The organism is Stenotrophomonas sp. NPDC077421, assembly GCF_049545505.1.
Classification (GTDB): domain Bacteria; phylum Pseudomonadota; class Gammaproteobacteria; order Xanthomonadales; family Xanthomonadaceae; genus Stenotrophomonas; species Stenotrophomonas nematodicola.
In genome coordinates this window covers 53869-106651 of sequence record NZ_JBMWDP010000009.1, presented here as the reverse complement: position 1 = coordinate 106651, position 52783 = coordinate 53869, and the positions used below count along the sequence as shown (strand labels likewise).

Here is a 52783-nt window from a genome sequence, read left to right as displayed (position 1 = left end):
TGGTGGCCGGTGGCAAACCGCTGGTGGTGTGGCACCTCGAACGCCTGGCCGCGGCCGGCATCGACGAGGTGGTGATCAATACCTCGTGGCTGGGCGACCGGTTCGCGCCGGCGCTGGGCGATGGCGCGCGCTGGGGCCTGCGCCTGCATCTGGTCGACGAAGGTCCGATACCGCTGGAGACCGGCGGCGGCATTCTCAACGCGCTGCCGGTGCTGGGTGACGGCCCGTTCCTGGTGGTCAACGGCGATGTCTGGACCGACGTGGATTTCGCCACGTTGCCGGTACAGCCGCACGGCGACGCGCACCTGGTGCTGGTCGACAATCCGGTGCAGCACCCGCGCGGGGATTTCATCCTGCACGACGATGGCACGGTGGGCGATGTGGGCGATGCGCCGCGCCTGACCTATGCCGGTGTGGGCGTGTTCCGCCCGGGGATTGTGCAGGGATGGCGCGAGGTCATCGGCGGTACCGACGGTGCCGCTGCCACGCCGCCGCAGTTCGGACTGGCGCCGTTGATGCGTCACGCGATGGGCGACGGCCGGGTCACCGGGCAGCATCATCGTGGGCAATGGACCGATGTGGGCACGCCGGAGCGGTTGGCGGCACTGGATGCGGCGCTGCGCCGGCAGCCACAGCGGTAGAGCGCGCTACAGGCGGTGCGAGCCTTCTTCCACCACCTGGCGCAGGAACGGCACGGTGATGCGCCGCTGCGCGGCCAATGATTCGCGGTCCAGCCAGTCCAGCAGGCTGACCAGGCTGCCCAGCTCGCGTCCGGTGCGGGTCAGCAGCCATTCGATCGCGGCCTCGTCGATGGCCAGGCCACGGCGCGCCGCACGCTCGCGCAGCACCGCCGCACGGCCTTCATCGTCCAGCGGCTGCAACACCACGCGCACGCACTGCTGCAGGCGCGAACGCAGGTCCGGCAGCACCAGGCCCAGCTGGTCGGGCGCATGCTGGGCGGTGTACAGCAGCGTGATGCCGGCACTGCGTGCGCGGTTGTGGAAGTCGAACAATGCCACTTCATCGTCGCGGTGCCCGGCCACGGCATCCAGGCCGTCTAGCGCGACCAGATCACGGCCTTCCAGTGATTCCAGCGCGGCGCGCGTGCGCCCGACCACCGCCTTCAGCGGCAGATACGTCGGCTGCCGACCGGCCTGCTCGGCCAGCGAGCACATCGCCAGCGCCTGGTGGGTCTTGCCGGTGCCTGCCGCGCCTTCCAGGTAGACCCAGTCCGATGCCGCGCCGATGGCGATCGCACGCAGCTGCGCCAGCGCCCCGTCCGGGGCGCCGATGAAGGTTTCCAGGCGCTCGTCCTGCGGGTAGCGCAGGGCAAGCGGCAGCTGCGGGACCACGCTCACTGGCCGTCCGGATCCTTCGGCATCGCGATCACCACGTCGGTCTTGTCGATGTAGGAATCGAGCACGATCGCCGAGCGCTCACCGGCATACAGCTCGCTTTCGCGGTAGCGCTGGTGCGCGTAGCGCAGCAGCACGTTGCTCACCGCCGCCACCGGCAGCGCCAGCAGCATGCCCAGGAAGCCGAACAGCTGGCCACCGGCCATCACCGCGAAGATGACGGCCACCGGATGCAGGCCGATCTTGTCGCCGACGATGCGCGGGGTCAGCACGTAGCTCTCCAGCAGCTGGCCCACGGTGAACACCACGCCCACCAGGATCAGCAGCTTGAGATCGAAGCCCTGCGCCTGCACCAGCGCGGCCACCACGGCCATGACGATGCCGGTGGTCGCACCCAGGTAGGGGATGAAGCTGATCAGACCGGCGACCAGGCCGATCAACAGGCCCAGCTTGAGCCCCACCAGCGACAGCCCGGCCGCGTACACCACGCCCAGCGCGATCATCACCAGGAACTGGCCGCGGATGAACGCACCGAGCACTTCATCCGACTCGCGCGCCAGGTTGGTGATGGTGGCAATGTGGTTGCGTGGGATCATCGAGGCCACCCGCTCCACCAGCTTGTCCCAGTCGCGCAGGAAGTAGAACGCCAGGATCGGCAGCAGCAGGATGTTGACCACCCAGGTGACCATCGTGAAGCCAGAGCGCGACACGTAGCCGAAGAAGGTCTTGGCAAAGCCGCCGGCCTGCTGCCAATGGCTGCGCACCCACTCGATCAGGCGGTCCGGGTCCAGCCACTGCATGACTTCCAGGCCGGTCTTCTGCTCGAACCACGGAATCCCGGTCTGCATCAGCCACTGCTGCGCCTGCGGGATCGCCGCGATCAGCGTGGCGATCTGGCGCTCGATCATCGGCACCAGGATCAGCAGTGCCGCCGTGATCACCAGGATCATCGCCACGAACACCAGCACCACGCCGGTATTGCGGGAACGGCCGGTGGCCTCGATCCGATCGACCAGCGGGTCGCCCAGCCAGGCCAACGCCAGTGCCAGCACGAACGGGGTCAGAATCGGGCCGAGCAGCCAGATCACCCAGCCCGCCGCCAGCGCGACCAGCACGTATTTGAGGCGGCGCAGGAACTGCGCGATTTCCGCTTCGGGGCTGAGGATCATCGCAGGCGGTACTCGTTGCTGGCCGGCACGGGCGCGGCAGTGGGTTCGTCGCCATCGACCGGGACGGGCAGCGGTGCGACCGGCACCAGCACGCCATTGTCGCCGAGCATGCGGTTCAGGCCGGCCAGGCCGGTGGTCATGTCCAGCGCCAGCTCCAGGCGGTCGCCGGCAGCGCGCACCGGCACCACGTTGCGCACCACCGGGGTCTCGCGCAGGCCGGCGGCCAGGCGCATGTAGTCCTCGGCGCTGTGGATGCCGGTGACCACGATCCGGTAGGTACCCGCCGTACCGGTGGCTGCACCGGCCTTGGCGTAACGCCGCACCAGCGCGTCGGCGGCCCCGTCGGCACCACCGGCCATCGCGCGGCGGGCATCGGTGTCCCTGGTGGACCACTTGTTCAGTTCCTTGCCGCCATCGACGAACACCCAGTCGGCCACCCAGCCGCCGCTCTTGTCGCGGTACAGCTTGCCCACCAGCTGCATCGGCGGGGCATAGCGCGCCGACGCACGGGCCACCGCGGCGGTGTCCTGGCGCCAGATCGCACCGACCAGGGCCTGCTCGGCCGCACTGCCCGACGGCAGGCCCAGCTTGTAGCCGCGCTCGATCGCGCGGTTCAGCAACGGGCGGGCGGCATTGGCCTGCTGCACGGTGACCAGGCGCGGGCCCGAGCCGTCATCGATGGCCAGCCAGACCACCGGCTTGGGCCGCGGCTGCGGCCACAGCGGCAGCCCCAATGCGCCGATCAGCCCATCCACGTCATCCTGGCGGAAGCGCGCCACCAGCACCGTCCGGTAGCTGGGGGCGCCGCTGGCCGAGGTGCTCTGGTCCTGGCGGTAGTCGTAGCTGGCCACGTAATCCTTGGCCCCGCGCAAGGACTGCGCCACGCCCGGCCGGGCCATCACGCCGCGGTCGCCGGAGAGCTTGGCCAGCACGTTGCCCAGCGCGCGCGCCAAGGCGCCATTGCGGTCGGCATCGCTCTGGCTGTTGACCGGCACCTCCGCCTCATAGGCGCCGGAGGCGCTGGCGACATCGCCCTCGGTCCGCAGGCCACTCTGGGCCATCGTGGCCACCGGCAGGCACAGGGCGAGGAACATCACAAACAGGAGGCTGCGGCGCATCAGGACTTTCCATAGAGCGTATCCAGGGGGAATTGTTGCCCGAATAGGGCCTGTGCGCCAACGTGGCCTGTTAAAATCCCGCTTTCACCCCAGCGCAGCGCCCACGCCCGTGACCAACTCCCCGTCTTCGACCCCTCCTTCCCTGACCTACCGCGACGCCGGTGTCGACATCGACGCAGGCAACGAGCTGGTCGAACGCATCAAGCCGCTGGTCAAGCGCAGCTTCCGGCCGGAAGTGATGGGCGGCCTGGGCGGTTTCGGCGCTCTGTTCGACCTGTCCAACAAGTACCGCGAACCGGTGCTGGTCTCGGGCACCGACGGCGTGGGAACCAAGCTGAAGCTGGCCCAGCAGCTGGGCCGCCACGACACCATCGGCATCGACCTGGTGGCCATGTGCGTGAACGACGTGCTGGTGCAGGGCGCCGAGCCGCTGTTCTTCCTGGATTATTTCGCCACCGGCAAGCTGGACATCGACACGGCCGCCGCCGTGGTCGGCGGCATCGCCAATGGCTGCACCGAGGCCGGTTGCGCGCTGATCGGCGGTGAAACCGCCGAAATGCCGGACATGTACCCGCCGGGCGAGTACGACCTGGCCGGCTTCACCGTGGGCGCGGTGGAGAAGTCCGAGCTGCTCGACGGCGCGCGCGTGGCCCAGGGCGACCTGCTGATCGGCATCGCCTCCTCCGGCCCGCACTCCAACGGCTACTCGCTGATCCGCCGCATCTACGACCGCGCCGGGCAGCCGGCCGACCTGGTGCTGGAGGACGGCAAGCGCCTGGTCGATGCGCTGATGGCGCCGACCGCGCTGTACGTCAAGCCGGTGCTGGCGCTGCTCAAGGCCCACGGCGAGGCCATCCACGGCATGGCCCACATCACCGGTGGCGGCCTGACCGAGAACATCATCCGGGTGGTGCCCGATGGCCTGGGCCTGGACATCCGCGCCAGCGCCTGGTCGCTGCCGCCGGTGTTCCAGTGGCTGCAGCGCGAAGGCGCCGTGGCCGATGCCGAAATGTGGCGCACCTTCAACTGCGGCATCGGCTTCGTGCTGGTGGTCCCGCCGGCGCAGGCCGGGCGCATCGGCACCGCGCTGGACGGCCTGGGCCTGGCGCACTGGACCATCGGCGAGGTCACCGCCGCCACCGACGGCGCCGAACGCGTCCACATCGGCTGATCCGGGAGATACGCATGGACGCTGCCCCCACCCCGCTGGCTCCGCCGCCGCTGCTGTCGCTGGAAGACCAGGGCCATCTGCGCCTGCTGTCGATCTTCCACTACGTGGTCGCCGGCCTGATGGCCCTGTTCGCGCTCTTCCCGCTGCTCTACATCGGGATCGGCCTTGGCATCGTCAACGGCTGGTTCCCGGCCAACCAGCAGGCCGCCGGCGCCAACAGCGACCTGATGGTGGGCTGGATGTTCGTCGGCATGGGCGCGCTGTTCCTGGTGGTCTGCCTGACCATGACATCGCTGATGGTGCTGGCCGGGCGAAGCCTGGCGCAGCGCCGCCGGTACACGCTGTGCCTGGTGGTGGCGGCCCTGTCGTGTCTGTTCACGCCGTTCGGCACCGTGCTGGGCGTGTTCACCCTGGTGGTGCTGTTGAAGCCGGCGGTGAAGCCCGCCTTCCAGCCCGTGCCGGCCCAACCCTGAGCGCCCGATGACCCCGACCCCGCCCCCCTTGCCCGCCCCGTCCTCGCAGTGGACCCCGCTGCAGGTCCGTTCGCACCTGCAGAATCTCAACATCCTGTTCTACGTGCTGGCCATCGTGCACGTCCTGGCCGGCGGCCTGTTCGTGCTGATCAGCGTGGCCGGCTATGTCAGCGAGCGCGGGTCGACCAGCCCGGACGCCGCGCCGGTCGGCCTGTTCATCGTCCTGCTGGCGTTGTCGGTACTGGGCGCGATCCTGGGCGTGGTGCAGTTCTTCACCGCCCGCTACATCGGCCGTCGGATCCGCCTGCGGTACTGCACCATCGCCAGCTTCCTGGCCTGCTTCGCCGGGCCGCTGGGCATGGCCCTGTGTGCGTACGCCTACGTGGCCTTCAAGCGTCCGGAAGTGCGCGCGGCCTTCGACGACGGCAACGCCCTCCCGGCATGAGTACGCGCATCGCGGTGCTGGCCTCCGGCCGTGGCAGCAACCTGCAGGCCATTCTGGATGCCCAGGCGGCCGGGCAGCTCGACGCCGACGTGGTGGGCGTGCTGTCCGACCGCCCCGGCGCGGCCGCGCTGCTGAAGGTGGCACCGGAACGGCGCTGGGCATGTGCGCCGGCCGACTTCGCCGACCGCGCCGCGTTCGATGCAGCCCTGGCCGATGCGCTGGCCGCGTTCGCGCCGGACTGGGTGGTCTGCGCCGGTTACATGCGCATCCTCGGGCCGGCCTTCGTGCAGCGCTTCAGTGGCCGCCTGGTCAACATCCATCCCTCGCTGCTGCCGCGCTACAAGGGCCTGCACACCCACGCCCGTGCGCTGGAAGCCGGCGATGCCGAGCACGGCGCCAGCGTGCACTTCGTGGTGCCCGAGCTGGATGCCGGCACGGTACTGGCCCAGGCGCGGGTCCCGGTCCTGCCCGGCGACAGCGCCGAATCGCTGGCCCAGCGGGTGCTGGCGGTCGAACACCCGCTGCTGATCGCCAGCCTGCGCCTGCTCGTGGCCGGGCGCGTGTCTGAACGCGACGGTCAGGTTGCTGTCGACGGTCACCCCCTGTTTAATCCGCTGCGCCTAGATTGCGCCGGACAGCTGAACCGCTGACTGCGGCGCACACATGCCGCTGACCCCGGCGCTGGCATCCTCCCTCCTCCGCTCTTCTTGACCGCATGAGAACGCCCTTGTTCAAGCCAGTGCTGCTGATCGCATCCCTGCTGTGCACCGCTGCCCTCGTGCAGGCGCAGGAAGCTCCGGCCGCGCCCGAACCGCCGCCGGCCCTGCCTGCAACGCCGTGGGAGGCACCGCCGCTGCAGCCGTTCACGGCCACCTACCAGGCGATGTACAAGGGCAAGGAGGCCGGCGATGCCACGATGCGGGTCACCCATACCGGCGGTGCGCAGTGGCGCGTGGACATGCAGGTGGTGGGACGCCGTGGCTTCGCCAGCGTGCTCGGTCTGAACCTGGAACAGAGCACCGTGTTCGAGAAACAGGGCGACACCTATGTGCCGCTCAGCCAGGCCACCGTCCGCAAGGGCCTGTTCCTGGGCAAGAAGGTCACCGGCACCTACAACTGGCAGGCCGGCACCGCGCAGTGGCTGGGCGACCTGAAGAAGGAACGCACCGTGCCGATCCCGCTGCAGCGCGGCGACCAGAGCGCCCTGCTGCTGAACCTGGCGATCATGCGCGACGCGCGCCCGGGCGGTCAGATGCACTACCGCTACGTGGACGTGGGCCGCGTGCGCCAGCACGACTACCAGGCCGCCCCGGACACCGAGAACGTCCAGGTCGGCGACCTGTCCTACAACGCGCTGCGGGTGTATCGCACCAACGGCGGCAACGATGAAACCATCCTCTGGATCGCCAACGGCGTGCCCACGCCCGTACGTATCCTGCAACGCGAAGACGGCGAAGATCGGATCGACCTGCGCCTGATCGAATACCAAGGAGTTTGAGCATGACCATGATGAACCGTCCGCTGACCTGGATCGCCGCCGGCGCACTGGCCGTGGTGAGCCTGCCGGCAATGGCGTTGCAGCCCTTCAAGGCCGATTACCAGGCCAGTTACATGGGCATGCAGGCCAATGGCACCATGACCCTGGCCAGCGAAGGCGCCAACAAGTGGCGCTACAGCCTGAACGTGAAGAACCAGCTGGCCGACCTCAGCCAGAGCACGGTGTTCGAGGAAGCCGCCGGCCGCCTGCGCCCGCTGAGCAGCCACGACCGCTCGATCCTGCTGGTCAAGAAGCGCAATGTGGACGCCGCCTACAACTGGACCAGCAATCAGGCGACCTGGACCGGCGACATCAAGCCCGAGCGTCGCGGGCCGGTGGCGCTCAAGGCCGGCGACATGGACGCCCTGCTGATCAACCTGGCGATCGCGCGCGATCTGGCGGCCGGCAAGCCGCTGAACTACCGCATGGTCGACGAAGGCCGGATCAAGCCGATGACCTACAAGGTGGTCGGCCAGGAAAAGATCACCGTCGAAGGCAAGACCTACGATGCCACCAAGGTCTCGCGCGGCGATGGAAACAAGGAACTGATCGCCTGGATCGTGAAGGAGTTCCCGGTACCGGCGCGCCTGCTGCAGCGTGAGGGCGGCAAGGACGCGCTGGACCTGACCATCAAGTCCTTCAAGTAAGCCGCCAAAAAAAACGCCCGCTTGCGCGGGCGTTTTTTCATTCCGGGCTGGCCTCGCCAAACACGGTCTTGCAGTCCACGCGGATCTGCTCGTGATTGGCGCGCCAGTAGAAGGTGCGGCAGTGCCGGTTGCCTTCCTGGGTATCGTCCACGCCCACCGCGTAGAACGCCTGCAGCACTTCGGTGCGGCTGACGCTGCCGTCGGCGTTCCAGTCCATGTCCTGCTGCTCGATGCCACGGGTGATGGCGATCCTGGCGTACCAGGCATAGCCCAGCCAACCCAGCACCACCAGCACCAGGATCAGCAGCGCCTTGCGGCGGCGGGTGAACCGGCCGCGCAGGATCATGCGGCCACGCGCCGGATGGTGGCGCCCAGCGAAGACAGCTTCTCTTCGATGTTCTCGTAGCCGCGGTCCAGGTGGTAGATGCGGTCGATGGTGGTATCGCCGTCGGCCATCAGCCCGGCCAGGATCAGCGACGCCGACGCGCGCAGATCGGTCGCCATCACCGGCGCGCCGCTGAGTTCGACCGAGCCGCGCACGATCGCCGTGTGGCCTTCAACCTGGATGTCCGCGCCGAGGCGCAGCAGCTCGTTGACGTGCATGAAGCGGTTTTCGAAGATCGTCTCGTTGATCACCCCCACGCCGTCGGCCACACAGTTGAGCGCCATGAACTGCGCCTGCATGTCCGTCGGGAAGGCCGGATACGGCGCGGTGGTCAGGTTGACCGCGCGCGGACGCTTGCCCTGCATGTCCAGGGTGATGCTGTCGTCGGTGGTCTCGATCGTCGCACCGGCTTCAACCAGCTTGGACAGCACCGCGTCCATCGTGTTCGGACGTGCGCGGTTGACCGTGACCTTGCCGCCGGTCATCGCGGCGGCGACCAGGAACGTACCGGTTTCGATGCGGTCCGGGAGCACTTCGTGACGGCCGCCGGAGAGACGCTCGACGCCTTCGATCACCAGGCGGGCGGTGCCCAGGCCCTCGATCTTCGCGCCCAGCGCGATCAGGCAGTGGGCGAGATCGGTCACTTCCGGCTCCATCGCCGCGTTGTCCAGCACGGTGGTGCCTTCGGCCAGCACGGCAGCCATCAGCACGTTCTCGGTGCCGGTGACGCTGACCATGTCAAAGGTGAAGTGGGCCCCCTTCAGACGGGTGGCGTGGGCCTTGATGAAGCCGTTCTCGACAGTGATCTCAGCCCCCAGCGCCTGCAGGCCCTTGATGTGCTGGTCGACCGGACGCGACCCGATCGCGCAGCCGCCGGGCAGCGACACTTCGGCCGCGCCAAAGCGGGCCAGCAGCGGGCCCAGCACCAGGATCGACGCGCGCATGGTCTTGACCAGCTCATACGGCGCCACGTGCTGGTTGACCGGACGCGGATCGACCACGATCGCGCTGCCGCGCGACAGGGTGCCCTGGTCGATGGTGACCTTGGCGCCCAGTTCGCCGAGCAGCTTCACCGTGGTGACCACGTCGTGCAGGTGCGGCACGTTGGTGATCTCCACCGGCGCATCGGCCAGCAGCGTCGCGCACAGGATGGGGAGGACGGCGTTCTTGGCGCCGGAAATGTTCACTTCACCGTGCAGCGGCTTGCCGCCGGTCACTACGATCTTGGCCATAAACTCTGCAGAAAAAGGGGGAAGAGGAAGGAATGCAGGCGACGGGGGTGGAGCCGGCTGTCAGTCGGCTGAACGGCCCGTCAGCCCACTTCAGCCGGCGTAACCGTCTTCAGCGCCAGCGCGTGGATCGCCCCGCCCATCAGATCACCCAGCGTGGCATAGACCATGCGGTGGCGTGCCAGCGGCAGCTTGCCGGCAAAGGCCTCGCACACCACGGTGGCCTCGAAATGTACCCCGTCATCGCCCTGCACGTCCGCGCGGGCGCCCGGCAGGCCGGATTCGATCAGTTTGCGGATGGTCTCAGCGTCCAACGGGCTTTCCTAATAAAATGTGGGCTCATTCTACTCTTCCGCGTGGCGCCCGCATGGCTGTATCGCCCCTTCTGCCCCATCCGGCCGACCCCGCCGCCCTGGTCGCCAGCGGCCGCCGCGTGTTCGACATCGAGCGCGATGCGCTGGCCGCCGTTGCCGAGCGGCTGGGTGATGCGTTCAGCCAGGCCTGCCAGCTGGTACTGGAGAGCAAGGGCCGGGTGGTCGCCACCGGCATGGGCAAATCCGGGCACGTGGCGCGCAAGATCGCCGCGACCCTGGCCTCCACCGGCACCCCGGCCTTCTATGTGCACCCCGGCGAAGCCGGCCACGGCGACCTGGGCATGATCACCGAGGCCGACGTGGTGCTGGCGCTGTCCTACTCGGGCGAGTCCGACGAGCTGCTGATGCTGCTGCCGGTGCTCAAGCGCCAGGGCAACCGGCTGATCGCCATGACCGGCCGCCCGGCCTCCAGCCTGGCCCAGGCCGCCGATATCCACCTGGACGTCAGCGTGCCGGCCGAGGCGTGCCCGCTGGCGCTGGCGCCGACCTCCAGCACCACCGCCTCGCTGGCGATGGGTGATGCCCTGGCCGTGGCCCTGCTCGACGCGCGTGGCTTCACCGCCGACGACTTCGCCCGTTCGCACCCGGCCGGCAGCCTCGGACGACGCCTGCTGCTGCACATCACCGACGTCATGCACAGCGGCGACGAACTGCCCCGCGTGGGCGCCGACGCCAGCCTCAGCGAAGCGCTGGTGGAAATGAGCCGCAAGCGGCTGGGCATGACCGCCGTGGTCGATGCCGATGAGCGCCTGATCGGGCTGTTCACCGACGGCGACCTGCGCCGCGCGCTGGACAGCGCGCTGGACGTGCGCAGCGCGCGCATCGCCGATGTGATGACCCGCCACCCGCGTACCATCGGGGCCGACCAGCTCGCCGCCGAAGCGGCGCGGCTGATGGAAACCCACAAAATCACCGGCCTGATGGTGGTCGACGCCGACGGCCGGCTGGTCGGTGCGCTCAATATTCATGACCTGTTGCGGGCGCGGGTGGTTTAAACCACAGTTCCCCCCTTCCATTCAGCTGACCTGCCGCCCTGATGCCCTACTCCCCGTTGCCCGGTTTTCCGCCCCACCTGCATGCCATCGCCGGCCGTATCCGGCTGGCCTGCTTCGACGTGGACGGCACGCTCACCGACGGTCGGCTCTACTACGACAAGGACGGCAACGAGAGCAAGGCGTACTACGTGCAGGATGGACTTGGCCTGAAACTGCTGCAGCAGCACGGGATCCACCCGGTGCTGATCACCGCGCGCAACAGCCAGTCCGCGCTCCGGCGCGGCGCCGACCTGGGCATCGACACCCAGATCGCGGTCGGCGACAAGCTGGCCAGCGTGCGCGCGCTGTGCGCCCAACACGACATCGGCCTGGACCAGGTCGCCTTCATGGGCGATGACCTGCCGGACCTCGCGCCGCTGTGCGCGGTCGGCCTGGCGGTGGCCCCGGCCAATGCACATCCCTGGATCGCCGAGCGCGTCCACTGGCAGACCCGCGCCGATGGCGGCCGCGGCGCGGCCCGCGAACTGTGCGATGTGCTGCTGGCCGCTCAGGGCAAGGTCGATGCGGTGCTGGCGAGGTTCGGCGCATGAGCTGGCGGACCGGACTGGGCGCCCTGCTGCTGGTTGCCGCGCTGCTCAGCGGCTGGTCGCTGCTGCGCAATGGCAGCAGGAGCGACATCGTGGCCGGCGACGACGGCGGCAAGGACTACGTGCTGCACGACTTCCAGATCGTGGCGCTCGACGAACAGGGCAAGGAGTCCACCACCCTGCGCGCGCCGCTGCTGGAACGCACCCGCAGCGACGCCACCATGAACATCACCACCCCGGTGTTCCTGCTGCCCGACCAGGACGGCAACCACTGGGAGCTGCGCAGCGACAAGGGCTGGGTCAGCGCCAAGGGCGAGCAGCTCAAACTGACCGGCAACGTCAGCGGCGACAGCCCGAAGGTGCCTGCGGTACCCCCCACCACGTTCCGCACCGACCACCTCGACGTGTTCCCCAAGGAGAACCGCGCCAGCACCGATGCCAAGGTCACCATGACCCGCCCGGGTATGATGCAGTCCGGGGTCGGGTTCGAACTGGATTCCAAGACCAAGACCTACCGTTTCCTCAGTCAGTCCAAGGGCAGCTACACGCCCACCCGCTGACCAGGCTGCCGGCCGTGCCGCCGTCCCCGGACAGGCGCAGGCCAGCAGCGGATGCCCCCTCCACGCGTCTGGCATGGTGCCAGCCGTGACCCCGATACCGCCCCGGCCCCACGGCCCGGCCCCAACACCGGCAGAACAGACCACCTCATGAAGATCCTCTTTGCAGCCGCCTGCGCGATCAGTCTTCTCGTCCCCGCCTTCGCCGCCAGCGCCAAGTCCACCGACCGCAACGAGCCGATGTCCATCGACGCGGGCGCGCAGACCGGCACGCTCGACGGCAATGGCAAGACCACCCTGTCTCAGGGCGTCATCGTCATCCAGGGCACGCTGGACCTGCGCTCGTCCGAAGCGGAGATCTACCTCAAGGACGGCGAGCCGGTGCGTGCGGTATTCACCGGCAAGCAGGCCAAGCTCAAGCAGCAACTCGATGACGGCAGCTGGATGGATGCCTCGGCCGACCGCATCGACTACGACATCAAGGGCGAAGTGCTCACGATGACCGGCAACTACAACGTCAAGAGCGCGCGCGGCACCAATGCCGGCCAGAAGATGACCTACAACACCCGTACCGGCGAGATGAACAGCGGTGGCGACGGCACCCGTGTGCGCACCGTGATCCAGCCGAAGGCCAAGGCCGCCGCGCCGGCCGCTGCCGGGAGCAAGAAGTAATGCTCGTCGCCAAAGGCCTGCGCAAGCGCTACAAGCAGCGCGAAGTGGTGAAGGATTTCGGCCTGACCCTGGACGCCGGTGAAGTGGTCGGCCTGCTCGGGCCGAACGGCGCCGGCAAGACCACCTGCTTCTACATGATTGTCGGGCTGGTCGAAGCCGATGCCGGCAGCATCGTGCTGGACGGCAAGGACATCACCGGCGACCCGATGTACACCCGCGCCAAGCAGGGCGTGGGTTACCTGCCGCAGGAACCGTCGGTGTTCCGCAAGCTGACCGTGGCCGACAACCTGCGGCTGGTGCTGGAACTGCGCGAAGACCTGGACAAGGACGGCCGCGAGAAGGAGCTCAACTCGCTGCTCGACGAACTGCAGATCGGTCACGTTGCCGACCAGCTCGGCGCCAGCCTGTCCGGCGGCGAGCGCCGTCGCTGCGAGATCGCGCGCGCGCTGGCGGCCCGCCCGCGCCTGATCCTGCTCGATGAACCGTTCGCCGGCGTGGACCCGATTTCGGTCGGTGAGATCCAGCGCATCGTCACCCACCTCAAGCAGCGCGGGATCGGGGTCCTGATCACCGACCACAATGTGCGCGAAACCTTGGGAATCTGCGACCGCGCGTATATCCTCAACGAGGGCAGCGTGCTGGCACAGGGCGCGCCGGACGAGATCCTGGCCAACGCCGACGTCCGACGCGTCTACCTTGGGGACACCTTCAAGCTCTGATCCAGCGGCCGCCGCAACGCCTTCCCTCCGTTCGGCACAGGCATGAAAGCACGGCTGCAGACATCGATGGGGCAACAACTGGTCATGACGCCGCAGCTGCGTCAGGCCATCAAGCTGCTGCAGATGTCCAGCGCCGAGCTCGACCTGGAAATCGCCGAGGCAGTGGAGACCAACCCGCTGCTGGAATGGGCCGAGAACGCCGAACCGGCGCTGGAGGCCCTGCCGGGCGAGACCGCCACGACCGTGAATGCAGGCGACGGCGAGGAGCACGGCGACCGGGATGCCGATGCCGCCGGTCCCGGTGCGGATGACTGGGCGCCTGGCGAGGGCGACTGGAGCAGCGGCAACAGCGGCGGCTCGTTCGATGACGACGACACCGGTAGCGCCGCCGAGCGCGTGGCCGAAACCGAATCGCTGGCCGACCACCTGCTGTGGCAGCTGCACCTGTCCCACCTCTCCAGCCGCGACCGCAGCATCGGCGCGGCGCTGATCGATGCGTTCGAGGATGATGGCTATCTGCGCGAGCCGCTGAGCGCCATCGCCGACACCCTGCTCCCGGGCATCCACGCCAGTGAAGCGGAAATCCTGACCGTCCTGCACCAGATCCAGCGCTTCGACCCGATCGGGATCGGCGCGCGCAGCCTGGGCGAGTGCCTGCGCCTGCAGTTGGACGTGCTGCCCGCCGACACCCCCGGGCTGGCCCTGGCCCGCCGCATCGCCGACGGCCCGCTGGAGCGCCTGCCGCGCAGCGGCGTGGCCGGCATTGCCCACGAGCTGCGCGAGCCACTGGCCGAAGTGGACACCGCCGTGCAGCTGCTGCGGACCCTGGACCCCCGCCCCGGCACCCAGATCGGCGAGCTTTCCCACGACAGCTACGTGGTGCCCGACTGCGTGGTCTGGCGCCAGAACGGCATCTGGCGGGCGGCCCTGGCCGGCCATGCCGGCCCCCGGGTCGTGATCCACCGGGGCTACGAACAGATGATCCGCCGCTGCGGGGAAAGCGACGCCGGCTACCTGCGCGCCCACCTGCAGGAAGCGCGCTGGCTGCTCAAGGGCCTGGAAGCCCGGGGCGAAACCCTGCTGCGGGTGGTGCGCTGCCTGCTGCAGCAGCAGGCCGCCTTCCTGGAGTTCGGCGAACAGGCCCTGCGCCCGCTGACGCTGCGCGAGGTGGCCGGCGAGCTGGGCCTGCACGAATCGACCATCTCCCGCGCCATCGCACGCAAATACGTCCGCACCCCCCGCGGCACCTTGGCGCTGCGGTCGTTCTTCGCCTCGGGCATCGATACCGACAGCGGCGGGGAAGCCTCCAGCACCGCCATCCAGGCCATGATCCGGCGCCTGATCGACGACGAGAACCCGCGCAAGCCGCTTTCTGACGCCAAGCTGGCTGACCTGCTCAAGACCTCGGGAATACCGGTGGCGCGGCGCACCGTGGCGAAGTATCGTGAGGCCATGAACATTTCCGCCTCGCACGAAAGAGTAAGAATCGCCTGACGCTCCACCGCGCCAGGCGGGAAGGTTCATTGGCAAATCCGAACGAAGGAGAAACCCGATGCGCATCGAAACGTATGGCCAGCAGCTTGAACTCACCCCCGCTCTGAACGAGTACGTGGAAACCAAGCTGAAGCGGCTGGGGAAGCATTTCGACCAGCACTGCGAGATTCGCGTGCAGCTGTCGATCCGCAAGCCGGACCACCATGCAGATGCCAGTGTGAACGTCCCCGGGCAGACCCTGCACGCCGACGCCAGCGGCCCGACCATGTACGCCGCCATCGATATCCTGGCCGACAAGCTCGACCGCCTCGTGATCAAGCACAAGGAGAAAAAGCAGCAGCACGCGCCGCTGCCGCTGCCGGTGGGCGACAATGAGGGCTGACGCCCTCGTTCTTCCCTGACATGCCTTTGACTGACCTCCTGGCGGCCGTGCGCACGCAAGTGTTGCCGGCCGCCGACCGCGACAGTGTCCTCAAAGCGGCCGCCCGCCTGCTGGCCTGCCGCGAAGCCAATGCCGAGCTGATCTACCAGAACCTGTGCCAGCGCGAAGCGCTGGGCAGCACCGGGATCGGGCACGGCATCGCCATCCCGCACGGCCGCGCGCCGCTGCTCGAGCGCCCCCGCGGTGCCCTGCTGCGCCTGGAGTCACCGGTGGAGTTCGGCAGCGACGAACCGGTGGACCTGGTGTTCGCCATCGCCGTCCCCGCGCACTACACCCATCAACATCTGATGCTGCTGTCCGAGCTGGCCGAACTGTTCTCCGAACCGGCCATCCGCCAGGCACTGCGCGAGGCGCGCGACGGCGACGCCCTGCGCCAGGTCATCGAATTCCCTCCGCCGGCGAGTGCCGCATGAATACGAGCATCACCGCACGCGAATTGTTCGAACAGCAGCGCGATCGCCTCAGCCTGCGCTGGGTGGCCGGGCAGAAGGGCGAGCGCCGCGAGCTCGAGGCCGGCAATACCGTGTCGCGCCGGCCCTCGCTGGCCGGCTACCTCAACGCGATCTACCCCAACAAAGTGCAGATCCTCGGCACCGAGGAACTGTCCTGGCTGGATTCGCTGGACTCGCGCCAGCGCTGGGAGACCATCGAGCGGATCATGCAGTCGCATCCGCTGGCGCTGGTGATCACCCGCAACCAGTCCTGCCCGGAAGACCTGCGCGCGGCCGCCGACGAGTCGCAGACCCCGCTGTGGGTCTCGCCCAAGCGCGGCCACGAGCTGCTCAACCATCTGTCCTACCATCTGGCGCGCACGCTGGCGCCGCGGGTGATCCTGCATGGCGTATTCATGGAGATCTACTCCATCGGCGTGCTGATCACCGGCGAGGCCGGGTCGGGCAAGAGCGAGCTGGCCCTGGAGCTGCTCAGCCGCGGCCATCGGCTGGTGGCCGATGACGCCCCCGAGTTCACCCAGATCGCCCCGGACGTGCTCGACGGCACCTGCCCGGAGCTGCTGCAGGATCTGCTGGAAGTGCGCGGACTGGGCGTGCTGAACGTGCGGGAGATGTTCGGTGACACCGCGGTAAAGAAGAACAAGTACCTTCGGCTGATCGTCCACCTGACCAAGCCGATGACCGAGCCGACACCCCACGGGTACGAACGCCTCACCGGCGATTCGGGCACCCGCCACGTGCTGGACCTGGACGTGCCGCTGATCACCCTGCCGGTGATGCCCGGCCGCAACCTGGCCGTGCTGACCGAAGCGGCCACCCGGCTGCACATTCTACGTACCAAGGGTATCGACCCCGCCGCGATGTTCATCGCCCGCCACAGCAACATGTTGGAACGCCGCACCCCATGAGCCTGCCCACTGCCCCCGCCACTGCCCCGCCCCCGGCCACGCTGATAATCGTCAGCGGGCTGTCCGGCTCGGGCAAGACGGTCGCACTGAAGACCTTCGAAGACCTCGACTACTACTGCTCGGACAACCTGCCGATCAACCTGCTGCCGGACTTCGTGCGCAGCCTGCTCGGCGACAGCGGCACCGAGGGCCCGCGCCGGCTGGCGGTGGGCATCGACGTGCGCGCGCAGAGCGACCTGACCCAGCTTTCGCACTGGCGCGAGGATGCCAAGGCCGCCGGGCTCGACGCCCAGCTGCTGTTCTTCGATGCCACCGATGAAACCCTGCTCAAGCGCTACGCCGACACCCGGCGCCGCCACCCGCTGAGCCAGCTTGGCCTGTCGCTGCCCGAGGCGATCGCCCGCGAGCGCGAACTGACCGCCCCGCTGCGCCGCGCCGCCGATGCCGTGATCGACACCACCGACCTCAACGTGCACCAGCTGCGCCGCAAGGTGGTGACAGGGTTCGCGCTCAACCACGGCAGCAAGCTGTCCCTGCTGTTCGAGTCGTTCGCCTACAAGCGCGGCGTGCCGGCCGAGGCCGACTTCGTGTTCGACGTCCGCGTGCTGCCCAATCCGCACTGGAACACGGAACTGCGCCCGCTGTCGGGCCGCGACCGGGGGGTGCGCGAGTACCTGGACGAGCAGCCGGACGTAAAGCGCTATGCCGCCCAGCTGGTGGATTTCCTCGACACCTGGCTGCCGCGCCTGGGCAACGACACCCGCAGCTACGTGACTGTCGCCTTCGGCTGCACCGGCGGCAAGCACCGTTCGGTGTACCTGGCCGAGCGGATGGCCCGGCATGCGCGGGACCAGGGCTGGCCGGACGTGGCCACGTTCCATCGCGAACTGGATTGATCCGTCGAGCCGGCCGCTGGCCGGCTCTCCGGGACACCCGGCGCAGGCGCCACACCGACTCATCATGAATACGGGATACAGCGCCCCTGTTTTGCGGCTATCGCCAATTCACGTTGACCTGTTAACGTTTGGCAATGACCTGTGGCATTCTCCTCGTAACCCACCCCGGTGTTGGCACTTCCCTGTTGGACGTGGCAACCCGGTTGCTGCGGCACCTGCCGCTGAAGACCGACGCTTTCGAAGTACCGTTCGACGCAGACCTGGACGCCCTGCTCCCACTCGCCTCGGCCGCCTTGCGCCGGGTGGACAGTGGACAGGGCGTGCTGATCCTGACCGACCTGTACGGCGCCAGCCCCAGCAATCTGGCCGGGCAGCTGGCTCGTCTGGGCACCCCGGCGCGCCGGGTTTCGGCGCTTAGCCTGCCGATGTTGTTGCGGGTGATGAATTATCCGGAACAGGGACTGGATCAACTACCTGCCACTGCTGCGGCAGGCACTCGCAATGGAGCGATTGTCGACGATGCTTGAACGAGAACTCACTGTATCCAACCGTCTGGGCCTGCATGCCCGCGCCACTGCCAAGCTGGTGCAGGAGCTGGCGCCCTTCCGCTGCAACGTGACCATGGCCGCCAAGGGCCGTGAGATCAACGCCAAGAGCATCATGGGCGTCATGCTGCTGGCCGCCGGCCAAGGCACCCCGGTGACCGTGCGCATCGACGGCGAGGACGAAGCTGCCGCGATGGATGCGGTGGTGTCGCTGTTCGAACGGCGTTTCGACGAGGACAGCTGAGCATGCCGGGGCAACCGTCGCGACCGGCCGCCAGCACCACGTCACGGACCGCGTCCGGGGCGGTGCTGCTGGGCGGCCACGGTGCCTCGCGCGGCAACGCGCTCGGGCGTGCGCGGGTCCGCCTGCCGCACGTGCTGGAGGTGGCCGAGCAGCGCATTCCCGCCGCCAAGGTGGATGCCGAGCTCAAGCGGCTGCATAGCGCGGTGGACGCCGCCCGCGGCGAAATGCACGACCTGCGCCAACGGCTGCACGGCGCGCTGAACCAGGAGGCCGGCGAGTTCCTTGACCTGCACGCGCTGCTGCTGGACGACCCGGAGCTGCTGTTCGGGCTGGATGAACTGATCCGCAGCGGTCCGTACAGCGCCGGCTATGCCCTGCGCGTGCAGCGTGACCGGCTGGCCAAGGTCTTCGACGGCATGGACGATGCCTACCTGAAGAGCCGCATGGACGATCTGGACCATGTGATCGGCCGCATCCACGCCTTCCTGCAGAAGCGCCCGCCCGACGTCAAAGGCATGGCCGGGGAGATTCTGGTCTGCGACAACATCGCCCCGTCCGAGCTCGCACAATTGCAGGCGCACGGCGTGGTCGGCATCGTCACCGCCGGCGGCAGCGCGCTGTCGCACAGCGCGATCCTGGCGCGCAGCCTGCACCTGCCGCTGATCGTCAACGTGCCCAACGTGCTGCAGAAGGTGGCCGACGGCGACGTGCTGATCATGGACGGCAGCGACGGCACCGTCACCATCAACCCGCACGCACCGGACCTGCGCGACTACCGCGGGCGGCTGCGCGAACATGCGCGCGAGCAGCGCGAACTGGGCCGGCTGCGCACCAAGCCCAGCCGCACCCGCGACAACGTCGACATCGTCCTGCTCGCCAATGCCGAATCCAGTGAGGATGTCACCCAGGCGCACGCCCTCGGCGCGCAGGGCCTGGGTCTGTACCGCACCGAATTCCTGTTCCTGCAGCGCAACGAGCTGCCGGACGAGCAGGAGCAGTTCGAAACCTACCGCGACGCCGCGCTTGGCATGAGCGGCCGGCCCGTCACCATCCGCACCCTGGACCTGGGCGCGGACAAGGCCGACCGCACCGGGCTGACCCTGAGCAACGAAGAGAATCCGGCATTGGGCCTGCGCGGAGTGCGCCTGTCGCTGGCCCGGCCCAAAGTGGCCGATACCCAGCTGCGCGCGATCCTGCGCGCCTCGGCCTACGGCAAGCTGCGCATCCTGATCCCGATGGTGAGCACCCGCGAGGAAGTGCTGGCGGTGCGCCGGCGCTTGAACAAGCAGGCCGACCTGCTGCGCGCCGAGGGCCACGAGGTGGCCGAACACATCCCGTTCGGCGCCATGATCGAGGTGCCTGCCGCCGCCATCGCGCTGGAGAGTTTCATCGACCTGGTCGACTTCCTGTCGATCGGCACCAACGACCTGGTGCAGTACCTGCTCGCAGCCGACCGCAACAACGAAGCGGTCGGTGAGCTGTACTCGCCGCTGCATCCTGCGGTGATCCGCCTGCTCTCGCACATCCTGCGCACCGGCCAGGCCTACGACATCCCGGTGGCGGTCTGCGGCGAGATCGCCGGCGATCCGCGCATGACCCCCCTGCTGCTGGCGCTGGGGCTCACCGAGTTCAGCCTGCACCCGGGCACCCTGCTGGAAGTCCGCCGCGCCATCCGTGACAGCGACCTGTCGATGCTGCAGGCAATGGCGCCCAAGCTGCTGCAGGCGCGGGACCGCCGTGGCATCGAACGCTGGATCGAGAAGGCAGGCGGATGAATCTGCGTGGTTGCCGGCCAGCAGCCGGCGCCATCGCGCCGCGTGCGGCCCACCCCGCGCACCTACCCGATTGACACACAAGCGCGCGATAATGACGCGCTGACCACCGCCGATGCCGCATCCTCTCCGGGATAGCGGCCTTTTCTTTTTCCGCAGGAGCTGCGCATGGCCGAAGCCGTACGCCACGACAAGACGGCACGCCAGCTGCGGCTGTTGTCCGATGCACTGGACAGCGGGCGCCTGGGTCCGGTACGCCGGCTGGTCAATACGCTGGCACCGGCCGAGATCGGCAACCTGCTCGAATCGCTGCCGCCGGGCAAGCGCGAGGTGGTGTGGGGACTGGTCGACCCGGAAGACGACGGTGAGGTGCTGGTCCACGTCGGTGAGGAAGTGCGCGAGAGCCTGCTCGCGGACATGGACCCCGACGAAATCATCGCTGCGGTCGAAGATCTCGACATCGACGATCTGGCCGACCTGGTCGAAGACCTGCCGGACACGGTCATCGATGAAGTGCTCAAGTCGATGGACCGCGAGAACCGCGAGCGGCTCGAGCAGGTGCTGTCGTATCCCGAGGACAGTGCCGGCCGCCTGATGAACCCGGACGTGGTGACCGTGCGCGCCGACGTCAACGTCGACGTGGTGCTGCGCTACCTGCGCCTGCGCGGCGAGCTCCCGGACCATACCGATCACCTGTTCGTGGTCAGCCGCCGTCACCAGTACCTGGGCCGGCTGTCGCTGGCATCGCTGGTCACCCATGAGGACAACACCCCGATCAACCGGCTGATCGACGACGAGCAGCCGGCCATCGACGTCGGTGAGAGTGCCGACGAAGTGGCCCGCCAGTTCTCCGACCATGACTGGGTGTCGGCGCCCGTGGTGGATGACAACAACATCCTGCTCGGCCGCATCACCATCGATGACGTGGTCGACATCATCCGGTCGCAGGCCGAGCACCAGGCGCTGGGCGCCGCCGGTCTGGACGAAGAGGAAGACCTGTTCTCGCCGATCAGGCGCGCCGTGCGCGGCCGCGTGGTCTGGCTGGGCATCAACCTGTGCACCGCCTTCCTCGCCGCCAGCGTGATCGGTCAGTTCGAGATGACCCTGCAGAAAGTGGTGGCCCTGGCGGTGCTGATGCCGATCGTGGCCGGCGTCGGCGGCAACGCCGCCGTGCAGGTGCTGACCCTGATGGTGCGCGGCATCGCGCTGGGCCAGGTGGGCCAGAGCAATGCGCGCATCCTGCTGTGGAAGGAATCGCGGGTGGCGCTGATCAACGGCACCCTGATCGGCACCGTGGTCGGCATCATCGCCTTCCTGTGGTTCCACAGTTTCCTGCTCTCGCTGGTCATCACGCTCGCGCTGATCATCAATTTCTGCGCCGCCGCGCTGGCCGGCGTGCTGCTGCCGCTGCTGCTCAAGCGCATGAACGTCGATCCGGCCGTGGCCGGCACCGTGGTGGTCACCGCAGTGACCGACGTCATGGGCTTCTTCAGTTTCCTCGGCCTGGCCACCCTGATCCTGCTGCACTGACCCGGACACCCCTATGGCGCTCACTCTCGACAACTACTTCCAGCCCGGCTGGCGCGAGCAGACCCATGCCTGCCCCGCCTGTGAATGGCACGGCAGCGCGCGCCAGATGACACTGGAACTGCACGAGGACGAGGCCGAGTTCGACTGCCCCCAGTGCGAGAACCCCCTGCTGCTGGTGGTCCACCCCAGTCTGGCGCAGGTGCAGGCCGCCGCCGCCGACGGCCACCCCGAAGCGATCGAGCAGTTGCAGATCCTGGCGGCCGCACCGCAGCGGGACTGACGCACTGCACGATGCCACGGCACGCCGCGCCGCCTAGACTGAAATCGATTTCAATCAGGGCACGACAATGGCGCGACGCTGGGGTGGATGGCTGCTGTGGGCGGTGGCGATGATGATGGTGACCGGATGCGCGTCCACCCCGGACGACGCGACCGGCACCTTCGTCGGCCGCGCGGTCAAGGTCGATGGCCGAACCTCGTACTACCAGGTCTTCGTGCCACGCGGCGCGGCGGCCTCGCGCGGTGCGCTGCCGGTAGTGCTGTTCCTGCATGGCTCGGGCGAACGCGGTCGTGATGGCCGCCGCCAGACGCTGGCCGGGCTTGGGCCGTACCTCCGCCAGAACGCGGACAGCTTTCCGGGTCTGGTCGTGTTGCCGCAGGTGCCGCAGAACCAGCACTGGTCCGACGACAACAACCGCATCGCCCTGGCCGCCCTCGATGCGACCATCGCCGAGTTCGGGGCCGATCCCCGCCGGCAATACCTGACCGGCATGTCGATGGGGGGCTACGGCAGTTGGAACATCGCTCTGGACGTCCCCACCCGCTTCGCCGCGATCGTCCCGGTGTGCGGCGCGGTAGCGGCCCCGCGCGCGGTACGCCCCACCCTGCGCGTAGAGGACGTCGCGCACGAAAGCGACCCGTATGCCACCATCGCCCAGCGCCTGAAGCAGACCCCGATCTGGATCTTCCACGGCGCGCTGGACGACGTGGTGCTGCCCGACGACGACCGCCGGCTCTACGCCGCCTTCCAGCAGGCCGGTGCCCGCGACGTGCGCTATACCGAGTACCCGCAGGGCAACCACAACGCCTGGGATGCGACCTATGCCGATCCGGCGATGTGGTCGTGGCTCTGGGCGCAGACGCAGCACTGACATCCGGCCCGAAGACGCGGTATCGTCGCCGCCACACTGGTTGCATGGAAGCTGACGATGCGTGTGCGCCCGCAGGTACTGTTGATTGCCCTTGCCGTTCCGCCCCTGGGGCTGGCCCAGGAACCGCCGTCCTCCAGCTACAGCGTCACCACCGCGCTGCCCGCCGCGCAGGGCGAACCCGCGCTGGGCACGCAGTACCGCACTGCCGTGCAGGACGCAGTGGACCTCAGTCTGGCCGGCAACCCCGCCGCCGCCGCACCGGTACTCACCGACGCCGTGCGCTACTGCGATGCGCAGCAGGCGGTACCCGGGCGCCGTGCACTGAGTTTCCAGACCCACCGCCAGTACGCGATGTACATGGAAGGCCCGGGGCGTGGCACGCCGACCGAATGGCTGGACCTGGCCTGTGCCAAGGCCTACAACCACCTGGGCTACATCGCTCTGGAGCACGACGACGTGGACGCCGCGCTGCGGTGGCTGGACAAGGCCATCGCGGTGGCGCCCTACGATGCCGAAGCGCTGTGCGAACGCGGCGCGGCCCTGGTCCGGCGCAAGGATTGGCAGGGCGCGATGGACGCCTACACCCGCGCCCTCGAGCTGGCCCGCAGCCAACCCGAGAACCGCCGCATGGAAGCCCTCGCCCTGCGTGGCGTCGGCTTCGCCCACATCGAACTGGGCGATCTCCCAAGCGCGCGCGCCGCCTACCTCGCCTCGCAGAAAATCGACCCCGACAGCAAGACCGCCAGGAACGAACTGATCTACATCGACCAGCTGGAGCAGGCCGCCGGCCGGCGCCCATCCACTCCACCCAACTGAACCCACCTCAGGCCGCCCGCCATCCGGCCACGGGGCCCGCGACGTCCGGGCGTGGCCGGCCGCTGGCCGGCGCTTGATGCGGTCCACAGGCACCGGAGTGCCGGCGAGCGGTCCTTACCCCAGCAGCGTTTCCAGCACCGCCATGCGCACGGCGACGCCGTTGGCGACCTGGCGCAGCACCCACGACTGCGGGCCGTCGGCCACTTCGTCGGTGACTTCCACGCCGCGGTTGATCGGGCCGGGGTGCAGCACGGCGGCCTCCTGGCCGGCACGCTTCAGGCGCGCGGCATCCAGGCCGTACTGCGCGTGATACTGCTCGAGCGACGGCACCAGGCCTTCTTCCATGCGCTCGCGCTGCAGGCGCAGCATCATCAGCGCATCGGCGCCTTCCAGCATGGCGTCGAAATCCTGGCCGACGATGCAGCCTTTCAGGGTGTCGTCGTCCGGCAGCAGCGACTGCGGGCCGCACACGCGGATCTCGCCCACGCCCAGCGTGCGCAGCGCATGCAGATCGGTACGGGCCACGCGCGAGTGCTTCACGTCGCCGACGATGATCACCTTCATTTTCGAGAAATCGCTGCCCTTGGCCTGGCGCAGGGTCAACATGTCGAGCAGGCCCTGGGTCGGGTGCGCGCTGCGGCCGTCACCGGCATTGACCAGGGCCGTGCCCTCGCCTGCGGCCGCGGCCAGCGCAGCCACGGCGCCGTCATCGGGATGGCGTACGACAAAGCCGCGCACGCCCATCGCTTCCAGGTTCTTCAGCGTATCGCATGCGGTTTCGCCCTTGCGCGTGGACGAGGTCGACGCGTCGAAGTTCAGCACATCCGCGCCCAGTCGCTGTGCAGCCAGCTGGAACGAACTGCGCGTGCGCGTGGACGGTTCGAAGAACAGGGTGCACACCGCCGAGCCCCCCAGCACGTGACGCTTGTTGCCGACCCGGCCGACCGCGGCGTCGCGGATCTGGCCGGCCCGGTCGAGCAGCTGCAGCAGGGTCTGGCGGGGAAGCCCTTCCAGGGTCAGCAGGTGGCGCAGGCGTCCATCGGAATCGAGTTGCGAGGCGGTCATGGGCTAGGTCTGGGGGTCAGGAAACGGGGGTGGCGTCGTCGGGCGAAGACAGCCAGCGTTCGATGATCACCGCTGCGGCCACCGCATCCAGGGTGGCGGCATCACGGCGACGCTTGCGGCCTTCGGCGCGCTCGACCGCAAACCGGCGTGCCGCCTCGACCGAGCTGGAGCGCTCGTCGATCAGCACCACCGGCAATTTGAAACGTTCGCGCAGCTGCCGCGCGAAACCCTGCGCGCGCTTGCGGTTGGGCTGGTCCTGGCCGTCCAGGGTCAGCGGATCGCCAACCACCAGCCCGTCCGGGCGCCATTCCTTGAGCAGGCGTTCGACCGCTGCCCAGTCCGGCCCATTGCCATGCACATCCACAACCGCGATGGCCCGGGCATGCGTGCCGAACGAACTGCCGATGGCCACACCGATCCGGCGCGAGCCCACGTCGAAACCGAGCACGGTGCCGTCTCGGCGGATGGTGCCGGGCGCGGTGGCGGTCGGCTCAGACATGGCCGCTGTAGTCGGTGAGGCGGAACAGATCCACGCCGATGCGCGAGGCCGCGCCCTGCCAGCGCTGCTCCAGCGGCGTGGTGAACAGCAGCTCCTCGTCGGCCGGCACGGTGAGCCAGCTGTTGTCGGCCAGTTCGCTTTCAAGCTGGCCTTCGCTCCATCCCGCGCAGCCCAGCGTGACCAGCGCGTTGCGCGGGCCTTCGCCGCGGGCCATCGCTTCGAGGATGTCGCGCGAGGTGGTCAGGTACACACCCTGGCCCACGTTGAGGCTGGAATCCCACGGTCGCGCATCGTCATGGATCACAAAGCCGCGTTCGGGATGCACCGGTCCGCCGTTGAGCACGATCTGCCCACGCAGCGCGCCGTCATCGGTCGGGATCTCCATCTGCGCCAGCACGTCGCCGAGGGTGTACTCGGAAGGCTGGTTGACCAGTACTCCCATCGCACCGTTGTCGTCGTGCTGGCAGATCAGCGCAACGCCGCGCGCGAACGGGGGATCGCTCAGCGACGGCAGCGCGACCAGGAAATGATGGGCGAGAGAGGTGGAAAGCTCGGACATGGGGCCATTCTACCCGCTGGCCTGCGCACCGGCGTGAGCCCTCCGCTACGATGCACGCACTCACGCAAGGAGAGCCTCCATGAACGACAGCCCGCCGCTGCCGCTGAACACCCGCAGCGCGATCGTGCTGATTGCCTTGTTGCAGGGACTGCTGCTGTACATCGCCACCCAGGCAGATACCACCTGGCCGTTCGACAGCATCACCGGCCAATTGTGCTGGAACGCGGCCGTCCTGCTGATACCGGGCGCGATCGTACTGGCGGCAACACGGCTCAACGACCGCCGTCTCTGGGCGCACGCCGCCGTCGGCCTGCTGGGTGTGCTGGCGCTGTCCGGCTGGATCGGCTGGAATCTGCAGGGCGCGCCCGGCCTGGCCGAAGGCCCGCTGGTGACGCCATTTGCCTTGAGCATGGCGGTGGGCTTCTTCGTGCTGCTGCCGTGGTGGCAGTACCGGCTCGCCAGCGGCCATTGGCGCGCCACCTACACCGCGTTGTTTGAACACGCCTGGCAGAACGCCCTGACGCTGGCCCTGGCGGTGGCGTTCACCGGACTGACCTGGCTGCTGCTGTCGTTGTGGGCACTGCTGTTCATGCTGGTGGATATCCGCTTCTTCCGCGACCTGTTCCAGCAGGGCGCCTTCATCGCATTGGCCACCGGCACGCTGATGGGCTTTGGCATCCTGATCGGACGCACCCAGCAGCGCGCGGTGCAGGTCACCCGGCAGGTGCTGTTCGCGGTGTGCAAGGGGCTGCTGCCACTGCTGGCGTTCATCGCGGTGCTGTTCGTGTGCAGCCTGCCGTTCACCGGGTTGGAACCGCTGTGGAAGACCCGCTCGGCTGCCGCCCTGCTGCTCTCCATCGTGGCGCTGCTGGTGGTGTTCACCAATGCGGTTTACCAGCAGGACAGCGACGTGACGCCGTATCCGGCGTGGTTGCGGCGGCTGGTGGATGCCAGCCTGCTGGCGTTGCCGGTCTACGCCGGATTGGCCCTCTACGCAGTGGCCCTGCGCGTGGAGCAGCATGGCTGGACGCTGCCGCGGGTGTGGGTGGCGCTGATCGCGCTGCTGCTGGCCGGGTACGCGCTCGGCTACGCGTGGGCCGCGCTGCGCCGGTTCCCGCGCTGGTTGCAGGGCATCGAGACGATCAACCGATGGGTCTGCTGGGCCGTGCTGGCCGCTGCGGTGCTGCCGCATACGCCCCTGCTGGACCCGGTGCGGCTGAGCGTGCACAGCCAGGTCGCCCGCCTGCAGGCGCAGGCGCCGCAGATCGAGGAAGATGATGCACGCGTACTGCGTTTCGAGCTCGGCCGGCGCGGCTACCAGGCCCTGCAGGCGCTGCGTGACGCCCCGGGCTTCAAGGACGCTCCCGCCGCCGTGGCGGTGATCGATGCCGCGCTGGCGCGCCAGTCGCGCTGGCATGGCGACCGTGCGACGTCGTCGTCGTCGGTGGCGGCGGTCACCGAGCGCGCGGTGCTGCAGCGCCAGCTCGTGCCTGCCGCCAACAGCCCGGCACCGGATACCGCCTGGTGGGACGCGCTGCTCGCCGGCAAGGTGTCCGCCAACGACTGCCTGCGGCCCGGCCATCCGTGCGTCGCCCTGCGCCGCGATCTGGATGGCGACGGCCGCGACGAGATGCTGTTGTGCGATGTGAGCGGCACGGTGGGATCGTCCTGCCAGCTGCATGTCCTGGAAGGCGCACAGTGGCGTGACGGCGGTACCCTCACCTTCTGGGCCGGCAGCACCGGCCGCATCCAGACCGCAGTGCGCCAGGGCAGCATCACGCTGCATCGCCCGCGCTGGCCGCAGGTATCACTGGATGGCGGCGAGCCGCAGGACATCCAGACCCCTCCCCCTTCGTCCGAGGACACCCCGTGAGCGGCTACTGCCTGATCGCCCCTGGCCATCCCGTGCATGGCCACTACCACGACCACGAGTACGGCTTCCCGCAACGCGACGAACGCGAGCTGTTCGAACGGCTGATCCTGGAGATCAACCAGGCTGGGCTGAGCTGGGAGACCATCCTGAAGAAACGCGAGGGCTTCCGTGCCGCCTACGACGGTTTCGATGTGGACACCGTGGCCGCCTATGGCGAGCGCGACATCGAACGCCTGCTGGGCGACGCCGGCATCATCCGCAACCGGCTCAAGGTGCATGCCGCCGTCCACAACGCGCAGGTCATCCAGCAGCTGCGGGCCAGCCACGGCAGTTTCGCCGCCTGGCTGGACGCGCACCATCCGCAGGACAAGGCGGCCTGGGTGAAGCTGTTCAAGAAGACCTTCCGCTTCACCGGGGGTGAGATCACCGGCGAGTTCCTGATGAGCCTGGGCTACCTGCCAGGCGCGCACAGCCCGGACTGCCCGGTGTTCGCGCGGCTGGCAGCCGCCTCGGGTCACACGCCCATGTAACGGCCGGGGCGGTGGTTGAACATCAGCACCAGGCTGAGCACCACCGCGCCGATCGCCGAGTACATCACCTTCGACGGGGACAGCACGAAGAAGGCCACGCACATCAGCAGCGTGTCGAAGGACATCTGCACCTTGCCCGCGCTCCAGCCACGGGTGCGCTGCAGGTACACCGCCAGGATGCCGATGCCGCCGAGGCTGGCACGGTGGCGGATGTAGAACAGGATGCCCAGGCCAGCCAGCGCGCCACCGACGATGGCCGAGTACAGCGAGCTGATGTGGGCGAAATCGGCCCAGCGCGGCAGCAGGTCGGTCAGCACGCCACAGGCGGTCACCGCCGCGAAGGTCTTGAGCGTGAACTCCCAGCCCATGCGTCGCACCGCCACCCAGTAGAACGGCAGGTTGACCAGCACGAACACCAGGCCGAAGTTCCAGCCGAAGGCGTAATGGGCCAGGAACGCCAACCCGGCCATGCCCCCGATCATCAGGCCGCCCTTGGCGAAGATGGCCAGGCCCAGCGAGGCCACCAGCGTGGCCAGCAGCATGCCCTGCACGTCCTCGGCAACGGAATGGCGCAGCGCCTTCTCGTCGGCGACGGTGCCGGCACTGTCCGGCGGCGGGGTCAGCGGGCCGGCGGTGACCAGGTGGCCGTCAGCGTCGCCGCACGGCTCGGGGCTGTGGGAATCAAGGGAAGTCACGTGGGGGTACCGCGGGTGGGGGCGGTATTAGACACGATCTACGTGACAGTTGCAGTTGAAATCGTTCAGCCAGCTGGCCGGGCCGTTCAGCCGCCCCCACCGCGCAGGTGGTGGGCCACCAGCGCATTGGCGTGGCCGTGGCCCAGCCCGTGCTCGGTTTTCAGGAACGCCACCAGTTCCATGTGCTTGAGCCCGCCCTGGGTAACCAGCAGCGCCAGCCAGTGGCCGACCGGCTGGCCATAGGTTTTCTCGATGGATGGGAAGTAGGACGCAGGGCCTTTGATCGGGGTGTCGCTCATCTCGGTACTCCGCAGGGCGGCGGGCCGGAGGGCACGCCTGTCATCGGTTCGACGCTGCAGCGGGTGGAGAATCGACACGCCGCCGGCCGCCGGTTCTTTTCATGCCGGCTGAACACCCGGCTGCGGCAGCATGCTGGCCTCACCCCGCGTATCCCCCACCCCCAAAGGAGTTCGCGTCATGCCGTATGTCACCACCCCGGACAACACCCAGATCTTCTACAAGGACTGGGGCAAGGGCCAGCCGATCGTCTTCCACCACGGCTGGCCGCTCAGCGCCGACGACTGGGACAGCCAGCTGCAGTTCTTCCTGCTGCAGGGCTACCGCGTGATCGCCCACGACCGGCGTGGCCACGGCCGCTCCTCGCAGACCCGTGACGGCCACGAGATGGACACCTATGTGGCCGACGTCAATGCCCTGGCCGAGCACCTGGACCTGCGCGACGCCGTGCACGTGGGGCATTCCACCGGCGGCGGGGAGGTGGCCCATTACGTGGCCCAGGCCAAGCCCGGGCGCGTTGCCAAGGCCGTCCTGATCGGCGCGGTGCCGCCGGTCATGATCAAGAGCGCCACCAACCCGGGCGGCACGCCCAGGGAGGTGTTCGACGGCTTCCGCGCGCAGCTGGCGGCCGGGCGCGCCGCGTTCTACCGCGAGGTACCGATTCCCTTCTATGGTTTCAACCGCGACGGCACCCCGCCGGTGCAGGGCATCATCGACAACTGGTGGCGCCAGGGCATGATGGGCGCGATCAACGCGCACTACGACTGCATCAAGGCCTTCTCGGAAACCGACTTCACCGAGGACCTGAAGAAGATCGACGTGCCGGTGCTGGTGATGCACGGCGACGACGACCAGATCGTGCCGATCGCCGACTCGGCGGAGCTGGCGATCAAGCTGCTCAAGCACGGCACGTTGAAGGTCTACAAAGGCTATCCGCACGGCATGTGCACCACCCACGCCGACGTGATCAATCCGGATCTGCTGGCGTTCATCCGCGGATGAGGTAAACGCACCGGGTCAAGGGCGCGCCGGTCATGCACCGCGCGCGCCCGCGTCCGACCCCGCCGCGTCAGCGGATCTCGGAAATCTCCACCCCATCCAGACCCTGCGACAGCGTGCGCGCGTCGCCGCCCTGCGACAGCTTGATGCGCAGGCGTACTTCGTTCTGCGAGTCGGCGTAGCGCAGGGCATCCTCGTAGCTGATCTCGCCGGCCTGGTACAGCTCGAACAGGCTCTGGTCGAACGTGCGCATGCCCAGCTGCACGGACTCCTTCATCACTTCCTTGAGCTTGTGGATCTCGCCGTCGCGGATGTAATCCTGCACCAGCGGCGTGCCAAGCATGATCTCCATCGCCACCTTGCGCGACTTGCCGTCCGGCGAGGGAATCAACTGCTGGGCCACCACGCCCTTGAGATTCAGCGACAGATCCATCAGCAGCTGGTTGCGGCGGTCCTCGGGGAAGAAGTTGATGATGCGGTCCATCGCCTGGTTGGCGTTGTTGGCATGCAGCGTACACAGCACCAGGTGGCCGGTCTCGGCAAATGCGATGGCGTGGTCCATGCCTTCGCGGGTCCGCACCTCGCCGATCATGATGACGTCCGGTGCCTGGCGCAGCGTGTTTTTCAGCGCCGCTTCCCAGCTGTCGGTATCGATGCCCACTTCACGCTGGGTGATGATGCAGCCTTCGTGCTTGTGCACAAACTCGATCGGGTCTTCGATGGTGATGATGTGCCCGGTGGAGTTGTGGTTGCGGTAGCCGATCATCGCCGCCAGCGAGGTCGACTTGCCGGTGCCGGTCGCGCCGACGAACAGGATGATGCCGCGCTTGGTCATCGCCAGCGTCTTGATGATCGGCGGCAGGCTCAGCTCTTCCACGGTGGGAATGCGCGTCTCGATCCGACGCAGCACCATCCCCACCTGGTTGCGCTGGTAGAAGCAGCTCACGCGGAAACGGCCGACACCGGACAGGCCGATGGCGAAGTTGCATTCGTGGGTCTTCTCGAACTCCTCGCGCTGCGCCGGCGTCATCACATTGAGCACCAGGTCGCGGCTCTGCTGCGGCGTCAGCGGGGTCTGGGTGATCGGCGAGATCTTGCCGTTGACCTTGATCGCCGGCGGCATGCCGGCGGTGATGAACAGGTCCGACGCCTTCTGGTGCGCCATCAGCTTGAGGAACGAGGTGAAGTCGATGGTGGTGGTGCTCATCGCGGTGTGCTCCGAAGATTGCCAGGTGCCGGCCAGCGGCCGGCACTACCGAACGTATCGAACCGGGCCGGGCCCGGCGCGACCTCTATTCGAAAATGCGCTTGTCCTTGGCGTAATCCTTGGCCTGGTTGCGCGTGATCAGGCTGCGCTTGACCAGGTCCTGGAGATGCTGGTCGAGCGTCATCATGCCCATCTGCTGGCCGGTCTGGATCGCCGAGTACATCTGCGCCACCTTGTCCTCGCGGATCAGGTTGCGGATGGCCGGGGTGCCCACCATGATTTCCCACGCGGCGGTACGCCCGCCGCCGACCTTCTTCAACAGCGCCTGCGAGATCACCGCACGCAGCGACTCGGACAGCATCGAGCGCACCATCGACTTCTCGCCGGCGGGGAACACGTCGATGATGCGGTCGATGGTCTTGGCCGCCGAGCTGGTGTGCAGCGTACCGAACACCAGGTGACCGGTTTCGGCAGCGGTCAGTGCCAGACGGATGGTCTCCAGGTCGCGGAGTTCGCCGACCAGGATGATGTCCGGATCTTCACGGAGGGCCGAACGCAGCGCTTCATTGAAGCCATGCGTATCGCGATGGACTTCACGCTGGTTGATCAGGCACTTCTGCGAGGTGTGGACGAATTCGATCGGGTCCTCGACGGTGAGGATATGGCCGTATTCGTTCTTGTTGATGTGGTCGATCATCGCCGCCAGCGTGGTCGACTTGCCCGAACCGGTCGGGCCGGTGACCAGAATCAGGCCCTGCGGCTGGTCGATCAGCTCGCGGAAGATCGGCGGGCACGCCAGGTCTTCCAGCGTGAGCACTTCCGAGGGAATGGTACGGAACACCGCACCGGCGCCCCGGTTCTGGTTGAACGCGTTGACACGGAAGCGCGCCAGCGACGGGATCTCGAACGAGAAGTCGACCTCGAGAAACTCTTCGAAATCGCGGCGCTGCTTGTCCGACATGATGTCGTACACCAGCGCATGCACCTGCTTGTGGTCCAGGGCCGGAATGTTGATGCGACGGACATCGCCGTCCACGCGGATCATCGGCGGCAGGCCGGCCGACAGATGCAGATCCGACGCTTTGTTCTTTACGGAAAACGCCAACAGTTCGGCGATATCCATGCGCTGCTACTCCCCATGACTGCTGCGACTGGAAGGTTCTTTCCCCGGGCGGCAGTATAGCGTTCCTGATCTACCGGAATACGCCCGTGTCCGCGCTGCCCCTGTCCACCCTCCTGATGAACCTGCACAACGCGGCCTCGGCCGCCGGGCGGCCAGATCCCCGTCTTCTGGCCGTCTCCAAGACCCAGCCGGCCGACGCGGTCGCCGCACTGGCCGCGCAGGGGCAGCGTGCGTTCGGCGAGAACTACGTGCAGGAAGCGGTGGCCAAGATCGACGCGTTGGCCGCGCTGGGCCTGGAGTGGCACCTGATCGGTCACCTGCAGTCGAACAAGGCCGAACTGGCGGCACAGCACTTCGACTGGGTGCAGAGCGTGGATCGGCCAAAACTGGTCGCCGCGCTGGCCGCACATCGCCCGGCCTCCCTCACGCCGCTGAACGTGCTGATCCAGGTCAACATCGACGATGAAGACAGCAAGCATGGCTGCACGCCCGAGGCGATCCCGGCGCTGGCGGCAGCAATCGATGCCGCGCCCACCCTGCGCCTGCGCGGCCTGATGGCCATCCCCGCGCCGTGGCCCGAAGCATCGCGCCGAGCGGCGGCGTTCGAGCGCATGGGCGGGCTGTTCCAGGCACTGTCGGCCACCCATCCGGCGGTGGATACGCTGTCGATGGGCATGAGCGGCGACTACCCCGAGGCCATCGCCCACGGTGCCACCCTGGTCCGCATCGGCACCGCCCTGTTCGGCGCACGCCATTGATCCGAAGAGCGGGGCTCTGCCCCGCGGCTTCCCGCACACGACACCCGCAGCCCCGTGGAACCCGCCGCTACGATCTGCCTCGCACCACGCAGCCGGGTTGCCCCCGGCGCTCCCCTCTGACCAAGGACGCCTCATGACCAGCACTTCGATCACCTTCATCGGCGGCGGCAACATGGCCCGCAGCCTGATCGCCGGCTTGATCCGCCAAGGGGTCGCCCCCGCCCATCTGCATGTCGCCGAACCGGTGGCCGAGCTGCGCAGCCAGCTCACCGCCGACTTCGGCGTGCACACCTACGCCAGCGCCAGCGAAGCCGCCGCGCAGGGGCAGGTCTGGCTGCTGGCGGTGAAACCGCAGGTGCTGCGCGACGTCTGCGCGTCGCTGGAAGAGAGTGCCGCAGCACAGGCCCCCCTGGTGGTCTCCATCGCAGCCGGCATCACCAGCGCGCAACTGGTGCGCTGGCTGGGGGGCAGCCCGGCGGTGGTCCGCGCCATGCCCAACACCCCCGCCCTGCTCGGCGCCGGCGTCACCGGGCTGTTTGCCACCGCCGGTGTCAGCCACGCCCAGCGCCAGCAGGCCGACACGCTGCTGGCCAGCGCCGGGCGCACGGTCTGGATCGACGACGAAGCGCGGATGGACGCGGTCACCGCCGTCTCCGGCAGCGGCCCCGCGTATGTCTTCCTGCTGGCCGAAGCGATGGAGGCGGCCGCGCAAGCGCAGGGCCTCGCTCCGGATGCCGCGCGCGTGCTGGTTGTGCAGACGCTGCTCGGTGCGTCGCGCATGCTCGATGAATCCGGCGAAGCGCCCGCCGAGCTGCGCCGCCGCGTGACCTCGCCGAACGGCACCACCCAGGCGGCCATCGAATCGTTCCAGGCCGACGGTTTCGAGGCCATCGTCGGACGGGCGATCGAGGCCGCCACCCGCCGCGGCCAGGCGTTGTCGGCCGCCAACGACTGACGGCCCTCAGGCCGGCGCTGCCGCGCCGACGCTGTCCAGCAGAAACGCCACGAAGCTGGACAGCTTCGGCCGCGGCCGGCGATCCGGCAGGTAGGCCAGATGCAACGGACGCGGCTCGGGCAGGTAATCGGCCAGCACCGGCTGCAATCGCCCCGCCGCCACCTCCTCGGCCAGCATCACCGCCGGCTGCAGGATCAGCCCGGCGCCGGCCAATGCGGCGCGACGCAGGCCGTCGCCGTCGTTGCACAGCAGCCGCGAATGCTCCGACCAGTCCTGCTCGGGGTGCCCGCGCAACCGCCACCCATGCCCCCCGCGCCAGGCCAGGTGGGTCAGGCAATCGTGGTCGCGCAGGTCACCCGGATGCTGCGGAATGCCCTTGCGCGCGAGGTAGGACGGCGCCGCGCAGATCTGCATCGCATACGGCGGCAGCGGTCGCGCCACCCATTCGGCCGAGCCGAGCTGGCCCATCCGCACCACCGCGTCGAACTGCTCTTCGATCATGTCCACGCGGCGGTTGTTGAGGTCCAGTTCCACCGTCACCTGCGGATACGCGGCCAGGTAGCGCGCCACCAGCGGCGCCAGCACGCAGCTGCCCCAGGTCACCGGCGCGCTGATCCGCAGCACACCCTGCGGTTGCGCCTGGAGGCCTTCCACACTGGCTTCGGCCTGCTGCACCTGCTCGAGCACCGCCCGGCAGCCGGCCAGGTAATTGCGGCCGGCATCGGTGAGACTCTGGCGGCGTGTGTTCCGCTGCAGCAGGCGCACGCCAAGGTGCGTCTCCAGCTGCTGGATGTACTTGCCGACCATCACTGACGACACCGCCAACTGCTCGGCGGCGGCGTTGAAGCTGCCCTGTTCAACCACGGCCACGAACGCCTGCATGCAGCGCAACGTATCCATTGGAAACCCCTGCTTTGCAATCTGCAAAGCATACGCCGGTTACCGAACCACTCGCAGCAGCGCAGACTGGGCTTCCCTCACCCGGAGCGAGCCCCATGAAAATTCTGCTTGTCGGCGCCAGCGGTACCCTCGGCCAGGCCGTTGCCGCCACCTTGGGCGCGCACCATGAACTGATTCGTGCCGGCCGGCACGGCGGCGACGTGCAGGTGGACCTCACCGACGATGCCAGCGTGCAGGCGATGTTCGACCAGGTCGGCACGCTGGATGCGGTGGTCGCCACGACCGGCCGCCTGCACTTCGGTCCACTGGCCGACATGCGTGCCGACCAGTTCAACCTGGGCCTGCAGGACAAACTGCTCGGCCAGGTGCGGCTGGCACTGGCCGCACAGCGCCATCTGCGGGTGGGGGGATCGATCACGCTGACCAGCGGCATCGTCAGCGCCCAGCCGATCCGCGACGGCGCCAACGCCACCGCCGTCAATGCGGCGCTGGAAGGCTTCGTGCGCGGTGCCGCCTGCGAACTGCTGCCGCGCGGGTTGCGCATCAATGTGGTCAGCCCGAACGTGCTGGTCGAGTCGATGGACAACTACGGCGCGTACTTCCCCGGGTTTGAACCGGTGACCGCGCAGCGTGCGTCACTGGCCTACCAGCGCAGCGTGGAAGGTGTGCAGAGCGGCCAGGTGCTTACCGTCTGGTGAGCCGACGCCCAGGCCCGGCCGTGCCGGCCGCTGGCCGGTACGTGTTCATTCCCAGCGCCGCGGGCCGTCGCCCTGCTCGCCCAGTGCATCGCCCGGGTTGGTCAGCCGGCAGCGCTTGAGCGACAGGCAGCCGCAGCCGATGCAGTCGGTGAGCTGGTCGCGCAACAGCAGCAGCTGCTCGATCCGCTGATCCAGCTCACTGCGCCACAGCGCCGACATCCGTGCCCATTCGGCCTTGGTCGGGGTCTTGTTCTCCGGTAGCGCGGCAAAGGCGGCGGAGACGGCCTCCAACGGCATTCCCACCCGCTGCGCGACGCGGATCACCGCCAGCCGGCGCAGTACATCGCGGGCGAAACGGCGCTGGTTGCCCGCCGTGCGCAGACTGCGGATCAGCCCTTTGCGCTCGTAGAAGTGCAGCGCCGATACCGCCACGCCACTGCGCCTCGCCACTTCGCCTACACTCAATTCCTGCGCGATCACTGCTTGACCTCAACCTTGGTTCAGGTGACATCCTGCGCTGTGCGCCGGCGCCCTGCAAGCGCCCTGCCCCCCTGTTGCCTGGATGTTCCCATGTCTTCCGATGTCAGCGTCACCGCGTCCGCCCCCGATCGTGCCCCATCGCCGTCGATCCTGTCCCCGACCTACCGCGCCACCACCATCGGCATGGTCGCCCTCGTGTCGCTGCACGGGTTTGAGGCGTTGGCAGTGGCCGCCGCCATGCCCACTGTCGCGCATGACCTGGATGGCCTGCGGCTCTACGCACTCGCCTTCGGCGGAACGCTGGCCACCAGCGTCATCGGCATGACCCTGGCCGGACGCTGGAGCGATCAGCGCGGTCCGGCGCGGCCGCTGTGGCTGGGTCTGGCCTGCTTCATCGCCGGCCTGCTGGTGGCCGGGCTGGCCCAGCACATGCCGATACTGGTGCTGGGCCGGCTGATGCAGGGCTTGGGCGCCGGTGCGATCTCGGTGGCGCTGTATGTCCTGGTCGGCCGCACATTTCCAGAGGCAATGCGCCCACGCGTGTTCGCCGCATTTTCCGCCGGTTGGGTGGTGCCTTCGCTGATCGGCCCCAGCATCAGCGGGCTGATCGTGCAGCATCTGGGCTGGCGCTGGGTGTTCCTGGCCGTGCCTCTGCTCGCCATCCCGGCCGCCCTGCTGCTGCGCCCGGCGCTGCGCAAGCTGCCGCCCACCGGCGCCGCTGCCGACAGCCACCCCACGGTGGTGCGTTGGGCCATCGGTGCGTCGATCGGCGCGCTGCTGCTGTATATCGGCGGCCAGCAGTCCGGCTGGGCAGCCCTGGGCCTGCTGCTGCCGGCCCTGGCGTTGCTCGCGCTGTGCAGTTGGAGGCTGCTGCCGCGCGGCACCCTGCGCCTGCATCGCGGCCTGCCCAGCGTGATCGCGTTGCGCGGCATCGCCGCCTCGGCCTTCTTCGGCTGCGAAGCCTTCCTGCCGCTGCTGCTGCAGCGCGAACGCGGCCTGACCCCGTTGCTGGCGGGCGTGGCATTGAGCCTGGGCGCACTGGGCTGGTTCAGTGGCTCCTGGTTGCAGGGCCATCAGCAGCGCGGCTGGTCACGCCGGCAACTGCTGCAGAGCGGCGCCCTGCTGATGTGCGCAGGCATCCTCGCCACATCACTGGCGATCCAGCCCGGCGTGCCGCTGTGGCTGGCGCTGGCCGGCTGGTCGCTGACCGGACTCGGCATGGGCCTGATCTACCCGAGCCTGTCGGTGCTCACGCTGTCACTGTCGCCGCCGGCCGAACAGGGCGCCAACACATCGGCCCTGCAGTTGAGCGAAGCGCTCGGCGTGGCGACCACGCTGGCCATCTCCGGCTCGCTGTTCGCCCTGTTCCTGCAGGGCAACGTGATGGTCGGCTACCTGCTCACCTACGCCATCATGCTGCTCCTCGCCGTGGCCAGCGCAGCCGTGGCACGGCGCGTGTAGCGCCCGGCAACCGTTGAAGGCCCCCCGTAGAGCCGGGTTCTACCCGGCTGCCGTTGAAGTCCCCCGTAGAGCCGGGTTCTACCCGGCAACCGTTGAAGGCCCCTGTAGAGCCGGGTTCTACCCGGCTGCCTTTCGCATCGGCCCATCGCAGCGGGGCAGAGCCCCGCTCTACGGGTGCGCGCCCAACCGCGCGCCGGTTTCCCTCCGGCAACCGTTGAAGGCCCCTGTAGAGCCGGGTTCTACCCGGCAACCGTTGCAGGCCCCTGTAGAGCCGGGTTCTACCCGGCTGCCTTTCGCATCGGCCCATCGCAGCGGGGCAGAGCCCCGCTCTACGGGAGCGCGCCCAACCGCGCGCCGGGTTCCACCCGGCAACCGTTGAAGGCCCCTGTAGAGCCGGGTTCTACCCGGCTGCCTTTCGCATCGGCCCAACGCAGCGGGGCAGAGCCCCGCTCTACGGGAGCGCGCCCAACCGCGCGCCGGTTTCCCTCCGGCAACCGTTGAAGGCCCCTGTAGAGCCGGGTTCTACCCGGCTGCCTTTCGCATCGGCCCATCGCAGCGGGGCAGAGCCCCGCTCTACGGGTGCGCGCCCAACCGCGCGCCGGGTTCTACCCGGCTGCCCTTCGCATCGGCCCAACGCAGCGGGGCAGAGCCCCGCTCTACGGGTGCGCGTCGCCCACTTCCTTGAGGTCCTCGCGCAGGATGCGGCGGATTTCCAGCACGGCCTGCGGGGTTTCCTGCACGCTGTGGCCGGAGATGATCACCTTCTCCGACACCGCCCCCTCCAGGTGCGCGCTCCAGTACGGCACCAGCCCGTCGTCGGACTGTTCCAGCGGCACCTCGGGTTTGCGCTGGGCGATGATCGAGTGGTACTTCAGCCCCGGCATGATCGGCAGCGCACCGGCCGCCTTCACGAATGGATCGCTGGCCTTGAGGTTGTCGATGCTGTTGGGAATCTGCAGCTTGGTCGGCTGCGCCGACTGCGTCTCGGCCTGCTGCAGGGTCTGGAACACATCCTCGAACTTGCCCAGGAGGGTGATCGGCAGACGCACCAGCCGCCCGATCAGGCGACCGATCCGGTTGCCGGCGATGTCGGTGCCCTTGTGCGGCGCGGCGATGAAGATCGCACGCTCCACGCTGGGCTCGGCGGTGAAGTGCAGCAGTGGCCCGAGCTTGGCCTCCACCCGTTTCAGCCGTTCGCCCTTGAGATCGTAGTTGGCCAGAAGCTGGTCCCACAGTGCGTCGCCGGATGAGGTCACCAGCAGGCGCGCCAGCACGCCGCCCATGCTGTGGCCGATGAACACCATGTCTTTGGAGGCCGGGCTGCTGCCGGTGGGATCGAAGTGTTTCAGCGTGTTGTTGAACGCCTGGTTGATCTCGAACCGGTTCAACGCGATCGGCGCATTGGTCGGGTAGTACACCTGCCACACCTGGAAATGCCGGCGCAGCTCAGGATCGCCCATGACCTCGTTGGCCACGTTGACCCACGCCTCCGGACTGCTGCCCAGGCCGTGCAGCATGAAGATGATGCGGCGGTTCGGGTCCCACGGCTGCATCAGGTACATGTGCGGCTCGGCGATGCCTTCGCTCAGTCCGAACAACGTGCGCAGCGACTGCGTGGCGAATCCCGACTGGGCCAGCCACATGCCGTAGGCGGCCGTGAAGTTGCCGGCCAGCGGCACCTTTTCGCCGTGCAGGTCCACGCTTTCGGTGGACTCCGGCGAGTACACATCGAACAGCACCTGGGTGGTATCCAGCACCTGCTGCAGGGTATCGCCCTTGAAGCGCAGCAGGGCGGTGGCATTGATCGCCGACATCTCGCTGTACTGCGGAATCGCGGCCTTCTGGCCGTCCGCCGGCGCCACCAGCTTGGGCGGGTCCATCACCACCACCAGTTCGGCGCCGAAACCATCACGGCGATACGTGCTGCGCAGCCCGGCGAAGCTCACCGAGGAGGCCGAGACCATGCTGGTGGGGATGCTGGGCATCCGCAGTTCATCGAAGTCCGAGGTCAGCGTCCAGCGCTCGCCGGCCACTGGTGCGTTGTAGTCCTCGCCTTCCAGCGCGCGCGCGCGGGCACGTTTGAACACTACCGCCGCCGTCTGTTCGGCAGCGTAGTTGTAGTAGTCGCGAACCTGGGTCTGCCGGTCCTCGAACGCGCGATCGGACGGCGTACGCCCGCTGAAGAAGAGGTAGGCATAGGCATAGCGTGCCGCTTCCAGCCACGCATCCAGCGCCGCATCGGACATCGGGTGTTTGTCGCGGTCCTTCGGCTTGGGGCTCAGGCCCAGCGCCGTCTTCACCCACAGCTCGGACAGCGCCGACAACCGCTGTTCCTCGGGCAGGACCACGGTGTCCTCGAGCGTCTTCTGGCAGGCCACCGTGTCCTTGGCGCACAGATCCTCATCCAGGCCGATGACGCTCAGCGTTTCCTGCGAGGCGGCGCTCAACTTCCCCGACGTCAGTACGTCGCCGCGCTTGTTGGCCAGGTAGTCGGTAGGCGCCACCTGTTTCATCGTCACCATCGCGCAACCGCTGGACAACAGCAGCGACAGCACCATCGCCAGCAACGGCAGCACGCGCCGCGACAGGCCATTCACACACAGCATCATGGTTCGATTCCTTGCTCGATGCCGGGGACACCGCGGCGGATCTGGCGGGAGAAATCGGGCGCGTCGCCGGCGGCGCGGGCCCGTTCGGTAATGCGCCCACGCGCCTTCAGCGTGGCGAACGGCACGCCTGGGGTCAGCACGCCCAGATCGCGCGCGTACTCGGCGAAATAGCCCGATACCAGCAGCCGGTAGTCCAGTGGCAGGCCCGGCGCGATCTGCCTGGCCAGTTCGTAGACGATCGTGGTGCAGTTGCTGGTCAGCGTGTTGTAGAACGCCGGTGCGGCATCCAGCTTGCGCGCCTCGCCCAGGTAGGACACGAACAGCCCCTTGAGCTGCTCGCGGGTCATGCCCTGCAGGCGGTACAGATACACATCTTCGCCACGCACATTGCTGCGCACGCGCACGATGTCGGTTTCCTCCGAGGCCACCAGGGTCATCTCGAACTTGCGGAAGAACCCACCCAGTGCCGAGAACGACTCGCCCCGCTCCTTGCGGATCTCCAGCGAGAACACCAGGTAGCGGCCATCGGCGAAGCCAAAGGACACCAGCGTGTGCGCGATCGTCGGGCCCATCCAGTAGGACAGGATCAGATCGGCAGAGCGCAACTGGTCGAGGTCATAGGCGCGGCGCTCCCAGCGCACATCGTGATCGTCCTCGCTGCGCCAGGTGAAGTTGCGCACGTTGTCGAGCACCACGTGGTTGCCATCGAACGCGACCACCTTGAGCCGCTGGGCGACATCGTCGGCCCAGACCCGGTCCTGGCGCGGCGCCACCAGCAGCCACCACACCCCGGTCACCACCAGCACCGTCACGAACACCGGCCCCGGCCAACGGCCGGCGCGGGCGCGGCCCACCGCCACCGCAGTACCGACGGCAAACAACGCCCAGGCCCCGACCACCCCGTAACGCACCCACGCGGGCCCGGGGAACTGGAAGGCCAGCCAGCCGCTCACCCACAGGGCCGCCACCAGCATCAGGGCGGCCAGCCCCCATCGTCCTGCTTTCTTCACACGCGTCGTTCCGTCGTTGATGATCCGGGGCGCTAGTTAGCCACAACCCCGCCGAAGGCAACATGTCTGCGTGTTCAGGTTTGTCGGGGCTGCATCAGAATGGGCCGCTCAGTCGCGCCGGCGAGGACCGCCTGCCACCTTCTGCCACGGCGCCATGCCCTTTCGCCCATGCAGCAGCGGACGCTTCAACGGCGGGCGACGCGGCAGCGCGATGCCCACGCCCGGAGCGGGAGCGTCATCGCGGCGCAGCGCGTCGGCGCGCTCGCCGACCAGCAGCGCGGCGATCTCCACCAGACCGTCGCGCATCACGCGGCTCGCAGCCTGCAAGGGGTTCATGGGGGTCTCCAACGGCGGTGCGGACCACCCACATTACGGACCTGTCTGCCTACGCGCCGTGCAGACCATGTGGCATCCGAATGAATGCAGCCATGCGTGAACCACCGTGAGCGCCGCGCTCAGTCGGTGCCCGGCTGCGGACGGCGTCGCAGACGCGCGATCACATAGCCGATGGCCAGCCACAGCGCTATGTACAGCGCCAGATACATCAGCTGCGGCATTGCCGTGTCCGCCCGCATCCGCGCCAGCACCCGCCACGTGTCCACACAGAACGTAGCCACCCCGACCAGCATCGCCAACGCGCCCAGCCCCGTCCCAAGCCAGCGCGCCCAGGTGTGCCGGCGCACCAGCAGCAGCGGCGCCACCAGCAGCAGCACCAGCGCGAGCAGCATCAGCGTCATCCCGGTCAGCAGGCCGGTGAAATCCGAGGCCATCGCCGGCATCGGCAGGCAGGCCACCACGGCCGCGCAGACGCGCAGGCAGGGCGAGGAAACGCGGGGGACGGTCGTCGGCATCATCTTCCTTTGAACGGCGGACGCAGGCATGCGGCGCGGGGCGGCCGCCTCAATCATAGCCGCAGCCCGTCGCACCAGAACGTGCCGAATGCGGCACAGCATGGATCGGAACGGGTTCACAGCATCGGCCCTGCGGCCGCAGGGTGAGGCATCCGAAGCGTGCCAGTAGTCGTAAACGACATACATGGCCCGTCACGCTTCGCATTCGCCCCGCACTTTCCCTACATAGCACCTCCCGGGTTTCGGCGTATCACCCACGGCACTGCACGCCGCCGTGCGCCTGTCGCCGTTGCACCCAAGGAGCCCACATGAACCGCACACCGCTTGCACTGGCGCTGGTCGCCCTGCTTTTCAGCGTCTCTGTGAACGCACGCGAAGACGACGACTGCCCGTCCGACGCGCAGATGATCGCCAGCATGTCGATGGCCGAGCTTCGGCAGTACGAGGCCGCGCTGGAGAATCCAGAGCTTCCCTTCGACGAGGTCTGCAAGGACGCCAGCGACCAGGACGAAGCAGACGCTGCAGGCTCGCGCCTGCACTACTGCGTGAAGCGGACGGCGCCCTATTCCTCCCACAACCCCGACACCGGCCAGACCGAGACCGCCACTGTGACGCTGTACGACTACGTGTCCCTGCCCCGAAACGGCCAGACATGGATGCATCGCGTCCGCGTGGTGTTCGATGCCGTGCAGGGCAATGCAATGTCCGGGCTGGTGGTTACGCCCGAGCTTTACTGCGGGAGCTGCACCGACAAGCAGCCCTTCGCTCCCCTGACCCTTTCGGGCCCAGGTACGTACGACTTTGCCGTCCCCCTGGGATTCAATACCGATGAAGGAAAGACCGGCCAGGACACCCAGCTGGTGCTGTCGCGCTTCAACAACGACCAATCACTGATTCAGAGTTCGGCACCGACACTTCGCTGCGACAAAGTAGCCAGGAGCAGTACGTCCGGGTGTCGATTCGCCGACTACCCTGCCGTCTTCGAGGTAAGCCTGAGCGATCCCGATACGGATGAGTCGGCCGAGCACATCAAGGTTGCACAGTCGACGCTCCCCGGCACGATCGGCAGGTGGCATGAAAATCCTGATGCACGGGGTGTACCTTTGCGACGCTTGAGGAACAAGAGAGTTGCAGGAGAGAATCGCAACGTATCCGGGGCGCTGTGCAGAGCACGCTTTCCTGATGGAGCCGCGACTGGACTGAACTGCGACGAGTATCCTTTCGCAGCAACGCATGAGGGCGCATCTCTCGTACCGGAGACATCCATGTCTGTCCGTTACATTCTCGGCGAAGACAACAAGAAGGTGGGTGGAAAGCTGGGCGCGTTCTACTGCACGCATGCGCGGCTTCTGGATGGAGAAGAGTTCTGGGTCAAGGTTGTGGATTGAACCGCCGGATAGAGGCTCATCATGTGGAAGCAGTTACTTGACGAATTGAACGCCGCAGCTCTCGCAAACATTGAGCGAAAGCGGCTCGAACCAAGCGAGCATCTTGGCCTTGAGCCGTTCATCAATGGTTTTCCGGACAGTCCGCTGGCTCAACTTGCCGCCCGGATCGGCAAGGAACATGTTGGATGGCTCGGGCAACCGGGAGCATCACTTGAGCAGATTCGCGAAGCCGAACAACGTCTTGGCGTGATTCTCCCTGCGAGCTACCGTGAGTTCCTGCTGGAGTCGAACGGATTCCTTGTTCCCGGCACTTACTGCTGCGTACTACTGCCGATTGAACTTGTACGGCGGTTCAGCGACGACAACTACCCGATTGTGGCAATGTGGAATGATCTGCACGAAGCCGACCCGTATCTTGAGGAAGCTGATTTCACAGCACATATCGGCGAGGCCCTCCAGATCTCTGCATGCCCCAGCGACTTTGATTGGTTCGCGCTTATCGACACGGTCAACACAAGTCCAGAAGGAGAGCTGTGGACAATCATGTACAGTCGCCAAGGGTATGAGGCCAGTTCGACCTTTACCGAACTCATCCAGGAGCTTGTTTGCAATTACAGGTAGCTCCATCACATGCCCGAGCAGCCCGGTTTCCTGTGCGGTGGCGGTGATGTCTGCCATGAGACGCGCACGCCAAGCCCATGCCCTGCATCGGCTTGGTGACGGCACGTCAGCCCAGACGGGCGACGGAGACGCTACATACCGCGCGGATATCCAATACCCGTTGTATGCCGCTGCGATACCTGGCGCGTATCGCAGCGCTCAGTTGGCGCCCAGCAGCAGCGGCGCCACCAGCAGCAGCACCAGCCCGAGCAGCATCAGGGTTCGCCGACTACCCTGCCGTCTTCGAGGTAAGCCTGAGCAACCCCGATACGGATGAGTCGGCCGAGCACATCAAGGTTGCACAGTCGATACTGCCGGGGAACATCGGCTACTGGCATCACGATGCTGGGCTGAGAGGCGCGGCACTGACACGAACGAGAGACGCCAGACTAAACACCGCCAACCGCACTGCAGCCGGGCAACTGTGTCGCACGCGATTTCCAGAGAGCGCGGGCGCTGGACTGAACTGCGACGAATACCCGTTCGCAGCAACGAACCAGGGCGCCTCTGTCGTGCCGGAAACGTCGATGTCGGTACGCTACATTCTTGGCGAAGACAATCAGGAGGTTGGGCGCAGACTCGGCAACTTCTTCTGCACCTCGGCACGCGTGCTCGATGGTGAGCAGTTCCGGGTGAAGGTCGTCGAGTAATGCGAATGAGACGTCGCGCGAACGCAGCGGCGCACCAGTCATTGATCGGAGACAGTAACGATGATGGCAATGGATGAGCTGATGCAGGCAATGAACACTGCTGCAATCGCGCACTGGAGAGCCTCGCCAGCAGAGGCGCACGTCGACCTTGGGCTGAGTCCATTCCTCGCAACGCACCCGGATTCCGCACTGGCCGATCTGGCGCGACGCTGCCTGTCGGGGGATGTCGTCTGGCTCGGAATGCCCCCCCGCATCCAAGGCCAGCATTCTCGCCGCAGAGGCGCGGCTTGGGATCTCGCTTCCGCCAAGCTACAAGCAGTTTCTGTCTGTCAGCAATGGGTTTTTGATGCCCGGCAACTACATCAGCACCTTGCTTCCGGTCGAGTTGATCCAGCCATTCGGCAATGAGAACGCGACGATTGCCTCCGACTGGAGGAGCATGCTTGAAGAGGAGGCATCGGAGGATGAGCCGTGGCTGATGGCACGTCTTGGCGACGCGATTCAGCTGTCCGGGCCGCCCGGCAAAGGTGAAGACTTCGCCTTGCTGGATCCAACGTTCATGCATCCTGGCGAAGAGAACGAAATCGTGACCTACTGGACACAATTGCAGGAGCATCACAGCAGCTTCGTCGCCTACCTTGAAAGCGCGCTGGCCGGCTTGTTGAATCTGACTGCGTTTCTTCAGAAGGGAACAGATCGTTGAACGCAACTGCGGCGTACCGCTTCCGGTACGCCGCACGGTACCTCACCGGCTGGTAGGCTCCACCACCACCGCCGTCCCGTAGCACAGCACCTCGGTCAATCCGGTCATGATGTCGGTCGCGTCATAGCGCATGGCGATGATCGCGTTGGCGCCGAGCAACCGCGCGTGCTTGGCCATGTCGCGGTAGGTTTCCTCGCGCGCCTGCTCGCACAGCTCGGTGTAGATGGTGATGTTGCCGCCGAACAACGTCTGCAGGCCGCCGAGGATATTGCCCACGATAGAGCGCGAGCGCACGGTAATGCCGCGTACCACGCCGAGACTGCGCACCACGCGGAAGCCGGGCAGTTCCATTGCCGTGGTCACCATCGAATCGTCGAGCCTGGGGGCGGCAGGAGGATGTGCGCTGTTGTTGTAAGGGTCTGCCATTGCGTCTCTCTGGTGACTGCGGGTACGGCTGTACGCGGTGTCAGCGCGGTTGCGAGGCGCGGGTCAGCGCGTCGGCAACCAACTGCCGCAGCAGCGGCTGCGCGTCGGCCCGCATCTCGGCAGCCACCGTGTTCTGCAGCGCGTTGAAACGCGCCGCGTGCGGTGAGCGGGTCCCTTGCGATGCCAGCGAATGCAGCGCGTCCGCGGAGAAGTGCCGGGCATAGATTGCCGCCAGCATGCCGTCCCAGCGGGCCTGGTAGGCCGGCAGCAGGCGGCCGATCTCCGCCTGCACGCGCTGCGTCGCGGCATCGGCCCCGGTCTGTTCGACCATCGACGCGAACGTGGTGGTGCTGCGTGCCGCCTCGTCGGCGAGCTGGGCCAGCCCCTTGCCGAGCCTGAAGCGCGCGACCAGCGCCGCTGCGGGGTCGGCAGACGCCGTCGGGGCGGAGGGCACACCCGTCCTTGTTGCCGTCGATGGCGCCTCACCACAGCCTGCCAACGACAGCCCCGCCAGCAACGCCGCCACGTGTACAGAACGCACGCATGCCCGGAACGTCATTCCAACCTCCATGCAGGGACGACTGCCACACCGTGCATCCGTTGCGGCGCACCCGAGCGCGACAGCCCGATCCCCCTATTGTGCCCCATCCCGATGCCGCCGCCGGGTCCACCGGCCCCACTGCCGGGTGGCTCCGGCCGCGTCCGCTGCGTGGCAACGCGCGGTCATCGTGCCGCCCGCCACGGCTTCACACGGGCATTTGCTATCGTGCCCCCCGTCAGCTCCCGCTTCCCTGGATTCGCATGCCCCGTAAACCGCCCGCCTCCGCCTCCCCGGCCGCCCTGCTGCGGGTAGCTACCAAGGAGGCGTATGAGCGCGTCCTCGTGCTGCTCAACGCCAGTTTCGCCGACTTCAGCCCGGAACAGCAGCGCAGGATCCGGGCCGCCGTGGCCGTTGAGCACTCGACCCACCCCGGCCCCCGCGCCAAGCCCGCCAAGGCGGCGGTAGAGGCGCCGCCGCGTTACTGGCTGCCGCACAGCCAGGTCACCTGGTCCGGCCGCGGCCGCGTGCCCCAGGCCTTCCTCGCCTGGGAAGGCACCGTGGCCCATACCGAATGGAAAAAGCACCACCCCGACGAACGCTTCCCGGCGTACCCGGGCTGATGGACGCAGACGCGCATCAGACGGTCATTCCGCAACTGCGCATGACCGACGCCACCCTCAGCGTGCCGTTCTATCAGCGGCTCGGGTTTGCCGTTGACTGGGAGCACCGGTTCGCCGACGGCATGCCGCTGTTCGTGCAGATCAGCCGCGCAGGGCAGCAGGTGTTCCTCAGCGAGCACGCCGGTGATTGTGAGCCGGGCGGCGCGGTGTACTTCCGCGTGGCGGACGTGGATGCCGTGCATGTGGCGTTCGTGGCGGCCGGCGCGCCGGTGTTGCGCGCGCCGGCAGACATGCCGTGGGGCGGACGCGAGATGATGGTGGTCGATCCGGACAACAACCGGCTGCGGTTTGCGACGATGCCCGCCGCCGAATCACGCAGCGGTTCACGATGAGTCGCGGCATGAAGATGCGCACCGCCGTGGGTACGCACGGCACCCTGCACCGTGTTGACGACCTGCAGAAGCGCCATGACACAAAACAGACCCTGCCCACCCTGCTGTGTGACAGCCCGGGGTGCGGCGTTCCGGTGACGTTCGTGCCCGGGCACAGCAGGCGCCACGCCGGTCATGCCGAGCCCGTGCACATGCCGGCCTACATCGACCTGGGCAAGGAAGCCGAGCACCGCCCCGGCTGCCGGTACGATGCGCCGGCGCACCTGCAGGCCCTGCTCGCCGCCGGCGCCGATGCCGACTTCCTGCCCCCGCTTGGCGAAGGAACGCACGAGCTGCGGCTGTTGCTCCTGCAGCAGGGCCTGAAACGTGGCGGTGCTGAGCATCACGGCGCGGACCCGGTACTGGCGGGCTACCTGCGCACCCTTGCCGATCTGCTCATCCTGCGCGCGATGTGCGGCAGCGACACGCTGCTGGCGACGCACCTGACCCTGCGCCTGGGCAAGAAGAAGGTCGACTGGAGCAGCTTCTTCTACACGCAGGACCGGTACGACGAGGCCTGGGAACGGCTGGGCGCGACATCCACCGACCTGCCCCTGGCGCTGGTCGGCACGGTCCGCTCGCACCGCGCCACCCAGCCTGGTTCGGTGTACCTCAACTGCGCACCGAAGTACCAGCACACCGGCGTGACCGACCGCAGGGATTTCTATGAAATCAGCGTCGGGCACAGCGATGCGGCGTGGCTGCAGTCCTTCCCGGTGGGGACGGAAATCGTGATGTTCGGGCTGTGGCGCCAGGGCAGAACCACCACCTCTTCCCGGCCCCATCCCACCGACCCGCGCCGTACCATCACCAACGTGACCCACAAGCTGGCCTTGTGGCCCAGCGTGAAGCACCAGCTGGTGCGGGTGGCGTAAGCATCGGCGACGCGCGCCCGCGCCCTGCGTCAGGGCTGCGGGGTGCGCGTCGACGCCGGCTTGCTGTACCAGAGCGCGTTGACGATGATCCAGCGTTCGCCGAATCGCCCCATGTGGAAGTAGTCCACGAACCACGGCGTCTCCAACCGCACCGAGGCCGCATCGGCCGTCACATCCAGCACGCGGCAGCTGCGGTTCCACTGCTCCCTCGGGGTCTTCAACGCACCCTGGCGGGTGAGCTCCACCAGTTCCTCCCTGCTCATGCGGCGCAGGCCCAGCCGCTCGTCCGGGGTATCGCCCAGCACCCTGCGCTTGGCCAGGTCCGGGTGCAGCGACCGCGCCACCCGGTCCGGGTCCGCCTCCAGTTGGCCATCCACATAGTCCAGGCAGGTGGCCTCGATGGCCGCCAGTGTGGCGGCATCCGGCGCGGACGGCGTGTTCGCTGCCACGGCAGCGACAGCGGCAATCAGCAGGGCAAGCGCGGGCATCGTTGTTCCAGGCGGTGAGCAAGGGTGACCGCATTGAACGCCATTGCCCGCCGGCTCTGCCAGTGCCCCGGGTCGCTCACCGTGATCCGGTCACTCACCCGCACCACTGCTGCTCACACGGGATGCCGTCGTTGTCCCCGTCCATCTGCGTACCGGGACAGTTCTGGATGAAATACGTGGCCTCTTCGCACGAGCGCATGTGCGAGCAGTGCGTGCGGCCATCGCAGCTGTAGCGCGCAGGTGCTGCCGTGGCAGGTTCAGGTGCAGCCCAGGCGCTGCGGGAGGTTCCAACATCGGCAAGGTCAACGTGCCTGAGCTTGCTGTAGCCGTACGCGGCGACCAGGCACAGTACCGCGCCGATAATGATCTTCTTCATCGTCCCTGGCTCCCCCTGATCTGGCTGGAGCATAGGCAAGCACAGGACGGCCGGCAAGCGGGCGTGGGCAGGCAGCCGCCCGTCAGCGCGCGCTTCCGTCCACATAGGGTCGCGACTGCAGCATCAGCACCTCATCGCCCACCACGGCCCACTCGATGTCCTGGTCCACGCCGCCCAATGCCTGCTTGGTGGTTGTTCCGATCCTGGCCAGCCGCGCGATCAGCGCATCGGTCAGGACCTGCCGCGAGCCGGTGATGGGCACCTCGCGGACGCCACCCGCGGCGTTGGCCACCAGCTGGGTATCCTCGGCCGACCGGCTCAGCACCTGCACCGCCTTGGACCAGCTGGAGTACATCACCTGCTCGGCCTGGCGCTTGCCTTCCACCACGCGGATGCCCAGACCGCGCTTGGCCGAAATGTAGGTGATGTGGCGGCGCGCGGCATCGAAGGGGTCACGGGTGATCATCACACCGGAACTGTCTGAAGGCGCGGCGCGCTGGACCAGTACCGCCATCGCCACGGCATCCTGCTGCAGCCCGGCGGCCGTGCGCGCTTCGTATGCCTCGAAGTTGTAGACCGATGCCCACACCGTCTGCACGGCCTTGGCCAGGTCATCGGCGCGGGTCACGTTGGGAACGGTGGTGTACAGGCCTGCACCGCTGAAACCGGGGAGATCTTCGGAGTTGGACGAGCTGCGTACGAACACCCCGCCTCCCTGCAGCTGCTCGCGCCAGCGCGCCTCCAACGTGCGGATGAAGGCCGGATCGGGCGCGGCATTGGCGATCTCGGCACGCAGCGTGCCCAGCGCCTCGCGGCGCACGTCCGGGTCCGTGCCGAAGCCGGGGCGGCGCTGCAGCGCGCGCAGCCGCTCGTTGATCTGCAGCCGCTGCATCATCGCCTGGTAGTGCGAGAACGGGATGCAGAAACCGTCCGGCACGCGCGCGGCAGGCGGCAGGGCCGTTTTCAGCGCGCCCAGGTTGGCCGCCTTTACCCCGCAATGGGAACTGTCCCGCGCACGCAGGGACGCAAGCGGCTTGAGCGCCACCACCGTCAGGTCCGGGCGGGGCAGATTGCGTGCCGCCGGGCGGACCGCCGTGGCGGAAGGCGTTCTGGCCGGGCGCGCGAGCGGCGTGACCCGGTAGTTGTTGGCGGTCACCTCCAGCGTCACCCAGCGCCCGTCATGCTGGCGCAGCGCATTCTGCGCGTCGGCCACGTATGCGTTGGGGATGCCCCAGCCCTTGGCCAGCAGGTTGACGTGCGACAGCAGCGTGGACGGTCGCTGCGTCACCAGGCCGGCCACCGGTGCCAGCGCGATCGGCACCTCATCCAGCACCGGAATATCGCGCGGCGACAGCGTGCGCAGCTGCTGCTCGGAACGCACGATGCGCAGACGGCCTTCCGCGCGGCCGGTGTTCAGCGGCAGGAAGCGCTGCTCGCGCAGCAGGGCCTCCTGGCTGACGTAAGGCAGCTTCATGGTGCTGGCCAGCTGCTCGTGCCGGGTGGAGTTGGTCTTGAAGCGGATGGGGTCGCGGAACGAGGCGCGCACCACCTGGTCGGTCTGCTGCAGCAGGGACGCGGTGAGCTGGTCGCCCTCCCAGAACTCGTAGGTGTAGCCCGGCAGATCCTGCTGCCAACTGATCGTGCCGAACAGGAAGCGCCGCTGCGGATCGCGGTACTGCGCATTGAGCGTGGCCTTGTCCATGCCCGGCAGCAGCCGCTGGCGGCGTACGAACTGCTCGTGCAGCGCAATGCGCGGGGTGTTGATGTAGTAGATGCGCGCCGCGTTGCGCCGGTCGATCACGAAGATCAGGTGCGGCATTTCCAGCGCGGTGCCTGCGTTGTACACGCGCGCGAGCTGTATGAACTGGGCGCGGCTGTCGATGCGCGACAGGTAATCCGGTCCCTCGGCCACCGGCGTGGCGGACGTATCGCTGCCGTGCCGGTACTCGTAGGGCGACGGTTTGCGCGCGGTCTGCGCCAGCGCGGGAGCGACACACCCCAGCAGCAATGTGAGAACGGCGACACGCGCCCACAGGGGTCGTACAGCAGAGGTCGTACAGGCTCGTTCCATGATGCCGGTGCGGGAATGAAGTGGGTGGATCATAAGGCAGTCCAGCCCGCGCTGCCGGAACTGGGGTCCGGGCCAGGCATGCGCCGGCCCGGGCACCTGATTGTCGCGGTTTGGCACCCACCCGACGTGGTGGCGCGCGGCTGGGAGATACTGCGAGGCCCACGCCAAGGAGCGGTCCGTGATGCCACCGTTGAGAATGCCCACCGCCTCGGTAGCCGACACCGACACCCTGTTCCGGCTGATGCAGCTGTACTACTTCGACGCATCCCGGTGGAGCGGCGAGAACATCCAGCCCGACGGTCTGTACGACTGCACACGAAGCGATGTCGAGGCCACCCTGCGCGAGCAGCCGACGTGGGCGCGATTGCTGTGGTGGCAGGACACGCTGTGCGGCTTTGTGCTGGTGGACGACGTCGCGTTCCAGGGCCAACCGATACGCGAGCTGGCCGATCTGTTCGTCCTGCCCACACACCGGGGCAAAGGCATCGCCACCGCCGTCGTTGCGGCGCTGGTCACGCCGCAGAGCGGGCAATGGTTGCTGGCCACCTGGCGCAGGGATCTGCAGGCGAAGGCGTTCTGGCAGCGGAACCTGCCGAGGATGGGCGTGGAGGTCACCGTTCCTGTACAGGACGACGAATCCGACTTCGATATTCGCCTCATCCGGCGCGCCGGCATGACGCCGGACTGATCCTGCAGGCCTGCGTCGCGGCGGCGGGTGTGATCGCGCTGCCCGCCGGGTTCACGCCAACAAAAAAGCCCCCGTTTCCGGAGGCTTTTTCGACTGAATCATGGTGGGCGGTGCAGGGTTCGAACCTGCGACCCTTGCCGTGTGAAGGACGAGATACGGCCTTGCGGCACAAGGGATCGACCCATAGAGCCTTGTTTTCCAGTCTCATTGCGTCCCGCTGGATTTGGCCGCACACTGCATTTTGCAGTTACAGCGCAGTTACGGCCCACCATGAAGCAGTCCAAGCGACTCAATCCGTCCACCGTCGAAGCCGCCAAGCCCGAGGCAGCGCCCTACCGTATCTGGGACACGCTGGTCCCGCAGCTGCACCTTCGCGTGCAGCCGTCAGGGGTCAAGAGCTGGAACGTCCAGTGGAGCCGCACCAGCACCCGCGCGCTGGGGAAGTGGCCAGGCGTCACAGTGGACGCGGCCCGGGCCAGGGCGCGCGCTGTCCTCGCCGAAACGGACCAGCACGGCGCACCGCTGGCGATCGCCAAGCCCAAGGCAGACACCACGGTAGCCGACGCCTGCCGTGACTACGTGGCCACCCTCAAGAAGGACGGCAGGGACACCGC

The 52783-nt window shown here is 67.8% G+C and carries 64 protein-coding genes (2 of these 64 running past the window's edge); 40 read left to right on the top strand and 24 right to left on the bottom strand.

All coding sequences use genetic code 11. From position 1 onward, the window contains the following. Positions 1-641, top strand: partial view of an N-acetylmuramate alpha-1-phosphate uridylyltransferase MurU gene (gene murU, locus ACPEH1_RS07160; RefSeq protein ID WP_017356240.1) — the 3' portion only. The gene continues 76 nt to the left of window position 1, outside the view; 641 of the gene's 717 nt are visible here — the last part of the coding sequence; its start codon lies off the left edge, out of view; its stop codon occupies positions 639-641. A gap of 6 nt (positions 642-647) precedes the next feature. Here murU and hda read toward each other — a convergent pair whose 3' ends face one another. Genes hda through ACPEH1_RS07145 form a run of 3 tightly spaced genes read right to left on the bottom strand, consistent with a single transcriptional unit; the run spans position 648 to position 3642 of the window. Next, positions 648-1358 (bottom strand): DnaA regulatory inactivator Hda, encoded by a 711-nt coding sequence (gene hda, locus ACPEH1_RS07155; protein WP_017356239.1) that lies wholly within the window; start codon positions 1356-1358, stop codon positions 648-650. After that, a complete protein-coding gene (locus tag ACPEH1_RS07150) occupies positions 1355-2524 on the bottom strand; it encodes an AI-2E family transporter (RefSeq protein ID WP_166472688.1) in 1170 nt (389 codons plus the stop codon). Before ACPEH1_RS07150 ends, hda begins: the two co-directional genes overlap by 4 nt. Then, on the bottom strand, positions 2521-3642 hold the full coding sequence (locus ACPEH1_RS07145; RefSeq protein WP_017356237.1) for a DUF2066 domain-containing protein: 1122 nt from the start codon (positions 3640-3642) through the stop codon (positions 2521-2523). Before ACPEH1_RS07145 ends, ACPEH1_RS07150 begins: the two co-directional genes overlap by 4 nt. 109 nt (positions 3643-3751) lie before the next feature. Between ACPEH1_RS07145 and purM the strand changes: the two genes are divergently transcribed. From purM to ACPEH1_RS07115, 6 genes are all read left to right on the top strand, one after another. After that, the gene (purM, locus tag ACPEH1_RS07140) at positions 3752-4813 is read left to right on the top strand and encodes a phosphoribosylformylglycinamidine cyclo-ligase (protein WP_017356236.1); all 1062 of its coding nucleotides are present in this window, start codon (positions 3752-3754) and stop codon (positions 4811-4813) included. Positions 4814-4827: 14 nt separating this feature from the next. Continuing rightward, positions 4828-5286, top strand: a complete 459-nt coding sequence (locus tag ACPEH1_RS07135) for a membrane protein (protein WP_017356235.1) — start codon at positions 4828-4830, stop codon at positions 5284-5286. 7 nt (positions 5287-5293) lie between these two features. Then, positions 5294-5731: a hypothetical protein gene (locus ACPEH1_RS07130; RefSeq protein ID WP_026070794.1), complete on the top strand. Its 438-nt coding sequence runs from the start codon at positions 5294-5296 to the stop codon at positions 5729-5731. Next, positions 5728-6381, top strand: coding sequence for a phosphoribosylglycinamide formyltransferase (purN, locus tag ACPEH1_RS07125; RefSeq protein ID WP_017356233.1), 654 nt, complete (start codon positions 5728-5730; stop codon positions 6379-6381). Before ACPEH1_RS07130 ends, purN begins: the two co-directional genes overlap by 4 nt. Positions 6382-6446: 65 nt before the next feature. Then, positions 6447-7229: a DUF3108 domain-containing protein gene (locus tag ACPEH1_RS07120; protein ID WP_026070793.1), complete on the top strand. Its 783-nt coding sequence runs from the start codon at positions 6447-6449 to the stop codon at positions 7227-7229. Between the two features lie 2 nt (positions 7230-7231). Further along, a complete protein-coding gene (locus ACPEH1_RS07115; protein WP_017356231.1) occupies positions 7232-7915 on the top strand; it encodes a DUF3108 domain-containing protein in 684 nt (227 codons plus the stop codon). A gap of 37 nt (positions 7916-7952) precedes the next feature. On the opposite strand, the gene ACPEH1_RS07110 is transcribed toward ACPEH1_RS07115, so the two are convergent. The 3 genes from ACPEH1_RS07110 to ACPEH1_RS07100 form a co-directional block, all read right to left on the bottom strand. Then, positions 7953-8261: a hypothetical protein gene (locus ACPEH1_RS07110; RefSeq protein ID WP_017356230.1), complete on the bottom strand. Its 309-nt coding sequence runs from the start codon at positions 8259-8261 to the stop codon at positions 7953-7955. Continuing rightward, a complete protein-coding gene (gene murA / locus ACPEH1_RS07105; protein WP_017356229.1) occupies positions 8258-9532 on the bottom strand; it encodes a UDP-N-acetylglucosamine 1-carboxyvinyltransferase in 1275 nt (424 codons plus the stop codon). The genes ACPEH1_RS07110 and murA overlap by 4 nt, the downstream gene beginning before the upstream one ends. A gap of 80 nt (positions 9533-9612) precedes the next feature. Further along, positions 9613-9843: a BolA family protein gene (locus ACPEH1_RS07100; protein WP_136006526.1), complete on the bottom strand. Its 231-nt coding sequence runs from the start codon at positions 9841-9843 to the stop codon at positions 9613-9615. A gap of 53 nt (positions 9844-9896) precedes the next feature. On the opposite strand from ACPEH1_RS07100, the gene ACPEH1_RS07095 reads away from it, so the two are divergent. The 17 genes from ACPEH1_RS07095 (at position 9897) to ACPEH1_RS07015 (ending at position 23683) form a co-directional block, all read left to right on the top strand. Beyond that, positions 9897-10898, top strand: coding sequence for a KpsF/GutQ family sugar-phosphate isomerase (locus ACPEH1_RS07095; RefSeq protein WP_017356227.1), 1002 nt, complete (start codon positions 9897-9899; stop codon positions 10896-10898). Positions 10899-10939: 41 nt separating this feature from the next. Continuing rightward, positions 10940-11488, top strand: coding sequence for a KdsC family phosphatase (locus ACPEH1_RS07090; RefSeq protein ID WP_017356226.1), 549 nt, complete (start codon positions 10940-10942; stop codon positions 11486-11488). Beyond that, positions 11485-12045, top strand: coding sequence for an LPS export ABC transporter periplasmic protein LptC (lptC, locus tag ACPEH1_RS07085; RefSeq protein WP_017356225.1), 561 nt, complete (start codon positions 11485-11487; stop codon positions 12043-12045). Before ACPEH1_RS07090 ends, lptC begins: the two co-directional genes overlap by 4 nt. A 147-nt stretch (positions 12046-12192) precedes the next feature. After that, positions 12193-12714, top strand: a complete 522-nt coding sequence (gene lptA, locus ACPEH1_RS07080) for a lipopolysaccharide transport periplasmic protein LptA (RefSeq protein ID WP_017356224.1) — start codon at positions 12193-12195, stop codon at positions 12712-12714. After that, entirely contained in the window at positions 12714-13433 is a 720-nt protein-coding gene (lptB, locus tag ACPEH1_RS07075; RefSeq protein ID WP_017356223.1) for an LPS export ABC transporter ATP-binding protein, read from the top strand. Before lptA ends, lptB begins: the two co-directional genes overlap by 1 nt. A 42-nt stretch (positions 13434-13475) precedes the next feature. After that, positions 13476-14927 (top strand): RNA polymerase factor sigma-54, encoded by a 1452-nt coding sequence (locus tag ACPEH1_RS07070; RefSeq protein WP_153164538.1) that lies wholly within the window; start codon positions 13476-13478, stop codon positions 14925-14927. A 58-nt stretch (positions 14928-14985) separates the two neighbouring features. Further along, on the top strand, positions 14986-15309 hold the full coding sequence (hpf, locus tag ACPEH1_RS07065) for a ribosome hibernation-promoting factor, HPF/YfiA family (protein ID WP_017354941.1): 324 nt from the start codon (positions 14986-14988) through the stop codon (positions 15307-15309). 20 nt (positions 15310-15329) lie between these two features. Next, on the top strand, positions 15330-15782 hold the full coding sequence (locus tag ACPEH1_RS07060) for a PTS sugar transporter subunit IIA (protein ID WP_017354942.1): 453 nt from the start codon (positions 15330-15332) through the stop codon (positions 15780-15782). Then, positions 15779-16729 carry an HPr(Ser) kinase/phosphatase gene (gene hprK / locus ACPEH1_RS07055; protein ID WP_017354943.1) on the top strand — a complete coding sequence of 317 codons (951 nt, stop codon included), beginning with the start codon at positions 15779-15781 and terminating at the stop codon, positions 16727-16729. The genes ACPEH1_RS07060 and hprK overlap by 4 nt, the downstream gene beginning before the upstream one ends. After that, entirely contained in the window at positions 16726-17625 is a 900-nt protein-coding gene (rapZ, locus tag ACPEH1_RS07050; protein WP_165699767.1) for an RNase adapter RapZ, read from the top strand. Before hprK ends, rapZ begins: the two co-directional genes overlap by 4 nt. Positions 17626-17759: 134 nt before the next feature. Continuing rightward, a complete protein-coding gene (locus ACPEH1_RS07045; RefSeq protein ID WP_017354945.1) occupies positions 17760-18152 on the top strand; it encodes a PTS sugar transporter subunit IIA in 393 nt (130 codons plus the stop codon). Continuing rightward, a complete protein-coding gene (locus ACPEH1_RS07040; RefSeq protein WP_017354946.1) occupies positions 18145-18414 on the top strand; it encodes an HPr family phosphocarrier protein in 270 nt (89 codons plus the stop codon). Before ACPEH1_RS07045 ends, ACPEH1_RS07040 begins: the two co-directional genes overlap by 8 nt. A gap of 2 nt (positions 18415-18416) precedes the next feature. Continuing rightward, entirely contained in the window at positions 18417-20189 is a 1773-nt protein-coding gene (gene ptsP, locus ACPEH1_RS07035; RefSeq protein WP_423715510.1) for a phosphoenolpyruvate--protein phosphotransferase, read from the top strand. Positions 20190-20354: 165 nt separating this feature from the next. Further along, positions 20355-21716: a magnesium transporter gene (mgtE, locus tag ACPEH1_RS07030; RefSeq protein WP_423715509.1), complete on the top strand. Its 1362-nt coding sequence runs from the start codon at positions 20355-20357 to the stop codon at positions 21714-21716. Between the two features lie 13 nt (positions 21717-21729). Further along, complete coding sequence (locus tag ACPEH1_RS07025) at positions 21730-21996, top strand: hypothetical protein (RefSeq protein ID WP_017354949.1); 267 nt, start codon at positions 21730-21732, stop codon at positions 21994-21996. Between the two features lie 67 nt (positions 21997-22063). Then, entirely contained in the window at positions 22064-22867 is an 804-nt protein-coding gene (locus ACPEH1_RS07020) for a prolyl oligopeptidase family serine peptidase (protein WP_423715508.1), read from the top strand. A 57-nt stretch (positions 22868-22924) separates the two neighbouring features. Continuing rightward, on the top strand, positions 22925-23683 hold the full coding sequence (locus ACPEH1_RS07015; protein WP_423715507.1) for a tetratricopeptide repeat protein: 759 nt from the start codon (positions 22925-22927) through the stop codon (positions 23681-23683). 114 nt (positions 23684-23797) lie between these two features. Here the strand turns inward: ACPEH1_RS07015 and ACPEH1_RS07010 are convergent, their stop codons facing one another. Genes ACPEH1_RS07010 through ACPEH1_RS07000 form a run of 3 tightly spaced genes read right to left on the bottom strand, consistent with a single transcriptional unit; the run spans position 23798 to position 25806 of the window. Next, positions 23798-24748 carry an aspartate carbamoyltransferase catalytic subunit gene (locus tag ACPEH1_RS07010; protein WP_017354952.1) on the bottom strand — a complete coding sequence of 317 codons (951 nt, stop codon included), beginning with the start codon at positions 24746-24748 and terminating at the stop codon, positions 23798-23800. Positions 24749-24764: 16 nt separating this feature from the next. Beyond that, positions 24765-25247 (bottom strand): Holliday junction resolvase RuvX, encoded by a 483-nt coding sequence (gene ruvX, locus ACPEH1_RS07005; protein ID WP_017354953.1) that lies wholly within the window; start codon positions 25245-25247, stop codon positions 24765-24767. Further along, positions 25240-25806, bottom strand: a complete 567-nt coding sequence (locus tag ACPEH1_RS07000) for a YqgE/AlgH family protein (RefSeq protein ID WP_017354954.1) — start codon at positions 25804-25806, stop codon at positions 25240-25242. The genes ruvX and ACPEH1_RS07000 overlap by 8 nt, the downstream gene beginning before the upstream one ends. A gap of 79 nt (positions 25807-25885) precedes the next feature. Here ACPEH1_RS07000 and ACPEH1_RS06995 point away from each other — a divergent pair, with 79 nt between their 5' ends. Both ACPEH1_RS06995 and ACPEH1_RS06990 read left to right on the top strand, forming a co-directional pair. Continuing rightward, positions 25886-27679, top strand: coding sequence for a DUF4153 domain-containing protein (locus tag ACPEH1_RS06995; protein WP_423715506.1), 1794 nt, complete (start codon positions 25886-25888; stop codon positions 27677-27679). Then, positions 27676-28209, top strand: coding sequence for a DNA-3-methyladenine glycosylase I (locus ACPEH1_RS06990; protein WP_017354956.1), 534 nt, complete (start codon positions 27676-27678; stop codon positions 28207-28209). Before ACPEH1_RS06995 ends, ACPEH1_RS06990 begins: the two co-directional genes overlap by 4 nt. Here ACPEH1_RS06990 and ACPEH1_RS06985 read toward each other — a convergent pair. Together ACPEH1_RS06985 and ACPEH1_RS06980 are read right to left on the bottom strand one after the other, a co-directional pair. After that, entirely contained in the window at positions 28194-28904 is a 711-nt protein-coding gene (locus ACPEH1_RS06985) for a YitT family protein (RefSeq protein WP_017354957.1), read from the bottom strand. The genes ACPEH1_RS06990 and ACPEH1_RS06985 overlap by 16 nt on opposite strands. An 86-nt stretch (positions 28905-28990) precedes the next feature. Further along, positions 28991-29203, bottom strand: a complete 213-nt coding sequence (locus ACPEH1_RS06980) for a DUF4287 domain-containing protein (protein ID WP_017354958.1) — start codon at positions 29201-29203, stop codon at positions 28991-28993. 178 nt (positions 29204-29381) lie between these two features. On the opposite strand from ACPEH1_RS06980, the gene ACPEH1_RS06975 reads away from it, so the two are divergent. After that, positions 29382-30203: an alpha/beta fold hydrolase gene (locus tag ACPEH1_RS06975; RefSeq protein ID WP_017354959.1), complete on the top strand. Its 822-nt coding sequence runs from the start codon at positions 29382-29384 to the stop codon at positions 30201-30203. A 67-nt stretch (positions 30204-30270) separates the two neighbouring features. Here ACPEH1_RS06975 and ACPEH1_RS06970 read toward each other — a convergent pair whose 3' ends face one another. Together ACPEH1_RS06970 and ACPEH1_RS06965 are read right to left on the bottom strand one after the other, a co-directional pair. Beyond that, complete coding sequence (locus tag ACPEH1_RS06970) at positions 30271-31407, bottom strand: PilT/PilU family type 4a pilus ATPase (protein WP_017354960.1); 1137 nt, start codon at positions 31405-31407, stop codon at positions 30271-30273. A gap of 85 nt (positions 31408-31492) precedes the next feature. Next, positions 31493-32530, bottom strand: coding sequence for a type IV pilus twitching motility protein PilT (locus tag ACPEH1_RS06965; RefSeq protein WP_017354961.1), 1038 nt, complete (start codon positions 32528-32530; stop codon positions 31493-31495). Positions 32531-32646: 116 nt separating this feature from the next. On the opposite strand from ACPEH1_RS06965, the gene ACPEH1_RS06960 reads away from it, so the two are divergent. Both ACPEH1_RS06960 and proC read left to right on the top strand, forming a co-directional pair. Continuing rightward, a complete protein-coding gene (locus ACPEH1_RS06960; protein ID WP_136006597.1) occupies positions 32647-33288 on the top strand; it encodes a YggS family pyridoxal phosphate-dependent enzyme in 642 nt (213 codons plus the stop codon). Between the two features lie 133 nt (positions 33289-33421). Then, positions 33422-34243 (top strand): pyrroline-5-carboxylate reductase, encoded by an 822-nt coding sequence (gene proC, locus ACPEH1_RS06955; RefSeq protein WP_136006506.1) that lies wholly within the window; start codon positions 33422-33424, stop codon positions 34241-34243. A gap of 6 nt (positions 34244-34249) precedes the next feature. Here the strand turns inward: proC and ACPEH1_RS06950 are convergent, their stop codons facing one another. Further along, a complete protein-coding gene (locus ACPEH1_RS06950) occupies positions 34250-35143 on the bottom strand; it encodes a LysR substrate-binding domain-containing protein (RefSeq protein WP_423715505.1) in 894 nt (297 codons plus the stop codon). A 95-nt stretch (positions 35144-35238) separates the two neighbouring features. Between ACPEH1_RS06950 and ACPEH1_RS06945 the strand changes: the two genes are divergently transcribed. Further along, positions 35239-35841 (top strand): short chain dehydrogenase, encoded by a 603-nt coding sequence (locus tag ACPEH1_RS06945; RefSeq protein ID WP_017355466.1) that lies wholly within the window; start codon positions 35239-35241, stop codon positions 35839-35841. A gap of 45 nt (positions 35842-35886) precedes the next feature. On the opposite strand, the gene soxR is transcribed toward ACPEH1_RS06945, so the two are convergent. Continuing rightward, positions 35887-36321 carry a redox-sensitive transcriptional activator SoxR gene (soxR, locus tag ACPEH1_RS06940; RefSeq protein WP_017355465.1) on the bottom strand — a complete coding sequence of 145 codons (435 nt, stop codon included), beginning with the start codon at positions 36319-36321 and terminating at the stop codon, positions 35887-35889. A gap of 90 nt (positions 36322-36411) precedes the next feature. On the opposite strand from soxR, the gene ACPEH1_RS06935 reads away from it, so the two are divergent. Then, on the top strand, positions 36412-37782 hold the full coding sequence (locus tag ACPEH1_RS06935; RefSeq protein ID WP_262072125.1) for an MFS transporter: 1371 nt from the start codon (positions 36412-36414) through the stop codon (positions 37780-37782). Between the two features lie 656 nt (positions 37783-38438). Here ACPEH1_RS06935 and ACPEH1_RS06930 read toward each other — a convergent pair. From ACPEH1_RS06930 to ACPEH1_RS06915, 4 genes are all read right to left on the bottom strand, one after another. Continuing rightward, entirely contained in the window at positions 38439-40391 is a 1953-nt protein-coding gene (locus ACPEH1_RS06930) for an alpha/beta fold hydrolase (protein ID WP_312710502.1), read from the bottom strand. After that, positions 40388-41365 carry a DUF4105 domain-containing protein gene (locus ACPEH1_RS06925; RefSeq protein WP_017356299.1) on the bottom strand — a complete coding sequence of 326 codons (978 nt, stop codon included), beginning with the start codon at positions 41363-41365 and terminating at the stop codon, positions 40388-40390. Before ACPEH1_RS06925 ends, ACPEH1_RS06930 begins: the two co-directional genes overlap by 4 nt. Positions 41366-41509: 144 nt before the next feature. Continuing rightward, entirely contained in the window at positions 41510-41737 is a 228-nt protein-coding gene (locus ACPEH1_RS06920; protein ID WP_229296456.1) for a hypothetical protein, read from the bottom strand. A 119-nt stretch (positions 41738-41856) separates the two neighbouring features. Then, a complete protein-coding gene (locus ACPEH1_RS06915) occupies positions 41857-42252 on the bottom strand; it encodes a hypothetical protein (protein WP_423715504.1) in 396 nt (131 codons plus the stop codon). Between the two features lie 308 nt (positions 42253-42560). On the opposite strand from ACPEH1_RS06915, the gene ACPEH1_RS06910 reads away from it, so the two are divergent. The 4 genes from ACPEH1_RS06910 (at position 42561) to ACPEH1_RS06895 (ending at position 45653) form a co-directional block, all read left to right on the top strand. Further along, positions 42561-43640: a NucA/NucB deoxyribonuclease domain-containing protein gene (locus ACPEH1_RS06910; protein WP_423715503.1), complete on the top strand. Its 1080-nt coding sequence runs from the start codon at positions 42561-42563 to the stop codon at positions 43638-43640. A gap of 21 nt (positions 43641-43661) precedes the next feature. Beyond that, complete coding sequence (locus tag ACPEH1_RS06905; protein ID WP_136005636.1) at positions 43662-44261, top strand: SMI1/KNR4 family protein; 600 nt, start codon at positions 43662-43664, stop codon at positions 44259-44261. A gap of 164 nt (positions 44262-44425) precedes the next feature. Further along, entirely contained in the window at positions 44426-44950 is a 525-nt protein-coding gene (locus tag ACPEH1_RS06900) for a NucA/NucB deoxyribonuclease domain-containing protein (protein WP_423715502.1), read from the top strand. A gap of 223 nt (positions 44951-45173) precedes the next feature. Next, positions 45174-45653, top strand: coding sequence for an SMI1/KNR4 family protein (locus tag ACPEH1_RS06895; protein ID WP_423715501.1), 480 nt, complete (start codon positions 45174-45176; stop codon positions 45651-45653). A gap of 42 nt (positions 45654-45695) precedes the next feature. On the opposite strand, the gene ACPEH1_RS06890 is transcribed toward ACPEH1_RS06895, so the two are convergent. After that, positions 45696-46079, bottom strand: coding sequence for a YbjQ family protein (locus tag ACPEH1_RS06890; protein WP_017356307.1), 384 nt, complete (start codon positions 46077-46079; stop codon positions 45696-45698). A gap of 40 nt (positions 46080-46119) precedes the next feature. Further along, complete coding sequence (locus ACPEH1_RS06885; protein WP_136005627.1) at positions 46120-46638, bottom strand: hypothetical protein; 519 nt, start codon at positions 46636-46638, stop codon at positions 46120-46122. 242 nt (positions 46639-46880) lie between these two features. Between ACPEH1_RS06885 and ACPEH1_RS06880 the strand changes: the two genes are divergently transcribed. Genes ACPEH1_RS06880 through ACPEH1_RS06870 form a run of 3 tightly spaced genes read left to right on the top strand, consistent with a single transcriptional unit; the run spans position 46881 to position 48546 of the window. Beyond that, positions 46881-47240, top strand: coding sequence for an H-NS family nucleoid-associated regulatory protein (locus ACPEH1_RS06880; RefSeq protein WP_166472672.1), 360 nt, complete (start codon positions 46881-46883; stop codon positions 47238-47240). Next, on the top strand, positions 47240-47632 hold the full coding sequence (locus ACPEH1_RS06875; RefSeq protein WP_287251585.1) for a bleomycin resistance protein: 393 nt from the start codon (positions 47240-47242) through the stop codon (positions 47630-47632). Before ACPEH1_RS06880 ends, ACPEH1_RS06875 begins: the two co-directional genes overlap by 1 nt. An 8-nt stretch (positions 47633-47640) precedes the next feature. Beyond that, positions 47641-48546, top strand: coding sequence for a hypothetical protein (locus ACPEH1_RS06870; RefSeq protein WP_229296458.1), 906 nt, complete (start codon positions 47641-47643; stop codon positions 48544-48546). Between the two features lie 29 nt (positions 48547-48575). On the opposite strand, the gene ACPEH1_RS06865 is transcribed toward ACPEH1_RS06870, so the two are convergent. From ACPEH1_RS06865 to ACPEH1_RS06855, 3 genes are all read right to left on the bottom strand, one after another. Then, positions 48576-49034: a nuclear transport factor 2 family protein gene (locus tag ACPEH1_RS06865; protein ID WP_017356312.1), complete on the bottom strand. Its 459-nt coding sequence runs from the start codon at positions 49032-49034 to the stop codon at positions 48576-48578. A 94-nt stretch (positions 49035-49128) separates the two neighbouring features. Continuing rightward, a complete protein-coding gene (locus ACPEH1_RS06860; protein ID WP_026070808.1) occupies positions 49129-49410 on the bottom strand; it encodes an excalibur calcium-binding domain-containing protein in 282 nt (93 codons plus the stop codon). An 82-nt stretch (positions 49411-49492) separates the two neighbouring features. After that, the gene (locus tag ACPEH1_RS06855) at positions 49493-51481 is read right to left on the bottom strand and encodes a PEP/pyruvate-binding domain-containing protein (RefSeq protein WP_423715500.1); all 1989 of its coding nucleotides are present in this window, start codon (positions 51479-51481) and stop codon (positions 49493-49495) included. A 181-nt stretch (positions 51482-51662) separates the two neighbouring features. On the opposite strand from ACPEH1_RS06855, the gene ACPEH1_RS06850 reads away from it, so the two are divergent. Both ACPEH1_RS06850 and ACPEH1_RS06845 read left to right on the top strand, forming a co-directional pair. Next, positions 51663-52169 (top strand): GNAT family N-acetyltransferase, encoded by a 507-nt coding sequence (locus ACPEH1_RS06850; protein WP_313241910.1) that lies wholly within the window; start codon positions 51663-51665, stop codon positions 52167-52169. 270 nt (positions 52170-52439) lie between these two features. Beyond that, positions 52440-52783, top strand: partial view of an integrase arm-type DNA-binding domain-containing protein gene (locus ACPEH1_RS06845; protein WP_423715498.1) — the beginning only. It continues 835 nt past the right edge of the window; only the first 344 of its 1179 coding nucleotides appear in the window; its start codon is at positions 52440-52442; its stop codon lies off the right edge, out of view.

Bases quoted from the DNA above. Each gene is read 5' to 3' on its own strand.
- ACPEH1_RS07150 (WP_166472688.1), bottom strand. From the start codon at position 2,524: ATGATCCTCAGCCCCGAAGCGGAAATCGCGCAGTTCCTGCGCCGCCTC.
- ACPEH1_RS07145 (WP_017356237.1), bottom strand. From the start codon at position 3,642: ATGCGCCGCAGCCTCCTGTTTGTGATGTTCCTCGCCCTGTGCCTGCCG.
- ACPEH1_RS07135 (WP_017356235.1), top strand. From the start codon at position 4,828: ATGGACGCTGCCCCCACCCCGCTGGCTCCGCCGCCGCTGCTGTCGCTG.
- ACPEH1_RS07130 (WP_026070794.1), top strand. From the start codon at position 5,294: ATGACCCCGACCCCGCCCCCCTTGCCCGCCCCGTCCTCGCAGTGGACC.
- purN (WP_017356233.1), top strand. From the start codon at position 5,728: ATGAGTACGCGCATCGCGGTGCTGGCCTCCGGCCGTGGCAGCAACCTG.
- ACPEH1_RS07120 (WP_026070793.1), top strand. From the start codon at position 6,447: ATGAGAACGCCCTTGTTCAAGCCAGTGCTGCTGATCGCATCCCTGCTG.
- ACPEH1_RS07115 (WP_017356231.1), top strand. From the start codon at position 7,232: ATGACCATGATGAACCGTCCGCTGACCTGGATCGCCGCCGGCGCACTG.
- ACPEH1_RS07110 (WP_017356230.1), bottom strand. From the start codon at position 8,261: ATGATCCTGCGCGGCCGGTTCACCCGCCGCCGCAAGGCGCTGCTGATC.
- murA (WP_017356229.1), bottom strand. From the start codon at position 9,532: ATGGCCAAGATCGTAGTGACCGGCGGCAAGCCGCTGCACGGTGAAGTG.
- ACPEH1_RS07095 (WP_017356227.1), top strand. From the start codon at position 9,897: ATGGCTGTATCGCCCCTTCTGCCCCATCCGGCCGACCCCGCCGCCCTG.
- ACPEH1_RS07090 (WP_017356226.1), top strand. From the start codon at position 10,940: ATGCCCTACTCCCCGTTGCCCGGTTTTCCGCCCCACCTGCATGCCATC.
- lptC (WP_017356225.1), top strand. From the start codon at position 11,485: ATGAGCTGGCGGACCGGACTGGGCGCCCTGCTGCTGGTTGCCGCGCTG.
- lptA (WP_017356224.1), top strand. From the start codon at position 12,193: ATGAAGATCCTCTTTGCAGCCGCCTGCGCGATCAGTCTTCTCGTCCCC.
- lptB (WP_017356223.1), top strand. From the start codon at position 12,714: ATGCTCGTCGCCAAAGGCCTGCGCAAGCGCTACAAGCAGCGCGAAGTG.
- ACPEH1_RS07070 (WP_153164538.1), top strand. From the start codon at position 13,476: ATGAAAGCACGGCTGCAGACATCGATGGGGCAACAACTGGTCATGACG.
- hpf (WP_017354941.1), top strand. From the start codon at position 14,986: ATGCGCATCGAAACGTATGGCCAGCAGCTTGAACTCACCCCCGCTCTG.
- ACPEH1_RS07060 (WP_017354942.1), top strand. From the start codon at position 15,330: ATGCCTTTGACTGACCTCCTGGCGGCCGTGCGCACGCAAGTGTTGCCG.
- hprK (WP_017354943.1), top strand. From the start codon at position 15,779: ATGAATACGAGCATCACCGCACGCGAATTGTTCGAACAGCAGCGCGAT.
- rapZ (WP_165699767.1), top strand. From the start codon at position 16,726: ATGAGCCTGCCCACTGCCCCCGCCACTGCCCCGCCCCCGGCCACGCTG.
- ACPEH1_RS07045 (WP_017354945.1), top strand. From the start codon at position 17,760: ATGACCTGTGGCATTCTCCTCGTAACCCACCCCGGTGTTGGCACTTCC.
- ACPEH1_RS07040 (WP_017354946.1), top strand. From the start codon at position 18,145: ATGCTTGAACGAGAACTCACTGTATCCAACCGTCTGGGCCTGCATGCC.
- ptsP (WP_423715510.1), top strand. From the start codon at position 18,417: ATGCCGGGGCAACCGTCGCGACCGGCCGCCAGCACCACGTCACGGACC.
- mgtE (WP_423715509.1), top strand. From the start codon at position 20,355: ATGGCCGAAGCCGTACGCCACGACAAGACGGCACGCCAGCTGCGGCTG.
- ACPEH1_RS07025 (WP_017354949.1), top strand. From the start codon at position 21,730: ATGGCGCTCACTCTCGACAACTACTTCCAGCCCGGCTGGCGCGAGCAG.
- ACPEH1_RS07020 (WP_423715508.1), top strand. From the start codon at position 22,064: ATGGCGCGACGCTGGGGTGGATGGCTGCTGTGGGCGGTGGCGATGATG.
- ACPEH1_RS07015 (WP_423715507.1), top strand. From the start codon at position 22,925: ATGCGTGTGCGCCCGCAGGTACTGTTGATTGCCCTTGCCGTTCCGCCC.
- ACPEH1_RS07010 (WP_017354952.1), bottom strand. From the start codon at position 24,748: ATGACCGCCTCGCAACTCGATTCCGATGGACGCCTGCGCCACCTGCTG.
- ruvX (WP_017354953.1), bottom strand. From the start codon at position 25,247: ATGTCTGAGCCGACCGCCACCGCGCCCGGCACCATCCGCCGAGACGGC.
- ACPEH1_RS07000 (WP_017354954.1), bottom strand. From the start codon at position 25,806: ATGTCCGAGCTTTCCACCTCTCTCGCCCATCATTTCCTGGTCGCGCTG.
- ACPEH1_RS06995 (WP_423715506.1), top strand. From the start codon at position 25,886: ATGAACGACAGCCCGCCGCTGCCGCTGAACACCCGCAGCGCGATCGTG.
- ACPEH1_RS06980 (WP_017354958.1), bottom strand. From the start codon at position 29,203: ATGAGCGACACCCCGATCAAAGGCCCTGCGTCCTACTTCCCATCCATC.
- ACPEH1_RS06975 (WP_017354959.1), top strand. From the start codon at position 29,382: ATGCCGTATGTCACCACCCCGGACAACACCCAGATCTTCTACAAGGAC.
- ACPEH1_RS06970 (WP_017354960.1), bottom strand. From the start codon at position 31,407: ATGAGCACCACCACCATCGACTTCACCTCGTTCCTCAAGCTGATGGCG.
- ACPEH1_RS06965 (WP_017354961.1), bottom strand. From the start codon at position 32,530: ATGGATATCGCCGAACTGTTGGCGTTTTCCGTAAAGAACAAAGCGTCG.
- ACPEH1_RS06960 (WP_136006597.1), top strand. From the start codon at position 32,647: ATGAACCTGCACAACGCGGCCTCGGCCGCCGGGCGGCCAGATCCCCGT.
- proC (WP_136006506.1), top strand. From the start codon at position 33,422: ATGACCAGCACTTCGATCACCTTCATCGGCGGCGGCAACATGGCCCGC.
- ACPEH1_RS06950 (WP_423715505.1), bottom strand. From the start codon at position 35,143: ATGGATACGTTGCGCTGCATGCAGGCGTTCGTGGCCGTGGTTGAACAG.
- ACPEH1_RS06945 (WP_017355466.1), top strand. From the start codon at position 35,239: ATGAAAATTCTGCTTGTCGGCGCCAGCGGTACCCTCGGCCAGGCCGTT.
- ACPEH1_RS06935 (WP_262072125.1), top strand. From the start codon at position 36,412: ATGTCTTCCGATGTCAGCGTCACCGCGTCCGCCCCCGATCGTGCCCCA.
- ACPEH1_RS06930 (WP_312710502.1), bottom strand. From the start codon at position 40,391: ATGATGCTGTGTGTGAATGGCCTGTCGCGGCGCGTGCTGCCGTTGCTG.
- ACPEH1_RS06925 (WP_017356299.1), bottom strand. From the start codon at position 41,365: ATGCTGGTGGCGGCCCTGTGGGTGAGCGGCTGGCTGGCCTTCCAGTTC.
- ACPEH1_RS06920 (WP_229296456.1), bottom strand. From the start codon at position 41,737: ATGAACCCCTTGCAGGCTGCGAGCCGCGTGATGCGCGACGGTCTGGTG.
- ACPEH1_RS06915 (WP_423715504.1), bottom strand. From the start codon at position 42,252: ATGCCGACGACCGTCCCCCGCGTTTCCTCGCCCTGCCTGCGCGTCTGC.
- ACPEH1_RS06910 (WP_423715503.1), top strand. From the start codon at position 42,561: ATGAACCGCACACCGCTTGCACTGGCGCTGGTCGCCCTGCTTTTCAGC.
- ACPEH1_RS06905 (WP_136005636.1), top strand. From the start codon at position 43,662: ATGTGGAAGCAGTTACTTGACGAATTGAACGCCGCAGCTCTCGCAAAC.
- ACPEH1_RS06900 (WP_423715502.1), top strand. From the start codon at position 44,426: ATGCCGCTGCGATACCTGGCGCGTATCGCAGCGCTCAGTTGGCGCCCA.
- ACPEH1_RS06895 (WP_423715501.1), top strand. From the start codon at position 45,174: ATGTCGTCTGGCTCGGAATGCCCCCCCGCATCCAAGGCCAGCATTCTC.
- ACPEH1_RS06890 (WP_017356307.1), bottom strand. From the start codon at position 46,079: ATGGCAGACCCTTACAACAACAGCGCACATCCTCCTGCCGCCCCCAGG.
- ACPEH1_RS06885 (WP_136005627.1), bottom strand. From the start codon at position 46,638: ATGACGTTCCGGGCATGCGTGCGTTCTGTACACGTGGCGGCGTTGCTG.
- ACPEH1_RS06880 (WP_166472672.1), top strand. From the start codon at position 46,881: ATGCCCCGTAAACCGCCCGCCTCCGCCTCCCCGGCCGCCCTGCTGCGG.
- ACPEH1_RS06875 (WP_287251585.1), top strand. From the start codon at position 47,240: ATGGACGCAGACGCGCATCAGACGGTCATTCCGCAACTGCGCATGACC.
- ACPEH1_RS06870 (WP_229296458.1), top strand. From the start codon at position 47,641: ATGAAGATGCGCACCGCCGTGGGTACGCACGGCACCCTGCACCGTGTT.
- ACPEH1_RS06865 (WP_017356312.1), bottom strand. From the start codon at position 49,034: ATGCCCGCGCTTGCCCTGCTGATTGCCGCTGTCGCTGCCGTGGCAGCG.
- ACPEH1_RS06860 (WP_026070808.1), bottom strand. From the start codon at position 49,410: ATGAAGAAGATCATTATCGGCGCGGTACTGTGCCTGGTCGCCGCGTAC.
- ACPEH1_RS06855 (WP_423715500.1), bottom strand. From the start codon at position 51,481: ATGGAACGAGCCTGTACGACCTCTGCTGTACGACCCCTGTGGGCGCGT.
- ACPEH1_RS06850 (WP_313241910.1), top strand. From the start codon at position 51,663: ATGCCACCGTTGAGAATGCCCACCGCCTCGGTAGCCGACACCGACACC.